Origin of the sequence: Promicromonospora sp. NPDC050262 (assembly GCF_040655935.1) — a bacterium.
GTDB lineage: Bacteria > Actinomycetota > Actinomycetes > Actinomycetales > Cellulomonadaceae > Promicromonospora.
The window spans coordinates 57021-112902 of record NZ_JBFAKX010000001.1; the positions used below are offsets into that span (position 1 = coordinate 57021).

Here is a 55882-nt window from a genome sequence, read left to right on the forward strand (position 1 = left end):
CGTACACGGCCAGCACCTGCTCGGTCACGCCGGACCAGTCGAACCGCTGCACCCACTGCGCCGCGTGGGCGCGGTAGGCATCCCTCCGCGCCGGGTCGGCAATCAGGTCCAGCACGGTCGCGGCGAGGTCGGCGGGGTCGCCGGTGCGGAACAGCGCGCCCGCGGCGCCGTCGTCCAGGACGCGCTGGAAGGCACCCAGGTCGCTGGCCACCACGACGGAGCCGGCGCTCATCGCCTCCACGAGCACGATGCCGAAGCTCTCGCCGCCGGTCTGCGGGGCCACGTACAGGTCGGCGGACGCCAGCAGCGCCGCCTTCTCGGCGTCGGACACCGCGCCCAGGAACTCGACGGACGACGCCCGCTCCCCCAGCGCCTCCCGCGTCTCGGCGACGATGCCGTTGCCCCGCCCGGCCACCAGGAACCGCGTGCCGGGCACCCGGTCGAGGATCGTGGGAACCGCCTGCACCAGCACGCTCAGCCCCTTGCGCGGCTCGTCCAGCCGGCCGAGGAAGGCGACGGTCGGCGCGTCGGCCGTGCCCGTCCACTCCGGCCGCCGGGCGCTGCTCGCGAACACCTGCGTGTACACCCCGTTGGGAATCACGACGGCGTCGCCGCCCAGGTGGTCCACGAGGGTGCGCCGCGCGTCCTCCGACACGGCGATCCGGGCGGCGATCTTCTCCAGCGACTGCCGCACCAGCGGGTAGGCGACCTGCAGCGCGCGCGAGCGCACCTGGGAGGTGTGGAAGGTGGCGACCACGGGCTCGGTGGCCTGCCACAGGGCGAGCATCGACAGGGACGGGACCATCGGCTCGTGCAGGTGGACGATGTCGAACGGGCTGCCGTCGATGCCGCCCTCCAGCCAGCGGCGCACCCGGGTGGCGGTCAGCGGCCCGAAGGTGAGCCGCGCGACCGAGCCGTTGTAGGGCACCGGTACGGCCCGGCCGGCGGCGGTGACGACGTCGGGCAGCTCGGTGTCGTCGCTGGAGGGAGCCAGCACCGACACGTGGTGCCCCGCGGCCTGCAGCGCCTCGGCGAGGTCGCGCACGTGGAACTGCACGCCGCCGGGGGCGTCGAACGAGTACGGGCAGACGATGCCGACGCGCAGCGAGCGGTGGCCGCGCCGCCGCGTGCCTCTCATCCGTTCTCCCGCGCGGGGGCGGGATCGGGCCGGGCCTCGTCCTGCGCGGTGGTGTCCCGTCCCTCCGCGACGGACCGCCCCGCCGCCCGCTGCCGGGCCGGGCCCAGGTCGGCGACGAACACGCGCTGCAGCATGTGCCAGTCGTGGGTGTGCTCCACGATCGTCTCCGTGAGCTGGTCGACCCAGCCCTGGGTGAGGATCCGCGCCTGCTCGGCACGTGGCAGCCCGGCGTCGGGCACGGGCAGGGGCGGGTAGAAGTGGATGACGATGCCCCACGGGGTGCCGGCCGCCCGGCGTCGGTCGCCGCGCAGCCGCTCGTAGGTGATCCCCACGGCGTGCACGGGGACGCCCGCCTCCAGGCCCAGGAGGGCCGGGCCGGCGGCCACGCGGGCGCGGTGCCCGGCGAGGTCGACCTCGATGCCGGTCGAGGTCAGGTCACGGTCGCTGAGCAGCGGGATGAGCTTGCTGCCCTCCTTCGCGCCGCGGACCAGGGAACCCAGCACGTCGCCGTTGCCCAGGGCCAGGACCTCGATGCCGAGCGAGCCGCGGAACCGCACGAACTCCTGGAACAGCTCGTCGGGCTTGAGCCGCTCGGCGACGGTGAGCACGCTCGCGAGGTACTGGGAGCCGTACGCGCCGGCCAGGTCCCAGTTGCCGAGGTGGCCCAGCGCGAGCGAGGCAGCGCCGCCGTCGGCGATCACGGGACGCACGTGCTCGTCGTAGCCCTCCACGCGCACGCGCGCCCGCAGCCGTTCGGAGGTGACGCCCTGGAGCGTGAACGCCTCCCGGAAGTACCGCATGTAGCTGCGCATGCCCACGCGGGACAGCCGGCGGACCGCCGCGGCGTCCAGGTCGGGCCGCACGCGCGCGTAGTTGCTCTCCATGCGCCGCACGCTCTTGCCGCGACGCAGCCAGGTGACGTCGGCCACCGCCGTGAACACGGCCCGGAGCACGGGCTCGGGGATCTTCGTGGCGTTACGCCACGCGAACGTGTACAGCCCGGCGATGTCCATCAGGCGCCCTGCCCGGCCAGCGGACCCTCGTGCGGGTCGTCCCTGGTCTCGACGGCGTGCCGGGCGAGCTGCGCCCGCACCGTGGCGATGCGCTGGAACACGGTCACCAGGCTCGCGAGCGCCAGCAGCGTGAGCATGACCTCGGCCACCACGACCGGCAGGCCGACCTGCAGGAACGTGAACGGGAGCAGCGCCAGCAGGAGCCGGTCGGCGCGTTCGGCGATGCCGACCTGCGCGGTGGCCCCCACGCCCTCCGCGCGGGCCCGCGCATACGGGACCACGCTGCCCAGCACCAGGCAGGCGAGCGCGGCGCTCGTGCCCCACAGGCCGTGGTGCTCGTCGGGGTGCAGCACGAACCAGAGCGTGATGCCGGCGAACACCGCGCCGTCGGACACCCGGTCCAGCGTCGAGTCGAGGAACGCGCCCCACGGGCCCGAGCGCCCGGCCAGGCGCGCCATCACCCCGTCGAGCGAGTCGAAGAGGACGAAGAAGCCGATGAGGAGCCCGCCCACGAGCGTGTGCCCGGTCGGCAGGAGTGTCAGGGCCACCGCGGTGACCACGACGGTGCCGGCGATCGTCACGGCGTCCGGCGAGACCCGCAGGGCCAGCAGCAGCCTCGCCAACGGGGTGAACAGCGTGGTCATGAAGGAGCGCAGGCCCCGTAACATCAGTTCTCCTCTCCGCCCCCCGCGGTCTCCCAGGCCTCCGCGAGCCGACGGCGGGTGTCCGCCAGCAGCTCGGGCAACGCCTTGGTCTGGCCCACCACAGGCAGGAAGTTCGCGTCGCCCAGCCAGCGCGGCACCACGTGCTGGTGCAGGTGCGCCGCGATGCCCGCGCCCGCGACCTCGCCCTGGTTGATACCAAGATTGAAGCCTGCGGGCGCGTGGACGGCGCGCGACACGCGCATGGCCTGCTGAGTCATCCGAGCCAGCTCGACCGTCTCGGCGGCGTCGAGGTCCGTGTAGTCCGAGACGTGCCGGTACGGGAGCACCATCATGTGCCCCGAGTTGTACGGGTACAGGTTCAGCACCACGTAGCACCGCTCCCCCCGGGCGACGACGAGGCCCTGCTCGTCGTCGCCCGCCGGGATGCGGCAGAACGGGCACTGCTGGGTGGTCCCGTCGGCCGGCTTGTCCTGCCCGCCGATGTAGACCATGCGGTGCGGCGTCCAGAGCCGCTGCAGGCCGTCGTCGGAGGGACCGAACGCCGTCGGCGACTCGGGGGTGGGCTCGCTGTTCATCCGAGGACGACCTTCCGGCCGGTCAGACCTGCACCCGGTCGCTGACCGCCTTCACGATCCGCTCGATCGCCTCGGCGACCGGCACCCCGTTCTCCTGCGTGCCGTCGCGGAAGCGGAACGACACGGCGCCCGCCTCGACGTCCTCCCCGCCCGCGATGAGCACGAACGGGACCTTCTCCTTGGACGCGTTGCGGATCTTCTTGCCGAACCGGTCGTCGGAGAGGTCGAGCTCGGCGCGGATCCCCTGGGCGCGGAGCTGGGCGACGACGTCCTTGAGGTAGTCGTCGAAGGCGTCGGCCACGGGCACGGCGAGCACCTGGACCGGCGCGAGCCAGGCCGGGAACTGGCCGGCGTAGTGCTCGATGAGCACGCCCATGAACCGCTCGATGGAGCCGAACTTGGCCGAGTGGATCATCACCGGCTGCTGGCGGGTGCCGTCCGCGGCGGTGTACTCCAGCCCGAAGCCCTTGGGCTGGTTGAAGTCGTACTGGACGGTGCCCATCTGCCAGGTGCGGCCGATGGCGTCCTTCGCCTGCACGGAGATCTTGGGGCCGTAGAACGCGGCGCCGCCCGGGTCGGCCACGAGCTCCAGGCCGGTCTCGCGACCCACCCGCTCCAGGATCTCCGTGGCGGCGGCCCAGTCCTCGTCGGATCCCACGAACTTGTCCGGCTTGGAGTCGTCCCGCGTGGACAGCTCCAGGTAGAAGTCGTCCAGGCCGAAGTCGCGCAGCACGCTGAGCATGAAGTCGAGCAGGTGCTTGACCTCGCCCGGCGCCTGCTCGGGCGTCACATACGAGTGCGAGTCGTCCTGCGTCAGGCCGCGCACGCGGGTCAGGCCCTGCACCACGCCGGACTTCTCGTAGCGGTACACCGACCCGAACTCGAACAGGCGCAGCGGCAGCTCCCGGTAGGAGCGCCCGCGCGAGGCGAAGATCAGGTTGTGCATGGGGCAGTTCATGGCCTTGAGCCGGTACTTGGACCCCTCGAGGTCCATCTCCGGGAACATCGTGTCCGCGTAGTACGGCAGGTGGCCCGAGGTGTGGAACAACCCGTCCTTGGTGATGTGCGGGGTGCCGACGTAGGAGAAGCCCTCCTCGATGTGGCGCTGGCGGACGTAGTCCTCCATGACCCGCTTGATCACACCGCCCTTGGGGTGGAACAGCGGCAGGCCCGAACCCACCTCGTCGGAGAAGCTGAACAGGTCCATCTCGGCGCCGATGCGGCGGTGGTCGCGGCGCTCGGCCTCGGCCAGTCGCTCCAGGTACGCCTTGAGCTCGTCCTTGGACGGCCACGCCGTGCCGTAGACGCGCTGGAGCATCGGGTTCTTCTCGCTGCCGCGCCAGTAGGCGGCGGCGTTGCGCATGAGCTGCACGCCGTTGCCGATCAGGCGCGTGTTCGGCAGGTGCGGGCCGCGGCACAGGTCCTTCCAGACCACGGTCTCGCTCTCGCGGCCGGCGCCACGCACGTTGTCGTAGATGGTCAGCTCGCCGCCGCCGACCTCGACGCTCTCGCCGCTCTCGCCGTCGGCCGCGCCGCCCTTGAGGCCGATCAGCTCCAGCTTGTACGGCTCGCCCGCCAGCTCGGCGCGCGCCTCGTCCTCGGTGACGACGCGGCGGCGGAAGGTCTGGCCCTCCTTGATGATGCGCGCCATCGTCTTGTCGAGGGCCTTGAGGTCCTCGGGCGTGAACGGCGTCTCGACGTCGAAGTCGTAGTAGAAGCCGTCCGTGACGGGCGGGCCGATGCCCAGCTTCGCGTCCGGGTTGACCTGCTGCACGGCCTGCGCCAGCACGTGCGCGGCGCTGTGCCGCAGCACGGCGAGGCCGTCGGGCTCGCCGATGGTCACCGGCTCGACCTTGTGGCCGGCCGGGATCTCGCGGTCGAGGTCCCACAGCTCGCCGTCCACGCGCACGACGACCACGTCGCGGCGGTCGCCGTACAGCTCGACGCCGGTGGTCGTCTGCGTGGTCGTCGTCGCCTCCGTGGAGTTCTGCGCCGGGGTCTCGCCACCGGCGAGGTCGGTGGGGCTGGGCGGCGATGCGACGTCGGACACAGGAGTGCTCCTTGGGGAACGGAAGACGAAATGGATCGAGGGGCGCCGTCCACGCGGACGGTGCCCCTCGATCGTACCGATACAGTGCCGGTCCCGTGCCCGCGGTCGCGCCGCGGGCGGACCGGCGGCTCAGCTCTGGCCGAAGTCCTTGGCCTTCTCACCCAGTGCGTCGATCGCGCCGTCGGCCTTGTCCGGCGCGAACTCCTTGAGCTTGTCGGTAGCGGCGTCGACGTTCTCGTCGGTGAGCTGCTCCTTCGCCTTCGCGACGTTGTCCGGGTCGGTCACGAACTCCTTGGCCTTGTCAAAAAGCCCCATGGTTCGACTCCTCTTCGACACAGGCACACCAGGTGCGCCCCCTGCGCACGACGGGGTCCCGCCGGCACCCCGAACCTATGCGGAGACGGCCTCGCGCGCGCGGTAACACGGCCCGACCTGGTATCTCGCAGGGCTGAAAAAGTCGGCGTGCGACGCCGCGGTCTCGTAACGTCAGCCTGTGGAGTACCTGATCGTCGCAGTCGTCGCCGCCATCCTGATCATCGCCGTCACCTCGCTCGCGCCCAAGGCGGGAGTCGCGGCCCCGCTGGTCCTGGTGGTGCTCGGCGCGGGCGTCAGCCTGCTGCCGTGGGTGCCGGCGGTCGAGATACCCCCCGAGGTGATCCTCGGCGGCGTGCTGCCCCCGCTGCTCTACTCCGCCGCGGTCGGGCTGCCGTCGATGGACTTCCGGCGCGACTTCACGGCCATCGGCGGCCTGTCCGTGACGCTCGTGGTGATCAGCTCGGTGCTGCTCGGGCTGCTCTTCCGGTGGCTGATCCCCGGGATCGACCTCGCCACGGCCATCGCGCTGGGCGCCATCGTGAGCCCGACCGACGCCGTCGCGACCTCCATCGTGAAACGGCTCGGGGCGTCCCCGCGCAGCGTCACGATGCTGGAGGGCGAGTCCCTGCTCAACGACGCCTCCGCCCTGGTGCTGCTGCGGTCCGCCATCGCCGCCACCGCGGCCTCGGTCAGCCTGTGGGAGGTCGTGGGCGACTTCGCCTACGCCGCCCTGGTGGCCGTGGCGATCGGCGTGCCCGTCGGCTGGCTCGGCCTGCGGGTGCGCCGCCGGCTGGGCCACGCCGCCCTGAGCACGGCCATGTCGTTCGTGGTCCCGTTCGTCGCCTACCTCCCGGCCGAGGAGCTCGGCGCGTCCGGCCTGGTGGCCGTCGTGGCGGCGGGCCTCGTGACCGGCAACGGCTCGCCGCGCTACCTGCGCCCGCAGGACCGGATCGCGGAACGCTCCAACTGGCACACCGTCGAGCTGCTGCTCGAGGGCGCCGTGTTCCTCATCATGGGCATCGAGCTGTTCGCGCTCATCGAGGACGCGGAGTCCGGGACCGGGTCGGTCTGGCAGGCCGTCGTGGTCGCCGCGATCGCCAGCGTGGCGATCCTCGTGGTGCGCGCCGCGTTCGTGACGCCGCTGATCGGCATCCAGGCCCGCCGGGCGCGGCGGGGCGAGGCCGTGCGCGAGACCCTCACCGCGTTCCAGGACCGGATCGACCAGCGAGCGGCCGCGACCCCGCCCGCGTCCGGCGAGCCGGACCAGGCCACCGGGCGGCGCACGGGCCGGCGCTCGACCGCCGAGCGCCTGGAGCGGATCCAGGGGACGCTACGGCGCCGGACCGCCGACATCGACTACGACCTCGCGCGGCCGCTCGGCTGGCGCGAGGGCACGCTGCTGGTGTGGGCGGGCATGCGTGGCGTGGTGACGCTCGCCGCCGCACAGACGCTCCCCCACGACACCCCGGGGCGGTCGTTCCTCATCCTGGTCGCCTTCGGCGTCGCGTTCGGCACGCTCCTGGTCCAGGGCAGCACCCTGCCCTGGCTGACGCGGCGGCTCGGGCTGGTCGGGCAGGACACGGCGGGCGACCTGCCCGCCCTGCGGCGCGAGACCGAGCAGGCGGCGCGCGACTACCTGGCAGACCCGCACCGCCCGGACGGCACGCCGTACGACTCCGGCGTGGTCGCCCGCGTGCGCAAGGACACCTACCGGGAGCACGAGTCGCAGGACGAGGACGCGGTGCTCACCAAGGACCGCTTCATCCAGTACCGGGAACTACGGCTGGCCACGATCGCGGCCCAGCGCGAGGAGCTGCTCGCCGCGCGCTCGGCCGGCACCTACGACTCGGCGCAGCTCGGCACCGCCCTGGACCTGCTGGACGCCGAGCAGATCGCCGTCGAGATGCGCAAGGGCAAGTTTTCGCTGCGTGAGGAGGACCCGGAGCGCTAGCCTCCGGGCGTGACGGACTACACACCGCTCCACCTGGACTGGCCGGGCTGCCTGAACGCCCGTGACCTGGGCGGACTACCGCTTACGGGCGGCGGCACGATCCGCGAGCGCGTGCTGGTGCGCTCCGAGTGCCCCAGCCACCTGACCGACGTCGGCGTCGCTGCGGCGAGGGCCTACGGGCTGACGCGGGTCATCGACCTGCGCCGGCCGGAGGAGCTCGAGCAGTGGCCGAGCCGGCTGGCCGACGGTGCGACCTACCTGCACCTGCCGGTGCAGGCCCCCGGCGATCCCGAGGAGGGGCCCTGGGTGCACCTCTACCAGGGAATGCTGGACCGGCGCCCGGAGCTGTTCGCGCGCGCCGTGGGGGCCGTCGCGGACGCGCCGGACGGTCCCGTGCTGGTGCACTGCGCCGCCGGGAAGGACCGCACGGGCCTGGTCGTGGCGCTCGCGCTCACGCTCGCCGGGGCCGACGTCGACGCCCTCGCCGACGACTACGAGGTCACCAACGAGCGGCTCGCGCCCCGGTACGTCGAGCGGGCGGCCGAGCCCGGCTACGACCGGCCCGCCGAGCGCCGGGTGCCGCCCACCCGGCACGTCATCCTCGGGGCGCTGGAGCACCTGCGCACGCGGCACGGCGGCGTCGAGGAGTACCTGGCCCGCGGCGGGCTCACCCCGGGGCACGTCCGCGCGCTGCGCACCCGGCTGGTCGGCTGAGCCGGAGGTGCAGCGCAGGATGCGGGCCGAGGAACGAGGCACGCGCCCGGAGCGGAACCGCAGGCTCAGCCGAAACGGACAGGGCCTGAGCCGGAGGTGCAGCGCAGGGTGCGGGCCTAGCTCCCGGGGAAGGCCAGCTCCTGCCACCGGCCCGCCTCGTCCGCCGTCAGCGCACGGCCGAAGATCGCCAGCCGGTCGGCGCCGCCGGACTGCCGCTCGCCGCCGTCGCGGTTCGCGCCGATGTGCAGGGTGCGCGACGTGCACGCGTTCGCCGCCTCGTAGCCGCCGATCGTGGCGGTGGCTGCCTGCGTGCCGTCGACGTACACCGTGATCGAGCCGGTGGCCGAGAGGGTCACGACCAGCTCGAACCAGCGGTCGGTCGGGACGACGGCGTTCGTCGTCGTCCCCGTGCCCGCCGTGATGACGCGGACGTTGTTCGACGGCGTCGTGTCGATCATGATGCCGTCGGAGTCGCTGCTCGCCGACCGGTGGTCGAACAGGCGCCGGTGGCCCGGCTGACCGCTGTCGATCCTGAACTCGCCGGCGAACGTCGATTCCTCGAGGTACCCGAGCGGGAAGGGTTCGACGCTCGTGACGTAGCCCGTCGTCGCGAGCTGCTGGGCCGCACCGGTCGGCCCGTCGGCGAGCACGCCGAGCGTGCCCTCGACCCGCCAGTCGCGGCCGTTGCCGGACTGGTCGCCGTCGGCGTCGCCGCCGAGGTTCCACGCGACGAGCGTGCCGTCGGGATCGGGGACCGGGCACGGCGTCGGCGGCTCGACGTCCACCACCACCGTGCGGCTGAGCGTGATGTCGCCCGCGGTCAGCGTCGCGGTGATCGGCGACTGCCGCGCGGCGTTGCCCGCGCCGACGGTGACGGTGACGGTCCGCTCGACGCTCTCGCCGGGCCGGATCGTGCCGAACGTGAGCTCCGCCGGCTCGGCCGACCACTGCGGGTAGCCCGGCGCCGTGTCGTCCGGGACCGTGACCTGCACGGCCGCGTCCTCGACCGGCTCGGCACCGATCGCCTGCGCGCGCACGGTGACCGGGAGCTCGTCGCCCGACGTCGCGGTCGCGGGCGCCGTGACCGACAGCGCCGCCGTGGCCTTGGCCACGTACCGCTTCCCGGCCTGCCCCTCGAAGACCACGACGCCGTCCTCGACCGTCGACTCGACGGGCCTGCCCCTGTGGTCGGTCAGCGTGAACAGGCCCGGCTGGAAGATCTGGTTCCCGATCCGCAGCTCGCCGTCGTTCGCGGGGCGGATGTCGATCCGCCGGACCGATCCGGCCGCCCACGTCGCGTCGACCTCGACGTCGCCCCGGGCCTTGAGGCCCGAGTACGAGCCGTCCGGCCAGGCCGTCGGCAGCGCGGGCAGCACGTCGATCCGGCCGGCCTGGCTCTGCAGCAGCATCTCCGCGACGCCGGACGTCGCGCCGAAGTTGCCGTCGATCTGGAACGGCGGATGGTCGTCCCACAGGTTGTCGAGCGTCGAGCCCTTGAGCTGCTCGGAGAGCAGCTTGTGCGCGCGGTCGCCGTCGAGCAGGCGCGCCCAGAAGTTGATCTTCCACGCCTTCGACCACCCGGTCCCGCCGTCGCCGCGTCCCTCCAGCGTGGTGCGGGCGGCCTCGGCGAGCTCCGGTGTCGCGGCGGGTGAGACGGCCGTCCCGGGGAAGAGCGCGTAGAGGTGGGAGACGTGCCGGTGCTGGTTCGACGGGTTGTCGAGCGCCTGCTCGACCTTCCACTCCTTGAGCTGGCCCCACGACCCGACGGCGAGGCCCGGGTAGATGCCCTGCAGCTTCTCGTCGAGGTCGGCGAGGTAGGCGGCGTCGTCCTCGCCGGTGAGCTCGGCGGCGGCCGCGGCCGACGTCAGCAGCTCGGTGACGATCTGCTGCGAGATCGACGCCCCGACCGTGAAGTCGCCCTGCTCGGGCGAGTAGCTCGGCGTGACCACGTAGGTGCCGTCCGTGTCGCGCACGAGGAAGTCGATCCAGAACTCCGAGACCGCCTTGAGCATCGGGTAGGCGCGCTCCCGCAGGAACTGCTCGTCCCCGGTGAAGAGGTAGTGCTGCCAGTAGTGCTGCGCCAGCCACGCCGCGGCGTCCGGCTGCCAGAACGACTGCGGGTACTGGTGGAACCCGGTGAACCCGTAGGGGTTGGTCTCGTTCCCCACGACCCAGCCGCGCGCCCCGTACATCTGGCTCGCCGTCAACGTTCCCGGGGCGACCATCGAGTCCACGTAGTCGAAGAACGGCTGCGTGGTCTCGGCGAGGTTGGTGGTCTCGGCCGGCCAGTAGTTCATCTGCAGGTTGATGTTCACGTGATAGTCGGCGTCCCACGGTGGGTTGTTGACCCGGTTCCAGACGCCCTGCAGGTTCGCGGGGAGCGAGCCGCCGCGCGAGGACGAGACCAGCAGGTAGCGGCCGTACTGGAAGTACAGCGACTCGAGCGCCCGGGCGCTCTCGGCGTCGGTCGTCGACCGGTACTCCGCCAGCAGCTCGTCGGTGGGGATGTCGGGGAGCCGGGCGCCGAGGTCGAGCTCCACACGGTCGAAGAGGCCCCGGTAGTCGCTCTGGTGGCGCTTCAGAAGCGCCTTGAACCCGCGCTCGGACGCCGCATCCACCGCCCGGGTGACCTGCTCGTGGGGGTCGACGCCGGTGCGGTAGCCGGCCGCGTGGTCCATCGCGAAGTCGGTGGCGGCGCTGAGCACGAGCGTGACGGAGCTCGCGCCCCGGACGCCGATGGACCCGTCGCCCTCCGTCACCGACCCGCCGCTGTTGAGCACCTGCAGCTGCGACTCGAAGCGCAGCCCGTTGTTCGCCAGCCGCCCCGCCGTCGTCAGCCGCCCGCCCTCGGCCGTCTGGGTCACCGCCGTGCGCCCGGCCGGGAGGTTGAGCCGTGCGTCGAACCCGATCCGGCCGCGCTTGTCGGCCGTCAGGCGCACGACGACGACGTCGTCGGCCGCGGAGGCGAAGTACTCGCGGGTGTAGCCGACGCCGTCGGCGGTGAACGTGGTCGTCACCACCGAGTCGGAGATGTCGAGCTGCCTGCGGTAGTCTGTCGCCTCCCCGATGCCCGTCATCGTCAGGTCGAGGTCGCCGAAGGTTTGGTACGAGCCGAAGTTGAGCTTCGGCTTGCCGAGCAGGTCGGCGATCGTCTCGGGTGCGATGCCGCCGGTCGGCGACTGGTTGATGAGCTGCCGGGCCTCCTCGATCGTCTCGGGCCCGCGGCCGTCGGTCCAGTTGCCGTAGTCGTAGCCGCCCTGCGCGCCGGGTCCCCCGGTCCAGAGCGACTTCTCGTTGAGCTGGAGCTTCTCGTCGGTGACGCCCCCGTAGACGACGGCGCCCATGGCACCGTTGCCGATCGGCAGCGCGCGCTGCTCCCAGTTGCGCTGGTGGTCGCCGGCGGTCGAGAGCGGCTCGTCGAACCAGATCGTGTCGGGCGCACCCTCGAGGCGTGGTCGGTCGTCCCGCACTGTCGTGTCCTCCGGTGCTGTCGTGTCCTTCGGGGCGGTCGTGTCCCTGGGGGTGGCGGCGTCCGGTGCGGCCGCGGCGGGGACCACCGCCGCGGCGGACACCGGTGCGGCGAGCAGCAGCGCCAGTGCGGCCGCGATCGCGCGCCGAGAGGGTCGGCGCATCAGCAGTGGGATCGAGCAGAAGGTCATCCTCGGCCTCCGGACCATCGACGTCGTCGTCGTCTCCCGCGCCACCGTGGACGCCGGGCAGTGCTCGCGAGCATTCAAGCAACGCGCCCGGAGCAGTGTCAACCAAACACCTGATGTTTCCTTGCTGCGCCTTGCCCGGTTACCGAGCAGATGGGATGAATCCGCCGATCCTTGCACCAAGAGATCCGATGTATGAACCGGACGACCGTCCGCAGCGTCGAGCAACAGTCGGTCGGCACCGCGGCGCGGCTTCACGCGGGTCCACCGGCACCAGGCATGCGAAAGGCCCCCTGGCCTGCGTCTCCGCCGGCCAGAGGGCCTTGCCTTGCTGGTGGGCGATACTGGGATCGAACCAGTGACCTCTTCCGTGTCAGGGAAGCGCGCTACCGCTGCGCCAATCGCCCGAGGTGGGTACGGGATTCGAACCCGTGTGTACGGCTTTGCAGGCCGCTGCCTCGCCTCTCGGCCAACCCACCGTGCTCCCCACCAAGGCGGGTATCGAGCGGATGACGGGACTTGAACCCGCGACCCTCACCTTGGCAAGGTGATGCTCTACCACTGAGCTACATCCGCGCTATGACCATCCTGGACCCTTCGGTCCCGGCGTGGTGACGCTCCGGAAGAGTAGTTCACAAACGGCGTGCCGGTCCAATCGAAATCGCCGCGCCACCTGCACGGGGTCTCGCGACGCCGAGCAGCCCTCGGGCGGCGCCGCCGGAATCGTCCGGCGACGCCGCCCGGGCAGGTCAGGGGCAGGCGCCCGTCAGTAGATGGACACCCCGTACGCGTTGAGCGCCTCGGTGACGGGCTGGAAGAACGTGGTGCCGCCCGTGGAGCAGTTGCCGCTGCCGCCGGACGTGATGCCCAGGGCGGTCGACCCGCTGTACAGCGCGCCGCCGGAGTCGCCGGGCTCGGCGCAGACGGTGGTCTGGATCATGCCCCGCACCACGCCGCTGCCCTGGTAGTTGACGCTGACGTTGAGCGCGGTGACGGTGCCGGAGTGCACGCCGGTCGTGGAGCCGTCCCGGGTGACGCTCTGACCCACGTAGGCGTTGCCCGCCGTGTAGCCGCCGGGGTGGCTCAGCGACGTGTTGTCGTAGCGGACGATCGCGTAGTCGTTGCCGGGAAAGCTGGAGCCGACGGTCGCGCCCACCAGGGTGGTCTGGGAGGAGTTCGTGTACCAGGTGGGCACCTCGTTGCCGCAGTGCCCGGCGGTGAGCAGGTAGTACTGGCTGCCGCTGCGGACGTTGAAGCCCACGGAGCAGCGGTACCCCGAGCCGTAGATGGCGTCGCCCGAGCCCAGCAGCGGCTTGAAGGTGCCAGGTGCGCGCCTGATGGTCAGCGCGTCCGCCTCGGGGCCGGCCGCCCTGCGGAGCGTGCTCAGCTCGGCCGCCGTGACGGTCGAGTCCGCGGTGACCACGACCTTCCCCGTGGCCGGGTCGGTGTACCAGGCGACGCCGTCCACGTCCGCCGTCCCGACGGCGGCGTTCACCGTCGCGAGCTCGGCGGCGGTGGGCCTGTCGGGTGCGGCCGTGGCCGCCGGTCCGGCCAGGCCGGACACCGCGAGGCCGAGCCCGGCGGTGAGTGCGATCAGTCGGGCCCGTCGGGCGGGACCGGGGCGGAGAGCGGTGCGAATGAACGTCATGGCATCCTCCTGGGGTGATGGACCCGCTGGCGGCGGGTCCTGCTCGGCAAGGACGGATCGCCGTCCGCGCCGTCTCACTGGCCACGAGTGTGACGTGTGGCACATTTCACCCACAAGACCTCAAAGCAGATGTAACCGGCAGGAAACGAAAAGCGCCTCCTTCGAGGCGGTTTCACCCGCGGCGACGCTTGCGCGGGCGGGCTATGTTCGGCGGCATGAGTGCTTCCGACATCATCCCCGCCCACCTGATCCATCTGCTCGAGGCGCCGAACTACGCGTTCCTCGGCACGATCCGCCCCGACGACACGGTCCAGGTGAACCCGATGTGGTTCGACTTCGACGGCGAGACGCTGCGCTTCACACACACCACGTACCGCGCCAAGTACCGCAACCTGCAGCACAACCCGACGATGAGCCTCGCGATCCTCAACGACGAGAACGCCTTCAACTACATCGAGGTGCGCGGCAAGCTCGTCGAGGTGGTCCCCGACCCGACCGGCGAGTTCTACGTCCACCTGGGCAAGCGGTACGGCAACGCCGAGCAGCAGCCGCCCGCGGACAGCGCCGACCGCGTGATCCTCGTGATGAGCATCGAGCACTACACGACGCAGTAGTCGGGCACCGGACGGCGGGCCGTTCAGCCGGCGGGCCGCCGTCCACCGATGAGTTTCCTCGGCGTGGCCGGTCACCAGGGGCACACACCGAATCCGAGGAGAGACCGATGCAGAAGCTCATGGTGGACTTCATCATCTCGCTGGACGGCTACGCGTCCGCGGCGGGCTGGCCAGGTTTCTGGGGCCTGGAAGGCCCGGAGTACCTCGCCTTTCTCGGGGAGGACGGCGAGAACCAGCACACCACCCTCATGGGCGCGACGACGTACCGCGTGATGACCGAGCTGATGACCGACGTTCCCGAGGACCCGCTCGCCGACATGCCCAAGGTGGTGTTCTCCTCGACGCTGACGACGCCGCTGACGTGGGCGAACACCGAGCTGGTCACCGGCGACGCCGTCGAGGCGGTGCGCGAGCTCAAGGAGACCTCCGACCGCCCGCTGCGCACCCTCGGCAGCCTCAGCCTGTGCCGCTCGCTGCTGCTCGCCGGCCTGGTGGACCGCTACCGGGTGGTCGTGTTCCCGGTCGTCACGGGCGCCAGCGGCAAGGAGCGGATCTTCGACGGGTACCCGGACGTGGCGATGGAGCTGGTCGAGCACCGCACGTTCGACGGCCGTCTGCAGCTGCTGGGCTACGTGCCGACCGTGATGGACGGGCCGCCCGGGACCGGCAGCTGAGGCCGGGCGCGGACGGACGGAAGGAGACGCGATGCTGACGCAGGTGGCGGACGGCGTTCTGGTCCACCAGAGCGAGCTGCTCCGGAACAACACCGTCGTCGTGCGGGGCCAGGACGGCGCGCTGGTCATCGACGCCGGGATCACGGGTTCCGAGATGGCCTGCCTCGCGAACGACCTGGGCGAGCTGGGTCTGCCCGTCGCGGCCGGCTTCTCGACGCACCCCGACTGGGACCACGTGCTCTGGCACACCGGGCTCGGCGAGCCCCCTCGTTACGGCACCGCGCGCTGCGCCGCCGACCTGCGAGACCTCCGGTCGACCGCGGACTGGCAGGCCCGCGTCACCCAGGGGCTCCCGCCGGAGATCGCCGACGACGTCCCGCTGGGCCTCTTCGGCCTCGTCACCGGGCTGCCCGCCGGGACCGCGCGGATCCCATGGGACGGCCCCGAGGTCCGGATCATCGAGCACCCGGCGCACTCCCCCGGCCACGCGGCGCTGCTGGTCGAGACCCGCGGCGTCCTGGCCGCCGGCGACATGCTGTCCGACGTCTTCGTCCCGATGCTCGGCGACTTCACCGACGCGAGCGACCCGGTCGAGGAATACCTCGCCGGGCTGCGGGCACTGGAGGACGTCGTGGGCGACGTCGAGGTGCTCGTCCCGGGTCACGGCTCCGCCGTTGCCGGAACCGAGAATGTCCGCGCCCGGATCGAGCTCGACCGCGCGTACCTGCACGCCCTGCGGGACGGCCGCACCCCCGACGACCCGCGCATCGGCGGGGTCGAACCCGGCTGGGAGTGGGTGGGCGACATCCACGAGGGGCAGGCCGCCGGGTTCGCCCGGTGGAAGGCGCGCCGCGGTACGCCCGGTTAGGACCCCGCACATGCGAAAGGCCCCCGGGCGGCGTCTCCGCCGGCCGGGGGCCTTCTGCGCGTGGGCGATACTGGGATCGAACCAGTGACCTCTTCCGTGTCAGGGAAGCGCGCTACCGCTGCGCCAATCGCCCGTCGTGCTGCGAGGTGGGTACGGGATTCGAACCCGTGTGTACGGCTTTGCAGGCCGCTGCCTCGCCTCTCGGCCAACCCACCGCTCGGCCAAGCTGCAGCCGACGGCTGCTCTCTTCAGCCGAAGAATCACGAGAGCGACTTTCCGAGCGGATGACGGGACTTGAACCCGCGACCCTCACCTTGGCAAGGTGATGCTCTACCACTGAGCTACATCCGCGAAGCCGGGCATCCTGGGGTTTCCCCCGGTGTTCCGGCGTTCTGAACATTAATCGAACGGAGGGCGAACCGTCCAATCGCACGCGCCGCCCGTACGGTTGTCCCGTGTCACCCCGCCCGGCCCATCCGCCCGCAAACCGCACGATCCCACCGGTTCCGTCCCGCCCCGGCGCCCCAGCGGCCCCCGACGACGTGACGGGCACCACCGGCTGGGCGAGCTTCGCCGGACGCGTCGCCACCGGCGCCGTCGAGTGCGTGGACGTGCTCGAACACCCGGAACGGCTCGAGACCGGCACCTGGTTCGTCGTCGCCGACTTCGAGGGCCGGGCGCGCGCATGGCGCTTCGCCCAGGTGCACGACGCCGGGACCGCACCCCGGGGTGCGGCGACCGCGGCCTGGCACGGACCGGCGTCCGACACGTGGACCACCTCGATGGACCAGGCCGCCTACGAGGCCGCCGTCGCCCGGGTGCGCGAGTACGTGCGCGAGGGCGAGGTGTACCAGGCCAACATCTGCCGGGTGCTGTCCGCTCCCCTGCCCGGCGGCGTCGGCGGGAGCACCGCGAGCGCCGAGCCCGACGCGCGGGCGCTCGCCGCCCGCCTCGCCGCGGGCAACCCTGCCCCGCACGCGGCCGCCGTGCACGTGCCCGCCGCGAGCGGGCTGGACCCCGTGTGGGTGGTGAGCGCGTCGCCCGAGCTGTACCTGTCGCTGGCCGACGGGCCGGACGGGCCCGTCGTGGAGTCCGGCCCGATCAAGGGCACTGCCCGCACCCCCGACGGCCTGACGGACAAGGACCGCGCCGAGAACGTGATGATCACCGACCTGGTGCGCAACGACCTGCAGACCGTCTGCCGCCCGGGCACGGTCGAGGTCACGTCGCTCCTCGCCGTGGAGGCGCACCCCGGCCTCGTGCACCTGGTCTCGCGGGTGCGCGGCGTCCTGGCCGACGACGTCGTCCGCCCCGGCGAGCTGTGGCGCAGGCTGTTGGCCGGCACCTTCCCGCCCGGCTCGGTGTCGGGCGCCCCGAAGTCCAGCGCGCTGCGGATCATCCGTGAGCTGGAGCCCGCCCCACGCGGCCCGTACTGCGGGGCCGTGGGCTGGGTCGACGGCGGCCGGGCCTCGCTCGCCGTCGGGATCCGGACCTTTTGGTGGACCGACGGCGTGCTCCGGTTCGGCACGGGCGCCGGGATCACGTGGGGCTCCGACCCGACGGCGGAGTGGCACGAGACCGAGCTCAAGGCGGAGCGGCTGGTCGCGCTGGCGTCGTCCTGACGGCGCCGTGCCGACCGCGCGGCGGCCCGGCGCCGGCGCCGTCGACCGGCCGGGTGTCGGAGGCCCGGACTACCGTGGAGGCGTGGCGCACGTCCCGGGCTCCGGGGTTCCGGAGGTCCTCGCTCCCTACGTCTCCGCCGTCGTCCCGTACGACCTCGACCTGGGAGCCCCCGGCGTGCACCGGGGCATGCCCGGCACCGGGGTGACGTTCGAGCTGCCGCTCGGCGATCCGCTCGACGTCTCGTGGGCCGGGTCGGACGGCACCCGGCGGCAGGCCTGGTCGTGCGTGTCCGGGCTGCACACCCGGCCCGCCGCCATCCACCACGGCGGCCGGCAGCGCGGTCTCAGCGTGTCCCTCACGCTGCGCGGCGCCCGGGTGCTGCTCGGCGTGCCCCCGGGTGAGCTCGCGGGCGAGCTGACGAGCCTGCCCGAGGTCGCGCCCCACCTCGCGCACCTGCCGGAGCTGCTCGCCGCGGCCTCCGACGGCGGATCCCCGGATGGCGCGACGGTCGTGCGCGCCCTGGTCGAGCACCTCGCGCGGGCCGGCGAGCCGCGTCCGCGGGCCGACGTCGGGCGGGCGCTGGCCGGCATCGCGCGCGGCGGCCAGGTGCGCGAGGTCGCGGCCGAGCAGGGCTGGAGCCGTCGTCGCCTGCAGGACCTCGTCCGCGCCGAGTGCGGGCTCACGCCGCGCGACCTGCGGCGCGTGGCCCGCCTCGCCCGGTCGCGCCGCGCGCTCGTCGTGGCCGCCCGGTCGGGACGTGCGGGCCTGGCTGACGTCGCCGCGTGGGCCGGGTACGCCGACCACGCCCACATGACCCGGGAGTGGGTGGCGCTCGGCGGATGCACCCCGAGCACCTGGCTGCGCGAGGAGTTCCCGTTCGTTCAAGACGTCGCCGACCCGCCCCGGGCATCGTGGGAGACACCCGAACAAGGAGGATCACGATGAGCACCGGACTGTGGGTGACCCTGTCCTACCGCGACGCCGACGCGGGCCTGGCCTGGCTGAAGGCCGTCGGCTTCACGGAGCGCGCCGTCTATCGCGACGATGCCGACCCCGCCGTCGTCCAGCACGCCGAGCTCGCCTGGCCGGAGGGCGGCGGCGTCATGCTCGGCACGCACCAGCCACGACCGCAGTGGCCCGACCAGGCCGGGACCGGCTCGGCCTACGCGGTGACCGACGACGTCGACGGCACCTACACGGCCGCCCTCGCGGCCGGGGGTTCCAGCCTCCGCGAGCCTGCCGACCAGGACTACGGCGGCCGGTCCTGCGTGGTGCGCGACCCGGAGGGCAACCTGTGGAGCTTCGGGAGCTACCAGGGCGAGGGCTGAGTCCCCTTCCGACGGCGAGGGCCACCGATGAGTTCCGGCGGCCGCCGTCGTCTCACGGGCATGGGAATCGTGAAAGCAGACCTGGCAGTCTCGCTCGACGGCTACTCCGCGGGCCACGACCAGAGCCTGGAGCACCCGTTCGGCCCGCTGGCGGGTGAACGCCTGCACACCTGGATGTTCGAGTACGGCGACGCGCACAAGGCCGAGGTGGACGCCATCGTCGGCGCGGGCGCGTACATCATGGGCCGCAACATGTTCTCGCCCGGCCGCGGCGCGTGGGACCAGGACTGGAAGGGCTGGTGGGGCGACAACCCGCCGTACCACGGGCCCGTCTACGTGCTCACCCACCACCCGCGCGAGTCGGTGGAGATGGAGGGCGGCACCACGTTCCATTTCGTCACCGACGGCCCGGAGAGCGCGCTCGCCCAGGCCCGGGAGGCGGCCGGCGACGGCGACATCTCCATCACCGGCGGGGCCACCACGCTCAACGAGTACCTCGCCGCCGGGCACGTCGACGAGCTGCGCCTGCACGTGGTCCCGTTCACGCTGGGCTCGGGCACGCGCGTGTTCGACGGCGTGCCGCCCATCGAGTTCTCGTCCACGAGCGTGCGGCACACACCAGAGGTGACCCACGTGACCCTGCGCCGGTGACACACTGGGCGGCATGACGGTCATCTGGACACAGGGGCGCATGGTCGCGCCCGGCGAGGCCGCGCTCAGCGCGGTGGACCACGGCATCACGGTCGGCGACGGCGTCTTCGAGACCTGCGCCGTCCTGAACGGGCAGGCGTTCGCGCTGACGCGCCACCTGGCGCGCCTGGAGCGGTCGGCGTCCGGCATGGGCATGGCTCCCCTGGACCTGCGCACGGTGCGCGACGGCGTGGACGCGGTCCTCGCCGCCTCGCCGGACGCCGGCCGCCTGCGCATCACGGTGACCGACGGCATCGGGCCGCTCGGCTCCGGCCGCACGGACGGGCCGCAGACGGTGGTCGTGGCGGCGACCGAGGCCGTCGTCGTGCCCACCGGGCGGGCCGCCCGCTCCCCCTGGACCCGCAACGAGAACAGTGCCGTCGCGGGTCTGAAGACGACGTCGTACGCCGAGAACGTCGTGGCCCTGGCCGACGCGATCGGCAAGGGCGCCGACGAGTCGGTCTTCGCGAACACCGCCGGTGACCTGTGCGAGGGCACAGGCTCGAACGTGTTCCTGGAGATCGACGGCGAGCTCGTCACTCCCCCGCTCAGCGTGGGCTGCCTGGCCGGCATCACGCGCGAGCTGCTGCTCGAGTGGGGCGCCGAGGCCGGGCTGCCCGTGCGCGAGGCCAAGGAGGGCGAGCTGCCGTTCTCGGTGCTCGACCGCGTGTCCGCCGGCGAGGCCCGGATGCTCCTGACCGGGTCCGTGCGCAACGTCCAGCCGACGGTCTGGCTCGACGGCGTGGACCTGCAGATCGGCGAGCTCTCGGCGGCCGCACGCGACCTGTTCGAGCGGAACATGCGCGAGCGAACCGACCCCTGACCCGGTTCTCGCTCCGCCCGGCGATTCGGATTTCGCATCCGCGCTCGAACCAGGCTAATATCGTCCACGCACGCCCCAACGGGCAGGCAGCACGGGCGATTGGCGCAGGGGTAGCGCGCTTCGTTCACACCGAAGAGGTCACTGGTTCGATCCCAGTATCGCCCACCGTGCGGAAAGGCCCTCCGGCCAGCGGAAACGCTGAGCGGGAGGGCCTTTCGCGTTGCTCGCACCCGGCTGTGACGCGCGGCTGCGTGACGGCGTGGGCAGCCGCCGGGATGAGCGCCGTGCTGGCGCTGTCGAAACCTCGGCATCTTTCGTTGAGGACGGGCCCTGACGCCGTTACGTTCGGGTGCACGGAGCACTTCCCCTCCAAGCAAGGGATGACATAGATGCAGATCTCGACCCCAAGTCGGCTCGCTCGAAGAATGACGGCTCTCGCCATGGCGGCGACCCTGACCGCCTCGCTGGGAATCGCCGCAGTGACGACCACGCAACCCGCCAGCGCGGCAGAAAGCGCGGTAGACGAGGTCCCCAGCTACGCGATGGGTATCGTGGGCAGGCCCTGGACGATCCAGAACCCCACTCTGTGCGGTCCGACGATCGGCGACGGCGGCAACCTCGTGGAGAACGGACGCACGTACGAGGGCAGGTGTCAGGGAGCGGGCCAGGAACCCACCATCACGGGAACCGCGGAAGCACCGGCGCTGACGTTCCGCACGGAGCATGACTTCAGGTATCCGGGCGCCATCCTCGACGACCCCGAGGCGAACACCTGGGTGGACGCCAACGGCAACAGGCTCCGGGACCGCACGGAGCTGGCGACGCCGGGGAGAACTCTGCCGTTCCACACCAACGTGTGGGTCGGGTTCGACATCCGCATCCCCGCGGGCGTCGACAGCGTGACCGGCAGCGGGGCGTACGTGATGCAGCTCTGGCAGTGCGCCGCGAACCCGATTGGCGGCATACGCATCCAGTCCGGCGCCGGCAACGGGCACAACCTCCAGTTCACGCGCCGGGGCGACGAGCCCGGCGTGGACTACAACACGGCAATGGCGACCAAGAGCATCGGCACCGACGAGTGGCACTCCTTCGTGATCAAGTACCACGTCGAGCCCTACACCGCCGGCGGCCCCAAGGGGCTGATCGAGGTCTGGCACAGGAAGGTCGGAGCGACCACCGTCGAGACGAAGATCCTCGAGCAGGAGGACTACTTCGGCTACGGCCCGAATTCCGCGTGCGAGAACGACACCTACGACGACATGTTCCGGATCAAGTACGGCATGTACAAGGACTACCAGCCGGGCGCGACGTTCCGGGCCGACTACCGGAACGTGAGGATCGGCGCCAGCAAGGCGGAGGTGCAGCCGTACTACCGCGACTGATCCCCTGATCCGTCTGCGATGACAACGGGGCCCTCCGGCCGGCGGAAACGCTGAGCCGGGGGGCCTTTCGCGTTGCCTGGTCCACTGCTGACTCACGTTCATCAGGCCAGGAACGACCGTCCCGCACCGGCTTGCGGCCCTCCACGGCCTGCTGAACGTCCATCAGCGAGGGACTTTCACCCCCGGGTTTCCTGGTCACGGTTTCAGTCGGGCCAGGACCATGTGCCGCATGACTGATGCAACCGAGAACGTGCGGAACTCCCCCACCGCGGCCAACCGGTCCGCCGGCCCGATCACCCTGGGGCTGGCCGGGCTGATCCTCGGGACGATGCTCGTGTCCGTCGGCCCCGGCGTTGCCGGCGGCACCGCCGTGATCGTCGGCGTCGCGGCCCTCCTGATCGGCCTCGCCGCACTGCTGGACGGGGTGCACAAGCTCGTCGAGAACCTCGACAACGCCACCCAGGCGATCCTGGACCGGCGCCCGTGACCGCCTCCCGCGGGAGAAAGTTCTGCCCGACTCGTGACATTGGCAGGGTTCCTCACTAATATCCGATTCCCTGACAGTCCAGCAGGTACAACGGCGTGCTACCCGGATACACGAGGAGATCTCCCCATGTCACGAACCCCGTCACGTGCACGAAGGCTCAGACTCCACCCGCTCCGCAGTGTGCTCGCCGCGTTCGGCGCGCTCGCGGTCACGGCGGCCACGCTCGTCGTCGCGCAGCCGACCCCGGCGGCCGCCGTGCCCGCCACGATCCCCCTGACCATCACCAACGACTCCGGGCGGGGCGACCAGGTCTTCGTCTACGTCCTGGGCGACCCGGGCACCGGGCGGCTCGGCTGGGCCGACGCGTCCGGCGCGTTCCACGCCTGGCCCACCGTCGGCGGCACACCGGTCGACGCCCCCGACGCCTCCATCGCCGGGCCGGCCGACGGGCAGTCGAAGACCATCCAGCTGCCCAAGATGTCGGGCCGGGTCTACTTCTCGTACGGGAGCAAGCTCAGCTTCAAGGTCGTCAACGACGGGCGCCTCGTCCAGCCCGCGGTGCAGAACCCGAGCGACCCGAACCGCAACAAGCTGTTCAGCTGGACGGAGTTCACGCTCAACGACTCGGGCCTGTGGATCAACAGCACCCAGGTCGACTTCCTCTCGGCGCCGTACCAGACCGGCCTGCGCAAGGCGGACGGCAGCGTGATCAGCACGGGCATGCTCAAGCCCGACGGCTACCAGAACGTCGTCAACGCCCTGGCCGCGACCCCCGGCTGGACCAACCTGGCCCAGCGCGCCCCGGACGGGTCGCTGCTGCGCATCCTCGCGCCCGGGCACGCGATCGGGACCGGGCAGATCGACGCGAACATCCTGTCGTCCTACGTGGACCAGGTGTGGGCCAAGTACACGAACGAGAACCTCACCGTCGCGCCCTACTCCTACGACCCCGCCGCGGTGTTCACCGGCCGGGTGCAGAACGGCGTCATGCGCTTCACCAACGCCTCGGGCGCGTACGTGACCGAGTTCCGCAAGCCGTCGAGCGACTCGGTCTTCGGCTGCTACAACGACCTGGCCGCGCCCAACAACGACATCGGCGCCATCGCGCGCACCCTGTGCGCGGGCTTCCACCGCTCCACCCTGCTGACCCGCACCACCCAGCCGGGCACCAGCACCTCGGGGTTCTACGAGGCCTCCGTGACCAACTACTACTCCAAGTTCATCCACCAGCAGATGGCCAACGGCAAGGCGTACGGCTTCGCGTTCGACGACGTCCTGGCGCAGGAGTCCCTGGTGCACGACGGCAACCCGTCGGCCGCCTACATCCAGCTCGACCCGTTCCAGGGCGCCGCGACGCCGATCGCCGGGTCGGACGGCGGCGGGGGCGACGGCGGCAGCGGGCCGCTCCCGTCGGGCACGGGCGCGGTGCACGCGTCCAACGGCATGTGCGTGGACGTCCCGTGGGCCGACTCGTTCAACGGCAACCCGCTGCAGATCGTCAACTGCACCGGTAACACCGCCCAGACCTGGACCCGGTCCGGCTCGACCATCGGCGCGCTGGGCCGGTGCATGGACGTGGCGTCCGGGAGCTCGGCGGACGGCGCCGTCGTGCAGCTCTGGGAGTGCAACGGGACCGGCGCGCAGAGCTGGTCCTACCGGTCCGGCGACCAGGCCCTGGTCAACCCGCAGTCGGGCAAGTGCCTGACGGCGGTCGGGGGCACGCCCCTGCACGACGGCCAGCGCCTGGAGATCCGCACCTGCTCCGGCACGGCCGCGCAGCGCTGGACCTTCTGAGCCCGCGCCGTCGGGCACCGCGGTGAACGGCCCCCGGCCGGCGTCATGCCGGCCGGGGGCCGTCCTGTCAGCGGAGGAGGCCGGGGCTCAGAGCCCGTCCGCGAAGTCGGCCACGATCGCCCGCCAGCGGTCCCTGACCTCGTCGTTGCGCTCCGGGGTGGGCGAGCCCAGGTGCTGCACCACCAGGGACGCGGTGCCGTTCTTCTTGGGCTCGCTGATGACCACCACGGACTCGTCGTCGTGCCCCTTGGCCCGCCAGGTGATGCGGTTCTGGGTGCCGCTGACCCGCGGGTCGGCGGCGACGAGAGCCCGCACGGCCTCGTTCGCCGCGGCGTAGCCGGTCCAGGCGCTCATGAGGGGCTCCATGCCGAGCGCCGTCGACCGGCTGACGCTCGTCTGGAAGGTGCCGTCCGGCCGCTGGCCGGGGATGCGCCGTCCGATGTGCTGCTCGTAGGCGACGGTGACCGACTGCGCCCACCAGGCAGGGTTCTCGATCGTGCCGTCCAGCTCCAGGAGCACCGCCGTGGCGATCTCGTGATGGGTCAGGTCCGGCGCGCCGAGGCGCGTCAGGAGGTCGAGCCAGTCGGCCCAGCTTCTGCCGGTCGCGCGCTCGACGGCCTGGATGCGGGAGCTCGTCGCCACGCCACCCATCCTGGCACGACGCCGCTCAGCGGCGCACCGCGTACCGCAGGTGCAGGGCGCGACGGCCCTGGACCACCTCCGGGTCCTCCAGGAGCAGGTGCCGGCCCAGGTCGGCGAAGTACGGGATGCCCGCGCCGAGCAGCACCGGGGCGAGGCTGACGCACACGTCGTCCACCAGGCCGAGCGCGAGCGCCTGCTGGGCCACGTTCGCGCTCGCGATCGTGACGTCCTGGTCGCCGGCGATCTCGCGGGCGCGGGCGACGGCCTCGGCGACGTCGCCGGCGAACGTGGTCCGTGGCCACCGGTCCGCGTCCTCGGGGACGTGGTGCGTGACCACGACGACGGGGGCGCCCACGGGGTGGCTGTCGCCCCAGCCGTCGGTGATGTCGAACAGGCGCCGGCCGGCCACGAGGGCGCCCGTGCCCTCGAACAGGTCGCGCAGCATCACGGCGCTGGCCTCGTCGACCCGGAGCGAGACGCCCTCGTTGGCGCTCGGCACCTCGACCGGGCCGACGGCGTACCAGTCGAAGATGTCGTCGATGCGGTCGTCCGGGTCGGCGATGAAGCCGTCCAGGGACATCGTCATGTGCGTGATCACCTTGCTCATCGCGAGCTCCTTCCGGTTCCCATCACCATCCGACTGCGGAAAGCCCCATTACTCATCGGCGGCCGGCTCCCTAGGCTGGAGCGATGGATCACTGGGACATGGCCGACGGCGTCGTGGATCTGCCCGACGGGCGGCGGGTGCGGGGCACGGGGCTGCGCCGCCCGCGCGGCGAGGTTCCCGTCCCGGACCTCGCGGTCTACCTGCGGGGCCGGGACCCGCAGGTGCCGGACCGGGAGTACCGCTGGGTGCGCTGGCGCGACTTCCGCCTGCCCGACTCGACCGAGGAGGCGCTGGCCGCGCTGCGGGAGGCTCATGCGCGGGCGGAGGTCGAGCGGGTCGAGATCGCCTGCGGCGGCGGGATCGGCAGGACCGGCACGGCCATGGCGGTCCTGGCGATCATGAGCGGTGTGGCCCCCGACGACGCCGTGGCGTGGGTGCGCGAGCACTACCACCCGCGCGCGGTCGAGACCCGGCGGCAGCGGCGCTGGGTCGCGGAGGTCGCCGACTCGGTCCGGGCATGACAAAGGCGGCCCCTGCCCGACGTCTCCGCCGGCCAGGACCGCCTCGTGGTCACGCTCGGTCGCTGTCGCTCGACCGTGGTCACTCAGTCGCGCGCGAGCAGCTCCAGCGTGTCGATCACGCGGTTGGAGAAGCCCCACTCGTTGTCGTACCAGGCCACGACCTTGACGTGTTTGCCGTCCACCCGGACCAGCGCGGCGTCGAAGATCGCCGAGGCTGCCTCGCCAGTGATGTCGCTGGAGACCAGCGGCTCGTCGGAGTAGTCGAGGATGCCGTTGAGGGCGCCGTCTGCCGCGGTGCGGTACGCCGCCAGCACCTCCTCGCGGGTGACCTCGCGCGCCACCGTGGTGTTCAGCTCCACGATGGAGCCGACCGGCACCGGCACGCGGATCGAGTCGCCCGACAGCTTGCCGTTCAGGTTGGGCAGCACCAGGCCGATCGCCTTGGCGGCGCCCGTCGTGGTCGGCACGATGTTGACGCCGGCGGCGCGGGCCCGGCGCGGATCGCGGTGCGGACCGTCCTGGAGGTTCTGCTCCTGGGTGTAGGCGTGCACGGTGGTCATGAAGCCGTGCTCGATGCCGGCCAGATCGTCCAGCACGGAGGCCAGCGGGGCCAGCGCGTTGGTGGTGCAGGACGCGTTCGAGACGATCACGTGCTGCGCCGGGTCGTAGGCATCGGTGTTCACGCCGTAGGCGAGCGTCACGTCGGCACCCGCCGAGGGGGCGCTGACCAGCACCTTCCTGGCGCCGGCGTCGATATGCGCGCGAGCGGCGTCGGCGGACGTGAAGCGGCCGGTCGACTCCAGCACGATGTCGACGTCGAGCTCGGCCCAGGGCAGCTTGGCGGGCTCGCGCTCCGCGAGCACCTTGATGCGGTGGCCGTCGACGACGAGCTCGTCGCCGTCCACCTCCACCGAACGGCCGAGCCGACCGAGCGCGCTGTCGTACTTGAGCAGGTGCGCCAGGGAGTCCGGGGCGGTGAGGTCGTTGATCGCGACCACCTCGAGCGCGCTGTCGCGCTCGAGCAGGGCACGGAGGGAGTTGCGGCCGATGCGACCGAAGCCGTTGATGGCGATGCGGGTCATGGGTTTCCTTTCGTCGGGTCCCATGCTCCGCGCGCGCCGCGTCGTCCGAAAGAGGCTGGAAAGCCACCGCACGCAAGGATTCCGCCAGACACTTCGCCAGCTATCGCAAGGATCTCGCCAGCCCTCCGGGCAGGCACCGGATCGGGCCCGGCTAGTCCCCGACGGCGCCCTCGAAGCCGCCCTCGGCCCCCGCCGAGAACGTGCTGCGGTACTCCGTCGGCGACGTGCCCAGGATGCGGTGGAAGTGCAGGCGCAGGTTCGCCGCGGTGCCGAGCCCGACCCGGTGCGCAACCTGCTCGACGCTCAGGTCGCTGCGTTCCAGCAGCTCGCGCGCCAGGTCCACCCGCGCCCGCAGCACCCACTGCATCGGCGTGTACCCGGTGTCCTGCACGAACCGCCGCGAGAAGGTCCGCGCCGAGACCCGCGCGTTGCGGGCCAGCGCCTCCAGGGTGAGCTGCTCGGCGAGGTGCTCCAGGGCCCACTCGCGCGTGTCGGCGAACAGGTCGCCGAGCGGCTCGGGCACGCTGCGGGGCACGTACTGCGCCTGTCCCCCGCTGCGGTACGGCGCGGCGACCAGGCGCCGGGCCACGTGGTTGGACAGGCCGACGCCGTGGTCGCGCCGCACCAGGTGCAGGCACAGGTCGATGCCGGACGCCGCGCCCGCCGAGGTGAGCACGCCGCCCTCGTCCACGAACAGCACGTTCTCGTCCACCCGCACGAGCGGGTACCGCTCGCGCAGCGCCCTCGTGTAGTGCCAGTGCGTCGTGGCGCGCTTGCCGTCGAGCAGCCCGGTCGCCGCCAGGGCGAACGCCCCGGTCGAGATGGCCGCGAGCCGCGTCCCGCGCGTGTGGGCGGCCTTCAGCGCGTCGACGACGACGGCCGGCGGGTCGGCGGCGGCCGGCGTCCGGTACCCGGGGACGAAGACCGTGTCGGCGCGCTCCAGCGCGTCCAGCCCCTCGGCCACGTGGTACGAGAGGCCGTCGCCGCCGGTCACCAGGCCGGGCGCGGCGCCGCACACCCGCACCTCGTACGGCATGCTCGGCCGGTTGGAGAACACCTGCGCCGGGATGCCGACGTCGAGCGGCTTGGCACCCTCCAGCACGAGGACGGCGATCTGGTGGTTCCTGCGGCGCGCGGCACTCACCCCACGGATCCTAGGCGGCGCCCGCACGGAAGTCCCCGTGCCAGCATGGGGCGGTGCCGTCACACCTCGTGATCAGAACCGCGACCCTCGCCGACGCCCCTGCCCTGTCCGCGCTGCGCTGGCGCTGGGCCCAGCCGAGCCGCACGCCGGGCGAGGGCGAGGCCCGGGAGTTCGCTGCCGCGCTGGAGGGGTGGATGCGGGCGCAGGGCGATCGGTCGGTGTGCCAGGTCGCGGACCTGGACGGCGACCTGGTCGGCATGGCGTGGCTGGCGGTGTTCGAGCGCGTGCCCAACCCGGGCGACACCGTCCGCAGGAACGGGGACGTGCAGAGCGTCTTCGTGGTCCCCGAGCACCAGGGGCGCGGCATCGGCCGGCGGCTGGTCGAGGCCCTCTGCGCCGCCGCCGACGACCTGGGCGTCCGCAAGCTCACGCTGGACTCGCGCGAGGCCGTGATGCCCTTCTACGAGCGGCTGGGGTTCTCGACGCGGACCACGCTGATGCAACGTTGACTCACGAGCGATCGGTCACTACGGTGACGGCGGTCGCCGGTCGACGCCGGTCACCCGCTGTCCGAGATCAGAGTCGATCGAAGAGGAGCCCACCATGGTCCTGCGACGTTCGTTCACGGTGCTCGCGCTCGCCGCGCTCACGCTGACCACCGCCGTCGCCCCGGCGACAGCGGTCGGCGCGGGCGGGGCGGAGCCGCCACCGGGCGGGGCGGTGAACGGGACCCGGCTGATGGAGGGCACCTCCCTCTACCCGCGCGCCATCCGGCTGGAGCACTCGGGCCGGGCGAACGGCACGATCGTGGTCAGCACGGTCACGTTCGACGGCGACACGGGTCACGGCGCGATCTTCACCAGCACGGACGACGGCCGCGGCTTCGAGCGCGTCGGCACGGTGTCCGACCCGGGAGCGGCGCAGGGGCTGTGCTGCTCCACGCTGTTCGAGCTGCCGCGCAAGGTCGGCGACCTGCCGAAGGGCACCCTGCTGTGGTCGGCATCGGAGGGCCAGCAGCAGGACGAGGCCACGCGCCGGATGACGCTGCCGGTGTGGGCCAGCCGGGACCAGGGCCGCACGTGGGAGCACGTGTCCACGGCGGCCACGGCGTCGGGCGTCAAGGGGCTGTGGGAGCCGGAGTTCGCCGTCTCCCCCGACGGCGAGCTGGTGCTGTACGTCTCCGACGAGAACCAGCAGCCTACGCACAGCCAGACGATCGTGCAGGCCACGTCGCCCGACGGCGTGACGTGGTCGCCCCTGGAGAACGTCATCGCACTGGCCGACCCCGGCCTGCGCCCGGGGATGCCGGTGGTGCGCCGGCTGCCGGACGGCGCCTACCTCATGAGCTACGAGGTCTGCGGCCCGGTGCAGGACTGCCGCCACTACACCCGCCGCTCGGCCGACGGGATCGCCTGGCAGCCCGTCACCGAGATCGGCAGCCCCGTCGCGACGGCGGACGGCACCCACTTCCGGCACACCCCGAACATCAGCTGGTACGACGACGGCACGCACGACGGGCGGCTCCTCGGCGTCGGGCAGATGCTCTACGGGTCCGACGGCGGCGTGCTGCCCGGCAGCGGGTCCACGATCATGACCAACGAGGGCGTGCCGGAGGACCCCTGGACCACGGCCGGGGCGCCCGTGAGCATCCTCGACCCGTGGAACAACTACTGCCCCAACTACAGCCCCACGCTGCTGGCCCTGCCGGAGCGGGGCGAACTGCTGGAGCTGTCCACGGGCTACGAGTCGGAGGGCGGGAGCTGCACCACGTACTTCGCGGTCGCCGCCCTGCCGGACTGAGCCGGCGGGACTGAGCCTGCCGGACCGATCCGGCCGGACCGGCCCGAGGCAGATGCAGGACGGCGCCGGCGGGCAGCAGCAGGATCGCGTTCATCGCCGCGCATCATCACCGCGGCCCCGCCGTCGCGCCCGGTGGCGGGGCGACGGCGGGACCACGGCGGGGCAGGCGTGCGTCAGCGCACCGGCGCCCCCGGCCCCAGCGGGATGCCCAGCGCCCACCAGGCGAAGAACAGCGCGGTCCAGGCAAGCGTCATGCAGACCGCGAGCGGCAGCGTGTACGAGGCCAGCGTGCCGATGCCGGCGTCCTTGCGGTACCGCTGCAGGAACCCGAGCGCCATGATGAAGTACGGGCTCATCGGCGTGATCGCCGTGGACCCGGAGTCGGCAATGCGGAACAGCGCCTGCGTGGTCTCGGCGGGCACGTCCAGCAGCATCAGCATGGGCACGACGACGGGCGCCGCGATGGCCCACATCGCCGAGCCGCTGGTCACCAGCACGTTCACCACGGACAGCAGCGCGAGGATCGCCAGGAACACCACCCAGATCGGCACACCGCTGGTCTCCAGCGCCTCGGCCGAGTTCACCGCGATGACGTCGCCGATGTGCGTCCAGTCGAAGTAGGCCAGGAACTGGGCGATCGCGAAGAACAGCACCAGGACCGGCGCCATCTGGCGCACGCCCTCGGCCATCAGCCGCGGCACGTCCCCCGCCTTCGTGATCGCCCCGGACCGCCACCCGTACACGACGCCGACGAGCGCGAACAGCACGGCGACGATCGCCGCGATCCCGTCCAGGAACGGCGACTCCGTCAGGCTCCCGTCCTCCCCGCGCAACGGGGACGACGACGGCAGCACCACCGCGACGATGACCAGGATCGCGCCCAGGCCCGACAGCAGCGCGGCACGCAGCGCGGACCGGTCCCGCGGCGAGAGCTCCAGGCCCTCGACGTCGTCGATCTCCGCGTCCGGGTCGGCGCCGAGATCCGGCCGCTTGGCCAGGACCAGGTTCGTGACCAGGGTGATCACGATCGCCAGCAGCAGCGACGAGGCGATGTTGAAGAACCAGTTGCTCACCGGCGACACGTACGCGTTCGGGTCGATGATCCGCGCCGCCTCCGTGGTGATGCCGGCGAAGATCGCGTCGTTCGGCGTCGGCACCGGGCTCGCGTCGTACCCCGAGGCGATGGACGTGTAGGCCACGACGACGCCGAGGATCGGCGACTTGCCCACCGCCCGGAACGCGAGCCCGCCCAGCGGCACCAGGATGATGTACGCGGCGGCGCTCGCGACGTGCGAGACGGTGCCCGCGAAGGCCACCGCGAACACGACCCAGGAGACGGGCACCCGCGAGACGGAGACCTTCATCGCCGCCGACAGGAAGCCGGTCCGCTCCGCGATCGCGACGCCCATGATGACCGCCACGATCGTGCCCATCGGGCCGAACGTCGCGAAGTTGTCGACGGCCGTGGAGACGGCCATGGCCAGACCGGCGCCGCTGAGCAGGTTCTGGACCACCACGGTCTCGCCGTCGGCGGGCGACACCACGGACACGCCCGCCGCGGCCAGCCCGGCGCTCGTCACGCCCAGGATCGCCGCGAGGATCCAGAACAGCCAGAACGGGTGCGGCAGGGCGTTGCCCAGTCGCTCGACGACGGCGAGCGCCCGCAGCACGCGGGGCAGGCGGTCCGGCTCGGTCCCGGGAGCGGCCTGCTTCGAGGTCGCGGTCATGACGCCGCCCCCTGCTCCGCGTGGGTGCCGCGCCCAGTAAGGAACCGCACCGGCAGCCGCTCGTCGCGCAGGAACTCCCACATGACCTCGTGGGCCTCGATGCTGTGCGTCGCGTAGCCGCCGCCGGAGTAGCTGTCCTCCCCCGGCCAGGTGTGGCCGCCGCCGAGCACCGCCACGTGCGTCACCTCGGCGCCCCGGTCACAGCCCGTCCACCGGGTGGTGGTCACGTCGAACGCCGTCTGCTCGACGTCCTGCCCCGTGTCGCAGCCGTTGCGCTCCACCCAGCCGCCCACCCAGTCCTGGATCGCGGGGAGGCCGCGGTCGGCGTCGCCCGCGTACGGGATGGTCACGTCGTCCGTGCCGTGGAAGTCGATCACCGGCACCGGCCGCACCGGGTCGCAGTCCGGGTGGCCCGTGCCGTAGAAGGCCGCGGCCACCGGCGCGACCGCCGCGATCCGGTCCGACAGCTCGCACGCGAGGATGCCCGTGAAGCCCGCCCCGTTGGACTTGCCGGTCGCGTACACGCGCCGCGGGTCCACGCACAGGTCCCGCTCCAGGGTGTCCAGCAGGTCGTTCGTGTAGGCCACGTCGTCGACGCCGGGGGCCGCGTAGGGCGCGCCCTCCCAGGCCTGCCGGTCGCCGTCGCCCGTACCGACCACGCCGTTGCCGTACGCGACGATCGCGGGCAGCGCGTCCAGCCCGGAGAACGCCTCCGTGCCCGCCCCCGTGTTGCCGCGGCCGTGGAACACCAGCACCACGGGCCACGCCCGGTCGCTGCGGTAGCCGTCCGGCAGGTGGAGCTGCACGGTGCGCTCGCGGCCGTCGCTGGTCAGGGTGCGCAGCACGCTCGTGCCCGGCGTCTGGCCGGGATCGGTGCCGCAGCCGGCGGACCGGAGCGCGGGCGTGGCGGACGCCGTCGTGGCGCCGACCGGCCCGGCCAGGCCGGCCACAGCGAGCGCCAGGGCGGTCAGGAGCGCCGCGCGCCGGCCGGGCCGCCGTCGGCCCTGCGGTGCGGGGCGGGGTGATGCTGTCGTCGTTGACATGCGAGTCCTTTCTGGGCGCCGGCCCGTGTGCGGGCACGGCGGAGCGGACACCTGGCGGGCCAGGTGCGTACCGAGGGGGTGCTGGGGAGGCGGGCCGGCGCTACGCGGGCGGCCACTCCTCCACGAAGGTCGTGATGCGGGCGACGATCGCCTTGACGATCGCGGCGCCGTCCTCGGCGGTGGCCCGGCGCGGGTCGCCGAGCACGCCGTTGGGGCTGAGCCGGTCGTACGGCAGGGTCAGGGCGGGCTGCGCGTGGCGGCGCGCCGTGCGGGAGACGTCGTCGAGCTGGTCCGGGGTGGTGGGGCCCGGCTCGAGCCGGTCGGTGTGCACCAGGTGTGGTGCGAGGTGCAGCATCTGCGCGGTCTCGGCCTCGCCGGAGTGGCCGTGCACGGCGCTCGGCTCCATCGCGGCCACCGCGTCGCCCGCGAGCGACGTCAGGGGTGACCAGGCGAGCTGGACCCCCGGGTGGGAGACCAGGAGGTCCTGCGCCACCGTCGTCAGCGTCGCGTTGTTGCCGCCGTGCCCGGTGACCACCAGGAACCGCGTCCAGCCGTGCCGGTGCAGGCTGCCGACGTACTCCCGCACCACGGCGGCGAACGTCGTGGTGGTCAGCGTCACCGTGCCCGCGAACGCCATGTGGTGCGGCGAGACCCCTACGGGGATCGACGGCCCCACCACCACGCGGCCGGCCAGGTTCGCGGCGACCTGCGCCACCACGGCCTCGGCGCGCACCAGGTCGGTCCCGAGCGCCATGCCCGGACCGTGCTGCTCCAGCGCCCCGGCCGGGATCAGCACCACGGTGCCGCGCGCGACGGCGTCCGCCGCCTCCGCCGTCGTCATCTCCGCGAGGCGGAAGGGGGCGCTCACGGTGCCGCCTCCCCGAAGTCCGCCGCCTCCAGCGACTCCCGGATCGTGGTCAGGTGCGCCCGGGTCAGCCGCTCGGCGGCCGCGCCGTCACCGTCGCGGACCGCGGCCAGGATCTCCAGGTGCTCCGCGTGGTCCCGCTGCCGGTCGTCGTACCGGAACCGGATCTCCGTCTGCTCCGAGGCCCGCACGTGCAGCAGCGCCTCCACCGTCTCGCGCAGCAGCCCGTTGCCCGACGCCGCCGCCAGCTCCACGTGGAAGTTCAGCGCCGGCCGGAACCCGTGCACCGGCGGCTGCAGCGCCGTCGCCGTCGCGGCCTCCAGCCGCTGCAGGCCGGCGGCGTCGCGGGCGCTCGCGGCGAGCGCCGCGATCCCGGGCTCGATGACGAGGCGGGCCTGGACCAGCTCGATCACCGAGGAGCGCGTGATGTGCGGCCGGTGCGGGTTGGCCAGGACCGACCGCTCGATGCCCGGGCCGATGTACGTGCCGGAGCCGTGCCGCAGCTCGACCACGCCGGTGGCCTCCAGCCGCCGCAGGGCCTCCCGGACGGTCGGGGTGGTGACGGCGAACCGCTTGGCCAGGTCGCGGGAGGACTCCAGCACGTCGCCGGGTCCGAGGCTCTCGGAGCGGATCAGCTCGACGATGTCGTCCGCCAGCTGCTCCGAGAACGAGGCTCTACCTTGAGTCATAAAGTGACTAAATCACTTGACCACCGATGAGGTCAAGCCCGTTCCGTGCTGACCGGGGTTCAGCAGGCCATCGGCGACCACCACGGGCGTGGACGCGGTCGCGGACAGCCTGCTGAACCCTGGTCAGCGACCGACCGTCAGGGCCGCGTAGTCCGGCAGGTCGATCTGGTCGACCGCCTTGTCGATGCCGCCCATCATCATTCCCGCGAGCGGGGTCTTCAGCAGGGCGCCCATCACCGCGGTGCGGGCGCGGATCTCGAACCGTGAGGGCGGCAGGAAGCCGCGTACGCCGCCCGGGAGCTGCTTCATGTTGACGGCGGCGTAGGGCCGCACCGTCGTCTCGTAGGCAGCGAAGGCGGTCGCGGGGTCGCCTCCGGCCCGCGCGAGCTCGCCCGCCAGCACGTACGCGCCCACGAGCGCCAGCGAGGTGCCCATCCCGACGGACCCGGCGGTGCAGGCGTCGCCCAGGAGGGCGACCCGGCCCCGGTGCCACGACGGCATCTCGATCCTCACGTGCCGGTCGAAGTAGAAGTCGTCGGCGCGCTCCATCGCCTCCAGGAGGCGCGGCACCTCCCAGCCCTCGCCGGCCAGCACGCCGGCGACCAGCCGCTTCTGCCCGGCGATGTCGCGCCGGTCGTACTCCACGGGGTCCCCGGCGAAGTGGACCATGCCGCGCGCGCCGCCGTGCGCCGGGTACAGCAGCACGTTGCGCCCGCCCACACCGTTGCCGGCCGGCATCGAGTACAGCAGCTCCCAGCCGTCGAGGCCCCAGGTGTCGGCGCTGCCCGCCGGCTCGGCCGTGAAGACGGCGCGGTGGTAGCCGGAGTCGACCGCGCGCCAGGCGCCGTCGAAGGCCAGGCGCCGCGTGGTGGAGAAGACGCCGTCCGCGCCCACCACGAGGTCGAACCGGCGCGGGGCGGAGCGCTCGAAGGTGACGTCGATGCCGTCGGCGCGCTGGTCGAGCGCCGTGATGCTGTCGTCGAACAGGTACTCGACACCGTCGGCGGCGTCCATGATGATCCGCATGAGGTCGCCGCGCAGGATCTCGATGTCGGCGATGACGCCGCCCGAGTGGCCGAACATCTCGGCCGGCAGCTCCATGGTGCGCCGCCCCGCGGCGTCGAGGTAGGCGATCCCGCGCACGCCCGTGTGGGCGGCCCGGACCTGCTCGGTGAGGCCCATCCGGTCCAGCACGGTCCGCGCGGCGCCGCGCACGTCGATGCCCTGGCCGCCCGGCCGGGGCCCGGCCGACCGCTCGACCACCGTGACGTCGAAGCCGTACCGGCGGAGCCAGAACGCGAGGGCCGGGCCGGCGACGCTGGCACCGGAGATGAGTACGTGGGTCATGGCTGCTCCCTGGTTCGAAGGTTCCTCGCCGAGGCATCTCGGTGAGGCGCTTCGTACACCGTACGAACCGCCCTATGCTGGGTAAAGGGCGGGGTGGTACACCAGGTAGTGCACCCCACGAATGCCCAGGCCACGGCGCCGCAGCGCGCCAGCACGACCCGCGACCGCACTAGTACAGGGAGCCGAGGATGACCACACCCTCCGAGCGCATCGCCGACGAGATCCGGGCCCGCATCCGGTCGGGCGAGCTCGCCCCCGGCGCGGCGGTCCCGTCCACCCGCCGCATCGTCGCCGAGCACGGCGTGGCCATGGCCACCGCGAGCCGGGTGCTCGACACCCTGCGGCGCGACGGGCTCGTCGAGGTGCGGCGCGGCGTGGGCACGGTGGTGGCGGCCGGCGCCGGCTCGGCCCGCCCCGGTGCGGCGGCGCGAGCCGCGAGCGCCCCCACGGTGGACGACGTCGTGCGCCTCGCCATGGCGACGGCCGACGCCGAGGGGCTGGGCGCGCTGTCCATGCGGCGGATCGCGACCGACCTGGGCATCCCCACGATGTCGCTCTACCGCTACGTCCGGGGCCGCGAGGAGCTGCTGGCCCGGATGCTCGACACCGTGTACGCCACCTCGCCGCTCCCGGACCCGCTGCCGAAGGGCTGGCGGGACCGCGCCGAGGTGTGCGCCCGCACCATGTGGGCCGCGTTCCAGCGGCACCCGTGGGCCGCGCACGTCATGTCGATGACGCGGCCGCAGGTGCTGCCGCACGGCATCGCCCACACCGAGGCGCTGCTCGGCGCGTTCAGCGAGCTGCCCGGCCGTCGACTCGACCTCGACACGCGGATGCACCTGACGGTGTCGGTCTTCCAGCTCGTGCGCGGGCTGGGGGTGGGCATCGAGCCGGCGGCACAGGCCCGCAAGGACGACGGGCTGACCGACGAGGAGTGGATGGACCGGACCCTGCCCGACCTCCAGGCCGCCGTCGACCCACGCCGCCACCCGCACCTGGTGGAGGCGACGTCGAACGACGTGGACCTCACCCTCGACACCCTCTTCGAGTTCGGCCTGGCCCGCCTCCTGGACGGGTACGCGGCGTTCCTCGGGAACCCGGCCCGGTCGTAGGGTGGGCGCGTGACCCCCGGCCCGGTGGACCTCCAGACGGCGCGGCGCACGATGTCGCCGCGCGAGCAGGACAACCGCCGGCTGCTGCGCGCCCGGGACGCCATCGACCGCGACTACGCCCAGCCGCTCGACGTGCCGACGCTCGCGCGCATCGCGCACGTCTCGCCGTCCCACTTCAGCCGCACGTTCCGGGCCACGTTCGGGGAGACGCCGCACCGGTACCTGCAGCGGCGCCGGATCGAGCGCGCGATGGCGCTGCTGAGCGACACGGCGACGCCGGTGACGGACGTGGCGCTGCTCGTGGGGTTCGCGAGCCTCGGGACGTTCAGCCGCACCTTCCGGGACGTGGTGGGCGACTCCCCGACCGGGTACCGGGCCCGGACCCGGCCGGTCACCGCACCGGTCTGCTTCGTGAAGAGCTGGATGCGGCCGGCGGGCTGAGCAGCCTCTTTGGACGGCCTGCTCGGCCGAGCAGTTTCGGAGAAGCGCGGCGCACCGGTCCGGTCGTAGCGTGACCGGCATGTTCAAGAACATCTCCATCACCGCCGTGACCGTGCTCGACCAGGACGAGGCCCTCGACTTCTACGTCGGCAAGCTCGGGTTCGAGGTCAGCAACGACGTCGACATGGGCTTCATGCGCTGGCTGACCATCTCCCTGCCGGCCGACCCGGACCGCCACCTGCTGCTGGAGGTGCCGGGCCCGCCGTCCCTCAGCGAGGAGGTCGCGGCCCAGGTCCGGGACCTGCTGACCAAGGGTGCGCTCGGGGTCGCGTGCATCCTGACCACCGACGACTGCCGCCGTACCTATGCCGAGCTGAGCGCGAAGGGCGTCGAGTTCACCGAGGAGCCGGTCGAGCAGCCCTACGGGATCGACTGCGCCCTGCGCGACCCGTTCGGCAACCACATCCGGGTCACGCAGCCGGCCACCGGGCCGGTCGAGGTGACCGACGAGGACATCGCGCGCTGGAGCGCGGGCCAGGCGGGCTGAGCGTCCTCAGAGCTGGGGCGGCCCCGCCTCGACCCGGCGCAGCACGGCCGGCAGGGAGTACAGGTCGGGCGACTCGTACAGCCCGCGCTCGTCCCACCACGTCGCCCCGGCGGCGGCCAGCGGGCCCACGACGTCGGCCGCCGCCTCCGGCGTCGTCAGCCCGCCCACGACGACGTCGAACGGCCGGGCGACGTCGGCCGGGCCCTCTGCCGTCCGGTGCTCCGCGACGTACGCCGTCACCTCCCGGACCTCGTCGGGCGTGGGCGGCCGGCCGTGCCCGGACGCGAACAGGGGCACGACGCCGTCCCACCGCGCGGCGCGCCGGAACGGTCGGCGCGCGGGCCAGAAGCCGCCGACCCAGACCGGCGGGCGGGGCTGCTGCACCGTGGCCGGGAGGATCTCGACGTCGCGCACCCGGTAGTGCGGCCCGTCGTGGTCGACGCGCTCCCCCGCCCAGTAGCGGGCGAGCAGACCGAGCCCCTCGTCGAGCTTCTGGGCGAGCACCACGGGGTCGGTCTCGTCGCCGAAGCTGCCGAACTCGTCCTCGACGGGCCCGCCCAGGCCGGCGCCGAAGACGACGCGGCCGCCGCTGACGGCGTCCAGCGTCGCGACCTGCCGCGCGAGCTGCTCGGGCCGGCGCCGCGCCACGGGCGTGACGAGGGTGCCGAGCCGGATCGTCGAGGTCGCGAGCGCCGCGGCGGTGAGCAGCATCCACGGGTCGCCGAACGGCTGGCCGCGGCGCATCTCCTTGCGGTGCACCACGTGGTCCCAGACGAACAGGCCGTCCCAGCCGGCCTCCTCCGCGGCGCGGGCCACGGTCGCGACGGCGCGGGCGTCGGCGAAGTCGCCGAAGTTGGGGACGTTCACGGAGCAGCGCATCTCAGGCCTCGTCCTCGGGACCGGTCCCGGAGGCGGGCACGTCGCTCAGGTCGCGCCACATGATCCGCAGGCCCACGTCGCCCCGCTCGGGGTGCCGGAACGCACCGGGCGCGATGCCGAGGGTGACGAAGCCGAGGCTCTCGTACAGGTGGACGGCGGCGGTGTTCGTGTCGACCACCGCGTTGAACTGGATCGCGGCGAACCGCTCGCGGGCCGCCCAGGCGATCATGTCCTCGACGAGGGCCCGGCCCGCGCCGGTGCCGCGCACCGCGCGGTCGACCATGATGCTGCCCGACGCGACGTGGCTGCCCGGCCCCGGCCGGTTGGGGTACATGTTCGCGGTGCCGACCACGACGCCGTCGCGCACGGCGACGACGACGCGCCGCGGGGCCTCCAGCCATCCGGCGCGCGCGTCGGCCTCGCCCATCGTGGGCTCGTAGGCGAACGTGTCGGCCGCGCGGACGACCTCGCGCACGATCGGCCAGATGGCGGGCCAGTCGTCGGCGCCCGCCTCGCGCACGGTGGTCGGGGGCCGGGTGCCGGCGTCGGGCGGCGTCTCGACAGAAGGCTGCATGTGCTCACCCTGCCCCACGACCGACCCGTCCCGCCACGACGATTCTCGTGGTCGAGCACAGCAGGTGCTGCCAGCAAGCCGGGTCCGGTGGCCGCAACTGCTGTGGTCAACGCTGGGCCGTCGTGGCAGGCGGCCGGGCCGTCGTCACGGGCGCGGCCAGTGGCGGCCCGAGCGGTCCTCGATGACGCGGTTGTAGCGGCCCAGCAGCTCGCCGAACCGGGCCCGGTCCTGCTCGGACCAGTCGTGCAGCAGGTCGGCGAGGAGCGCCCTGCTGGCGGTGCGCTCCTCGCCCAGGAGCCGGCTGCCCTCGGCGGAGAGGCGGAGCTTGCGCGCCTGCCCGCCGTCGGGGTCCTCGAAGCGCTCGGCGAGGCCGGAGCGCCGCAGGGCGGCCGTCTGCCGGTTCAGCGTCGAGACGTCCAGGCCGGTGGCTTCCGCGAGCTCGGCGAGGCTGGCTGGGCCGCCGGCGTCGAGCAGGCTGAGCAGGGTGTACGCGCTCTGGTCGAGCTGCCCGCCCTTGCGCCGCGTGCGCCCCGCGGGGAGCGCGGCCAGGTGCCGCCCGAACAGCATGCCCTCGTACTCGATCTCGTCGATCGGGGACGTCATCGTCGTCATACCTCCGGTCTCGCACAGACGGTCGCACAGACGGTCCCGTACGGACGGTCGCGCACGCGGTCTCGCGCACCGGCTCGCGTCTATGCATCATGCACAAGATATGGCATCCTGAGACCGAACCCCAATGTGCATGATGCACAGCAATCTTTCGAGGAGACTCGTGACGACCACCGCGTCCCGCCCCGCGCCGCCGGCTGACGGATCGGCCACCGCACCCGTAGTCCACCCCAACCGCATCGTCGCCATCCTCGCGATCGGCGGCATCGTGGTCGCGATGACCCAGACCCTCGTGGTCCCGATCGTCGCGTCGCTGCCGACCATCTTCGACGCCCCGGCGTCGGACACGTCCTGGATCATCACGGTCACGCTGCTGGTCGGCGCCATCTGCACCCCGGTCTCGGGGCGGCTGGGCGACCTGTACGGCAAGAAGAAGATGATCCTGATCTCGCTGGTGCCGCTGGCCCTCGGGTCCGCGGTCTGCGCCGTGGCCACGACGGTCCCCGTCATGGTCACCGGCCGCGGCCTGCAGGGCCTGGCCACCGGGTTCATCCCGCTCGGCATCAGCATGCTGCACGACCTGCTGCCCAAGGAGCGCACCGCCGGCGCCATCTCCCTGATGAGCTCGTCGCTCGGCATCGGCGGCGCCCTCGGCCTGCCGTTCGCCGCCGCCGTCGCCGAGTTCGCGAGCTGGCGCATCCTGTTCTGGCTCATCGCGGTCTGCGCCGTCGTGGTCGGCGTCGTCGTCTGGCAGGCGATCCCCGCCCCGGCCGCGCCCGCCCGGGTGCGCACGCCGTTCGACTACGTGGGCGTGCTCGGCCTGGCCGCGGGTCTCGTGGCCCTGCTGCTGGCGGTCTCCAAGGGCGCCGAGTGGGGCTGGGCGAGCCCGCTCGTGCTCGGCCTGTTCGGCGGCTCCGTCGTCGTGCTCCTGGCCTGGGGCTGGTGGGAGCTGCGCACGCCCGCCGCGCTGGTCGACCTGCGCACCACCGCGCGCCCCGCCGTGCTGCTCACCAACCTGGCCTCGATCATGATCGGGTTCGCCATGTACGCCCAGTCCCTGATCCTGCCCCAGCTCATGCAGGCGCCGGCCGCGACCGGGTTCGGGCTCGGCCAGTCCATGCTGCAGATGGGCCTGTGGATGGCGCCGTCGGGCATCGCGATGACCCTCATGTCGCCCGTGGGCGCGCAGATCACCCGCGCCCGCGGACCCAAGACGACGCTCGTCCTGGGCGCCCTGGTCATGGCGCTCGGCTACGGCCTGTCCACGCTGTTCATGGACACGCTCGTGGGCCTGTCGCTCACGGCGTTCGTCGCGGCGGCCGGCGTCGGCTTCGCCTACGGCGCGCTGCCCGCGATCATCCTGGGCTCCGTGCCGGCCTCCGAGAAGGCCGCCGCGAACGGGTTCAACGCGCTCATGCGCTCCATCGGCACCTCGGTGTCGGCCGCCGTCATCGGCGTGGTGCTGGCCCGGATGAGCACCACGTTCGGCGAGCACACCCTGCCCACCGAGGGCGGCTTCCGGGTCGCCCTGCTGCTCGGCTGCGGCATGGCCGTGGTGGCCGCGGCCATCGCGGCGACCGTCCCCGTCAAGGGGCTGCGCGAGGTGGCCGGCGGGCACTGACCCGCCGGTCAGGCCCCAGCCGTACGCCGGACGGCGCCCTCCCCCGCGGGCGCCGCCCGGCGTACCGTCGGAGCATGTGCCGAAACATCACCACGCTGCGCGGCCTCGAACCGGCCGCGACCGACGAGGAGATCACCGCCGCCGCGCTGCAGTTCGTGCGCAAGGTCACGGGCGTGACGAAGGTGAGCGACGCCACCCGGGACCCGGTGGAGCGGGCCACGGCGGAGATCGCGGACATCGTGACGCGTCTGCTCGACGAGCTGCCCGAACGCCGTCAGCCGCCCAAGACCGTGCCGCCGCTGCGCCGGGCGGAGGTCCAGGCGCGCATCGCGCAGCGCATCAAGGAACGTGAGGAGCATGAGCGGATGCACGAGCTGGGCATCGCGCACTCGCACTGAGCGGCTCGCACCGCTACAGTTGCGGCGTGCTCGCACACCTCTCCTGTTGCTGTCACTGACCACCCACCCCGGTCCGTCAGTCCCCCGCGCGCGCCGTCGCACGCGCAGAACAGGAAGAGAAACAGGTGCAGTACGTCAATTCTGTCGTTGACCTCGTCGGCAACACCCCCCTGGTCCGGCTCAGCCACGTGACCGAGGGCGTCACCAGCGCGACCGTGCTCGTCAAGCTCGAGTACCTCAACCCCGGCGGTTCCTCCAAGGACCGCATCGCGGGCCGAATCATCGACGCTGCCGAGCGCGAGGGCAAGCTGCTGCCGGGCGGCACCATCGTGGAGCCCACGTCGGGCAACACCGGCGTCGGCCTCGCCCTGGTGGCGCAGCAGCGTGGTTACCGCTGCGTCTTCGTGCTGCCCGACAAGGTGGGCGAGGACAAGCGCAACGTCCTGACCGCCTACGGCGCCGAGGTCGTCGTCACGCCGACGGCGGTGGCGCCCGACAGCCCCGAGTCGTACTACTCGGTGAGCGACCGGCTGGTGCGCGAGATCCCGGGTGCCTTCAAGCCCGACCAGTACTCCAACCCGAACGGCCCGCGCTCGCACTACGAGACCACGGGTCCGGAGATCTGGCGGGACACCGACGGCCGCGTCACGCACTTCGTCGCCGGCGTCGGCACGGGCGGCACCATCACCGGGACCGGCCGCTACCTGCGGGAGGTCTCGGGCGACACCGTGCGCATCGTCGGCGCCGACCCCGAGGGCTCGGTCTACTCGGGCGGCACCGGCCGCCCCTACCTGGTCGAGGGCGTGGGCGAGGACTTCTGGCCGTCCGCGTACGACCCGAGCGTGCCGCACGAGATCATCGCGGTCAGCGACGCCGAGTCGTTCGCGATGACGCGGAGGCTGGCGCGCGAGGAGGGCATCCTCGTGGGCGGCTCCAGCGGCATGGCCGTGGTCGCGGCCCTGCGGGCCGCCCGCGACCTGAGCGCCGACGACGTCGTGGTGGTCCTGCTGCCCGACGGCGGCCGCGGCTACCTCGGCAAGATCTTCAACGACACCTGGATGCGGTCCTACGGCTTCGCGCCCGCCATCGAGGACCACACCGTCGCGGACGTGCTCGCCGCCAAGGCCGACCGCACCCCGCCCCTGCTCTACGTGCACCAGACCGACACGGTGCGGGAGGCGATCGACCGGATGACCCGGTCCGGCGTCTCCCAGCTGCTCGTGCTCACCGCGGAACCGCCGGTGGTGCTCGGCGAGATCGCCGGCGCCGTGCACGAGGACGAGCTGCTCGACGGGGTGTTCGCCGGCAAGGCGAACCTGTCGGACGAGGTGGGCGGCCTGATCGGCCGGCCCCTGCAGCTCATCGGCGTCAACGAGCCGGTCGGGACGCTGCGCGCGGCCCTGGCCGACGAGACCGCACTGCTCGTGACCGACGGCGGCAAGGCCCTCGGCGTGGTCTCCCGCTCCGACCTGCTCGACTACCTCGCGGTCTGACCCCGCACGCAACCTTCGAAGAGAGACAGCCATGACCGACGCCCGACCGAGCCGTTTCGACACGCTCGCCATCCACGCGGGGCAGCACCCCGACCCGACCACCGGCGACGCGATCCCCGCGATCCACGTCACCTCCACCTACGCCCAGGACGGCATCGGGGGGCTGCGCGGCGGGTACGAGTACTCGCGCGGCGGCAACCCCACCCGCACGGCCCTGGAGGAGCAGCTCGCGGCGATCGAGGGCGGCGCGCACGGCATCTCGTTCGCCTCCGGCCTGGCCGCCGAGGACGCGCTCCTGCGCGCCGTGGTCGCCCCCGGGGACCACGTGCTCGTGCCGAACGACGTCTACGGCGGCACGCACCGCCTGATCCGCACCGTCCACGGCCGCGCCGGCGTGGCGCACACGACCGTGGACACGGCCGACCTCGACGCCGTGCGCGCCGCGATCCGGCCGGAGTCCAAGGTGCTGTGGGTCGAGACGCCGTCGAACCCGCTGATGAAGATCAGCGACATCCCGGCGCTGGCCGAGCTCGCGCACGAGAACGGCCTGCTCCTGGTGGTCGACAACACGTTCGCCTCCCCCGCCCTGCAGCGCCCCCTCGACCTCGGCGCCGACGTCGTGGTGCACTCCACGACCAAGTACCTCGGCGGGCACTCGGACGTCGTCGGCGGCGCCGTCGTCGTGAAGGACGGGGCCGACGAGCTCGCCGAGCAGGTGCACTACGTGCAGTTCGCCGCGGGCGCGGTCTCCAGCCCGTTCGACGCGTTCCTCACCACGCGCGGCATCAAGACGCTGTCGGTGCGCATGCAGCGGCACTCCGAGACGGCCCAGACCCTCGCCGAGCGCCTGGTGCACCACCCCGCCGTCGCGCGCGTGCTGTACCCGGGCCTGCCCGACCACCCCGGCCACAAGATCGCCGCCCACCAGATGACGCGGTTCGGCGGCATGATCTCGCTGGACCTCGCCGGCGGCGAGGCGGCGGCGCGCACGTTCGCCGAGTCGACCAGGGTGTTCCTCCTGGCCGAGTCGCTCGGCGGCGTGGAGTCGCTGGTCAACTACCCGAGCGAGATGACCCACGCGTCGGTGCGGGGCACGGAGGCCGAGGTGCCGCCGTCGATCGTCCGCCTGTCGGTGGGCCTGGAGGACGTGACGGACCTCCTCGACGACGTCCTGCAGGCCCTGGACCGCATCTGACCCCTTCGTCGAGTGCCGGGTATGTGCGGCCCCGAGGCCTTCCGGACCGCACGTACCCAGCACTCGACAACGCTCGGGACGGGGGCGCTTAGGGTGGGGGCGTGACCGAACATGCTCCCGTGAGCGCCGTGATGCACCGCGCCAAGGCGGACGCCCGCGCCTCCCACACCACCGTGGGGCAGGTGCGGCACCTGCCGGGCGACCGCGAGGAGATCGACTGCGCCTGCGGCATGACGCTGACCAACGGGCCGCAGTGGTCGCTCGACGAGCACATCCGGCTGCACCGCGCGGAGGCGCGCTACCTGGCGCTGAGCGAGGTGGCGCCCGCGGGGATGCCGCGCCTCATCCCGGTGGACCCGGCGCGGCTGCCCCGCTGACGCGGCACCCCTCAGGGGCGGTCAGAGCTCGTCGGGGTCGTCCCAGGACACGCCGCTCGAGGCACCCGAGATCGGGTCGAGCTCGCAGCCGGCGAGATTGCGCGGGGCCTTGGAGACGTCACCGCCGCCGAGCAGGCCGCGGCGGGTGGCGACGCGCCGGGCGACCGGCGGCGCGATGTGGGCGTAGGAGGCGTTCGACTCGTCGATGAGATCGGTCGGGACCGAATCGGTCGAGTCACTGGTGGGCTGGGGTTCCCCCGTGATCATGGTCCCATTCTCGCAGGAACCAGGGGTTCGGCGCATCCGCTTGGCACAGTATTTCGAATCCCCGCCAAGCCTCCACGACCACGGCACGCCCACCACGAGATCTCCCCCCACGTACCCCTGCGGGGTGTGATGATCGTCCGATGCAGACGTGGCCGGGCCGCCCCTACCCCCTCGGGGCGACGTTCGACGGTACGGGGACGAACTTTGCGCTCTACTCCTCCGTGGCGCGACGGGTGGAGCTGTGCCTGCTGGCCGACGACGACACCGAGACCCGCGTCGAGGTCACCGAGACGGACGCGCACGTGTGGCACGTGTACCTGCCCGGCGTCGGCCCCGGGACGCGGTACGGGTACCGGGTGCACGGACCGTACGACCCGGCGTCGGGCCATCGCTGCAACCCGGCCAAGCTCCTGCTGGACCCGTACGCGAAGGCCGTGGACGGCGACCTCGACGGCGACCCGTCCCTGTTCTCGTACGCGTTCACCGACGTGGAGCAGGCCACCACGGGAACCACGCCGGACGACGCCGACTCCCTGGGCCACACGATGGTCTCCGTGGTGGTCAACCCGTTCTTCGACTGGGGGCACGACCGTCCGCCGGCCACCCCGTACCACGAGACGGTGATCTACGAGGCGCACGTCAAGGGTCTGACGATGCGCCACCCGGACGTCCCCGACGAGCTGCGCGGCACCTACGCCGGGCTGGCCCACCCCGCGGTGATCGAGCACCTGCGCGACCTGGGCGTCACGGCCATCGAGCTCATGCCCGTGCACCAGTTCGTCACCGACCCGTCGCTGGCGGCCAAGGGGCTGACGAACTACTGGGGCTACAACACGATCGGGTTCTTCGCCCCGCACAACGGGTACGCCGGCTACGGCAGCCGCGGCCAGCAGGTCATGGAGTTCAAGGCCATGGTCAAGGCGATGCACGAGGCAGGCATCGAGGTGCTGCTCGACGTCGTCTACAACCACACCGCCGAGGGCAACCACCTGGGCCCCACCCTGGGCTTCCGCGGCATCGACAACGCCGCCTACTACCGCCTGGTCGACGGCGACGACGCGCACTACTTCGACACCACCGGCACCGGCAACTCGCTGCTCATGCGCTCCCCCGCCGTGCTGCAGCTCATCATGGACTCGCTGCGGTACTGGGTGGAGGAGATGCACGTCGACGGGTTCCGCTTCGACCTGGCCGCCACGCTCGCCCGCCAGTTCCACGAGGTCGACCGGCTCAGCGCCTTCTTCGACATCGTGCACCAGGACCCCGTGATCTCCCAGGTCAAGCTGATCGCCGAGCCGTGGGACCTGGGCGACGGCGGCTACCAGGTGGGCGGGTTCCCGCCGCTGTGGACCGAGTGGAACGGTCGCTACCGCGACACGGTGCGCGACTTCTGGCGCGGCGAGCCGGCCACGCTGCCGGAGTTCGCCTCCCGACTGACCGGGTCCAGCGACCTGTACGAGCACAGCGGCCGGCTGCCGAGCGCGTCCATCAACTTCGTCACCGCGCACGACGGCTTCACGCTCGCCGACCTGACGGCGTACAACGAGAAGCACAACGAGGCGAACGGCGAGGACAACCAGGACGGCGAGAACCACAACCGGTCCTGGAACTGCGGCGTCGAGGGGCCGACGGACGACCCCGAGATCAAGGAGCTCCGCGCCCGGCAGCGCCGCAACCTGCTCGTGACGCTCATGCTGAGCCAGGGCGTGCCGATGATCGCCCACGGCGACGAGCTGGGCCGCACCCAGCAGGGCAACAACAACGCCTACTGCCAGGACAACGAGCTCACCTGGGTGGACTGGGGCGGCGCCGACGGGCTCGACGCCGAGCACGCCGCGCTCCTCGACTTCGCCCGGCAGGCCGTCCGGCTGCGCCGCGACCACCCGATCCTGCACCGCCGCCGGTTCTTCGACGGGAAGGTGTCGCCGAACGCCGCGGGCGGGCCCGCGGACGTCGAGTGGCTCGACCTGACAGGTGCGCGGATGGACGACACCGACTGGCAGCAGGCCTACGCCCGGACCGTGGCCGTCTTCCTCAACGGCGACGCGATCACGGAGACCGGACGCCGGGGGGAGGCGGTGGTCGACGACTCCTTCCTGCTGCTGCTCAACGCCCATTTCGAGGCGCTGGACTTCACGCTGCCGCCCGCCGCCTACGGGGAGTCCTGGACCGTGGTCCTGGACACCGACGGCAGCGCCGAGCCCGGGACGGTGCTCGGAGCGGGGACCGGCCTGTCCGTGACGGGTCGAAGCGTGGTCGTACTGACTCGCCCATCCGGAACACCGGGCTAGGCTGTCGGCCGTGACCGGACCGAGGAGTGGAACCGGAGGCAGCACACCACCGCCCCGCCCGGGCCCTGACATGCCCGTTCCCGGGCCCAGACCGGTGGTGTGGGCCCCGCGCGCCCGCATCATCGAGGTGCTCGTGCCGTACGACCCGTACGAGGAGCCGGAGCACATGCCGCTGCGCCTCGTGGGCGCCGGCGAGCCCGGGTACTGGGGCGCCGACAGCGTGCTCGGGCACGGCACCGACTACGGCTACTCCGTGGACGGCGGCCCCCTGCTGCCCGACCCGCGCAGCGTGTGGCTGCCGCAGGGCATCCACGGGCCGACCCGCGTCTTCGACCCGGCCTTCGAGTGGACCGACGGCACGTGGTCCCCGCCGGACCTGTCCACGAGCGTGCTCATGCACGTGGACATCGAGACCTTCACCCCCGCGGGCACCCTGGACGCCGCCGCGGAGCTGCTGCCCACGATCGCCGGCCTCGGGGTCCACGGCGTCGAGCTCGCGCCGGTCGCGGCGTTCGACCCTGCGCTCGGCCCCGCCCGCGGCGTGCGCCTGTACTCCGTGCACGAGCCGTACGGCGGCCCGCGGGCGCTCCAGCGCTTCGTCGACGCCGCGCACGCCGCGGGGCTCGCCGTCGTGCTGGACATCCCCTACCGCTGGGCCGTGGCCGACGAGCTCGGCCTGGAGGCCTACGGCCCCTACCTGACGGGCGGCGGCGGCCGCCCGCGCGTGGCGCGGACCGAGGTCGGCGACGCGGGCGAGTACGCGCTGCAGGCCATGCGCCCCCGGACCGGCCAGGTGCCCCTGGACCGGCCGCGGACCGGCCCCATCCAGCTCCGCACCGGCCAGGTCCCCACGATCGGCACGCGCGCCGGCAAGGTGCCGTCCTCGCCGACCGTGCGGACCGACTACGTGGGCGACCGCATCAACCTCGACGGCAGCGGCAGCCGCGGCCCCCGGGACTTCCTCGTGGACGACGCGCGGCACTGGCTGCGCGAGTACCACGTGGACGGCCTGGTGCTCGACGTCGACGCGCTCGTGGACCGCTCCCCCACACCGTTCCTCGGCGAGCTGGCCGACTACGTCGTCGGCCTGGGCGAACAGCTCGAACGCCGGTTCAGCCTGCTGGTGGACGGGCCGGGCCGGAGCGACCGGCTCACCACGATCCTGCTGCGCATCCTGTCCGGGCCGGGCAAGACCGAGGACATCCAGGCGCTGCAGATGCTCGCCGACCTGGTGCACCCGTCGGTGCGCCGCGCCACGCGGCAGAACGGCGGACGGCGCAGCCGGGTCCGGTCCGGCGCCAGCGTGGTGGAGGACATCACCCGGCTGCCCGCCGCGCAGCTCACGGTGCCGTGGGCGGGCGAGGAGAGCCCCGCCACGGCGCTGCTGGGCGTGGACGACGTCGACATCCGGGCCAGCGTGCTCGCCACCGTCATCCTCGCGGGCAACCCGCTGGTGCTCGACACGGTGCACGTGCCCGTGGTGCCGCGCAACGCCAACGAGCAGCGGCTCGCGAGCTGGGCGCACGACCTGATCGCGATCCGCCTCGCCATCACCGACGAGCTGGACCTCCCCCTGGAGATCCGGTCCACCGCCGACCGCTCGGTCATCGCGGTGCTGCGGGGCAGCCTGGCGTTCGTGCTCAACACGGGGCACGGCCTGGCCGCGCTGCGGCTCGGGAGCCTGCTGCGGCCCGCCGAGGGCGCCAGCCGCGCCCCGCTGCCGGGGGCGTTCCGGCTGGCCGCCGCGTGGGAGCCGGGCGCGACCCGGCTGGTGGGCGACACGCTGACGGTGCCGCCCCGGATGACGGCCGTGCTGCGCGCGGAGACCTGACCTGCGAACCTGGGTTCGGGGACCGGCGACGACCGGTCGCGCGAAGGAGGCGTCCGATGGCGAAGAAGCCGGGCAGGTCGACCGGGAAGTCCACGGGAAAGAGCGCGGGGAAGCGCGCCGGCAAGGGCGGCACCGGGAGCGGCGCGAAGAGCGTCGACAAGGGTGGCGCGGGCAAGGCTGACACGGGCAAGGCTGACACGGGCAAGGCTGACACGGGCAAGGCCGCCGCGGGCAAGGCCGCCGTGCCGAAGGACTCCGGGAAGTCCACATCTCCGCGGGAGCCGGGTGACCGGTGGGAGACCCCGGCGTCCGACGTGCTGCGGTGGGTGCGCGGCACCGACCTGAGCACCCTGGACCAGGCCGCCACCCCCGGCTGGGCCGGGAGCCGCGCCGACGGCGAGCGGCTCATGGCCGCTCGCGGCGAGGAGCTCGCCGACCTGCAGGAGCGCCTCTTCGCGCACGGCCGCACCGGCGGTGACCGGTCCGTGCTGCTCGTGCTGCAGGGCCTGGACACCTCGGGCAAGGGCGGCATCGTGCGGCACGTGGTGGGCATGGTGGACCCGCAGGGCGTGATGCACCGCGGGTTCGGCGTGCCGACCGAGGAGGAGCGCCAGCACGACTACCTGTGGCGCATCCGCAACGCCCTGCCCCGCCCCGGCCACCTCGGGGTGTTCGACCGGTCGCACCACGAGCAGGTCCTGGTGGTCCGGGTGGACCGGCTGGAGCCGGTCCGGGTCTGGCGCAAGCACTTCGCCGAGCTGAACGCGTTCGAGACCGAGGTGGCGGCGTCGGGCACCGCGATCGTGAAGGTGACGCTCGTCGTGTCGCCCGACGAGCAGAAGAAGCGCCTGGCCAAGCGGCTGGACCGGCCCGACAAGCACTGGAAGTACAACCCGAGCGACATCGACGTGCGGCTCAAGCGGCCGCAGTACCTGGCGGCCTACCAGGAGATGCTGGACCGCACCTCCACGCAGGACGCGCCCTGGCACGTGGTGCCGGCGGACCGGAAGTGGTACGCCCGCCTGGCCGTCACCGAGCTGCTGACCGACGCCCTGCGGTCGCTGGACCTGGGCTGGCCGCCCGCCGACTTCGACGTGGCGGCGGAGAAGGCGCGGCTCGCGGAGACGTGAGCCGCACGCGGCTCAGTTCCGGCTCGCCTCGTCCTGTGTGACGAGTCGACGCCCTTCCTCGGCCAGCGCGCCCAGCCGGGACAGCGCCCGGTAGTACTTCTTGCGGTACCCGCCGGCGAGCATCTCGTCGGTGAACAGGCCGCGGGTGTCCCCCGCGCCGGCCAGCAGCACGGGCACGTCGCGGTCGTAGAGCCGGTCCACGAGCACCACGAGGCGCAGCGCTACGGCCTGCGCCGTCACCGGGTGCACGCCGGTCAGGGCGACCACGGAGACGCCGTCGAGCAGCGCGCCGTAGCGGCTGGGGTGCACGGTGGCGAGGTGCTCCAGCAGGTCGTCGAACGCGTCGAGCGTGGCGCCCGGACGGGCGGCGGCCACCGTGACCTCGTCGACGGTCAGCGGCTCGGGGTCGGTGACGACGTCCCGGTGGCGGTAGTCCTCGCCGTCGACCCGCAGGGTCTCGAAGCGGTCGGACAGGGCCTTGATCTCCCGCTGGAAGTCCTGGGCGGCGAACCGGCCCTCGCCGAGCGCGCCGGGCAGCGTGTTCGACGTCGCGGCGAGCGCGACGCCGCGGTCGGCCAGCTCCCGCATGAGGCGCGACATGAGGGTCGTGTCGCCCGCGTCGTCGAGCTCGAACTCGTCGATGCAGACCAGCTTCTTGGCGGCCAGCGCCTCGACGGTCGGGAGGAACCCGAGGGCCCCGACGAGGTTGGTGTACTCGACGAACGTGCCGTACGCGGCCTTGTCCGGGCCGAGGGCCTCACCGACGGCGTGGGCGAGCGAGGTGAGCAGGTGCGTCTTGCCGACGCCGAAGCCGCCGTCGAGGTACACGGCGGGGGCCGGGCGGCGGCGGGCGAACAGGCCGCGCCGCGGAGCCGTGATCTCCTGCGCGATCTCCGTCAGGCGGGCCAGGGCGCGGCCCTGGCTGGGGTGCGCCGGGTTGGCGCGGTAGGTCGCGAACCGCGCGGCGGCGAAGTGCCGGGGCGGTACGAGGTCGGTGACGAGCCGGTCGACGGGGACCTGCGGCCGGACGGCGCTCAGCGCCTGCGTGGTCCGGGCGGTCTGGGTGTCGGTGGTGGCGGGGGCTGTCACGAGGTAGAAGATTACCGGCGGCTCAGGTCACCGGGCGTGCCAGGAGAGCAACATCACACGTGCACGGTCACACGTGCACGACGGCGGGTGCGCCGGGCTGGTCGAGGATCTCGCCGAGGGCGTGGACCACCTGGGCCGGGGTTCTCGTCTCGGCCGGGTCCTCGTTGCGGTCGTCGCCCGCGACGGCATGGTCGATGACGAGCTCATGAAAACGGATGGCGCCCGAGCCGGCGTGCGGGGCCTCCAGGCGCAGCACCTGGACCAGCATCGCGAGCCCGGCCCCGGTCACGCTGATCACGCCGGACCCGGCCATGGCCTCGCGGGAGGCGGACCCGTTGAGCACGACGTACGGGTCGCCGGGTCGCAGCAGCGGGACGAGCGCGCGGGCGGCGTCGAGGTGGGCGGTGAGGTGGGAGGCGAGGGTCGCGGCCCACCGGTCCGGGTCGTCGTCCAGCAGGGCGGCGCCCTTGTGCCAGCCGCCGATGGACGCCACGACGGCGCCGGGCAGCGGGGTGCCGGCCAGGTCGCAGGCGGCGCGGACGGCGCCGGGCAGGTCGGCGACGGTGTCGTAGCGGACGGGGAGCACGCCGTCGGCGTCGGGCAGCGGACGGCGGGTCGCGGCGAGCACCGCGCGCCCGTCGGCAGCCAGGCCGCGTGCGACCCGGCTGCCGACGTATCCGCCGGCCCCGACCACGAGGACGGGGCGGGAGCTGGTCATGCGGCCCAGACTAGGTCAGGCCGCGGCCGGCTGCGGCACGCCCCTCGGGTCCGGCCCGAACCGGTTGGACCCGGGCTCGCCCGGCAGGGCGAGCAGCACGACGATGATGATGCCGCCGACGAACGGGACGAGGTACAGCAGGTAGAACCAGCCGGACTTCCCGGTGTCGTGCAGACGGCGGACACCCGCCGCGAGGAGCGGCACGAAGGCCGCGAGCGCGACGATCCCCAGGAGGGCCGAGCCGATCGACCCGAGCACCCCCGGCTCCTGCGTGACCGGGTCCATCGTGACCAGGGCCGGGATGAGAAGCACCGCGAAGATCACGGCGTTCACGATCACGAGCGCGAGGTAGAAGAACCAGTACTCGGAGGCCCGGGCACGGCCGGTGAAGTCGCCGTACCTGCGCAGGCAGGTCTGGACGGCGTCGAGGATCGACACGTGGGTCAGACCGCGGCGGCCTGGTCGACGGCCTTGGGGTCGGGGCCGAACTGGTTCGGGCCCGGGGTGCCGGCGGACGCGCCCCACACGATGATCAGGATGACGTTGACGACCGGGATCAGCAGCAGGAACGCCAGGGCGCCCGACTTGCCGGTGTCGTGCAGGCGGCGGACGATCACCGCGAGCGTCGGCAGGAGCAGCGCGAGCGCGACGAGCGAGACGACGAGGTAGCCGGTCGCCAGGGAGCCGGGCATGGTGGGCACGGCGGCGGACGGGTCGCCGGCCATGGCGTACTCCATGGTGGCCGTCGTGTACGCGGTCAGGCCCGGCACGATGAGCGCGAAGTAGAGCACGCTCTCGACGATGACCAGGGCCAGGTAGTACCACCAGAACTCGGAGCGCCGGGCACGGCCGCTGAACGTGGCGTACTTCGACAGCACGGTCCGGATGGACTCGATGAACGACATCAGGAAGAAGCCTCTCTCACGATTTATGCCGGAAATCTCCAGCAAGTGCGCACATAGTGTCCCGATCAGTCAATAAGTGCGCAAGGCTTAAATCTGGGCAGAACTACCCATGGGTGAGAAAAGGCCCCCTAACGTGTCAGACGCTCAGGTCACCGGAGTGATCTGAGCGTCTGACACGTCGGGAGGGAGCGCCGGGGGTCAGTACCCCGTGGCGGTCGGCTCCGGGTAGTACTGGGCGTACTTGCGCCGGTAGTTCTGCGTGATCGCCTCGACGATGAGCCGGCGCTTGAGGCCGGAGTCGCCGTCGTACTTCAGCGGGTTGACCACGTCGCCGCTCGCCCGCAGGGCCTTGAGCCGGTTCTTCAGCTCCGGGTCCAGCACGTACTTGGACAGCAGGCCGAAGGGCACCACCGTGTACAGCACCTCGCGGACCGCCCGCACGGGGCGGATCGGGCGGTGCAGCACCCAGTCCTCGACCAGCACGCGGGCCACGTTGGCCCCGCCCGCCGTCACGTAGTAGTTGTTCCGCCCGATGCGGGGGTTCACCTCGAAGTACACGTGCTTGCCCGTGCGCGGGTCCAGCTTGTAGTCGAAGTTGGCGAAGCCCACGTATCCGGTGAGGTCGAGGAACCTCGTGGCTGCGTCCATGGCGTCGTCGTACGCCTCCACCAGGATCGCGGCCGGGATGCCGAGCGTGCCCGGCGTGTGCTCCTCCAGCAGCACCCGGCCCGTGGCCAGGAGCGTCACCTCGCCCGACGTGTCGCGGTACGCGGTCAGGGACCGCATCTGCGTCTCGTCGCCCGGGATGAACTCCTGCACCAGGAACGTGCCCGGGTAGTTCGCGTCGGCGAGGTGGCCGAGGATCACGTCGAGCTCCTCGCGGGAGTCGATGTGGTGGATCTTCGCCTTGCCGGGGAAGTCCACGTAGTACCACTCGGCGCTGTTGGACGGCTTGCCGACCACGGGGTACTGCAGGTCCACCGCGAGCCCCGGCAGCGCGGCCCGGCCGCCCTCGGCGACCAGCTTGGCCACGTCGACCGGCACCGTGCGCGGCGTCGGGATGCCGAGCTGGTCGCAGACCTGCGCGAAGCCCTCCTTGCTGCTGACCTGCTCCAGGACCGGCAGCGACGGGTACGGCAGCACGTAGCCCGCCGCCTGGAGCCGCTCCCGGTTCAGGATGACGGTACGCACGTGCCAGTCGGCGTTCGTCAGCAGCACGAGCGTCTTGTCGCGGTGCTGCTGGGCGATGCCCTCCAGGGTGGAGAGGAACACGTCGACGTCGTCCAGGCCGGGCACCACCACGTTCTCGGCGATCGCCGAGTCCTGCATCGCGCGCGTGGCCACCTTGGACAGCACGACGGCGTGCGTGCGGTACTGCTCGTGGAACGCGCGCACCAGGGCGTACATCCCGACGTCGCCGCCGATCCCCACCACCAGCATCTCGGGAGCCGTCTGCTCCCCGCCGCCTACCGGTCCCTGCTCAGCGGGGAAACCCCTCACGCCTCGGCCTCCGTGCGGTCGCCGGACCACTCCGTGTGGAAGGTGCCCTCGCGGTCGACCCGCTTGTAGGTGTGGGCGCCGAAGAAGTCGCGCTGCGCCTGCACCAGGGCGGCCGGGAGCCGCTCGGCGCGGACGCCGTCGTAGTACGCGAGCGAGGAGGAGAACGCCGGCGTGGGCACGCCGTTGCTGGCAGCACCGGCCACCACGCGCCGCCAGGCGGGCAGGCCGCTCGCGACGGCGTCGGTGAAGTACGGGTCGGCGAGCAGCAGCGGCAGGTCCGCGTCGCGCTCGTAGGCCTCGGTGATCCGGTTGAGGAACCGGGCGCGGATGATGCAGCCGCCGCGCCAGATCCGGGCCATCGCGCCCCGGTCGATGTCCCAGCCGAACTCGGCCGCGGCGGCGGCGATCTGGTCGAAGCCCTGCGAGTAGGCGACGACCTTCGAGGCGTACAGGGCCTGGCGGACGTCCTCGATGAACGCCTCGCGGTCCTTGACCTCCCACTCCTGCGCGTGCGCCGGCAGGGCCGCGCGGCCCGCCGCGCGCTGCGGCACGGAGCCGGACAGGGCGCGGGCGAACGTGGCCTCGGCGATGCCCGTGATCGGCACGCCCAGGTCCAGGCCGTTCTGTACCGTCCAGCGGCCGGTGCCCTTCTGCTCGGCCTGGTCCAGCACGATGTCGACGAACGCCTTGCCCGTGTCCGCGTCCACGTGCTGCAGCACGTCGGCCGTGATCTCGATGAGGAACGACTCCAGGTCGCCCGTGTTCCACTGCGCGAAGATCTCGCCGATCTCCGCGGCCGAGGCACCCAGCCCCTGGCGCAGCAGGTCGTACGCCTCAGCGATGAGCTGCATGTCGGCGTACTCGATGCCGTTGTGCACCATCTTGACGAAGTGGCCGGCGCCCTCGGAGCCCACGTAGGTGCAGCACGGGGTGCCGTCCACCTTCGCGGAGATGTCCTCCAGGATGGGCCCGAGCGACGCGTACGACTCGGGCGTGCCGCCCGGCATGATGGACGGGCCGTTCAGCGCGCCCTCCTCGCCGCCGGACACGCCGGTGCCGACGAAGTGCAGGCCGTGCTCCTTGAGGGCGGCCTCGCGCCGGATCGTGTCCGGGAAGTGGGCGTTGCCGGCGTCGACCACGATGTCGCCCTCCTCCAGGAGGGGCACCAGCTCGTCGATGACCGCGTCCGTGGGACCGCCGGCCTTGACCATGATGACCACCTTGCGCGGCCGCTCGAGCGACGCGACGAAGTCCGCCATCGACTCGCTGGGGACGAAGTCGCCGTCGTCACCGTGCTCCGCGACCAGCGACTCGGTCTTCGCGTACGAACGGTTGTGGATCGCCACCGTGTACCCGTGACGTGCGAAGTTCCGCGCGAGGTTGCGACCCATCACCGCCAGCCCGGTGACGCCGATCTGTGCTGTGCCTGA

General features: G+C 72.6%; 54 protein-coding genes and 7 tRNA genes (2 of these 61 only partly in view). 28 read left to right on the forward strand and 33 right to left on the reverse strand.

The features are described from left to right. The 6 genes from AB0I29_RS00265 to AB0I29_RS00290 all read right to left on the reverse strand — a co-directional run. Nucleotides 1-1105, reverse strand: partial view of a glycosyltransferase family 4 protein gene (locus tag AB0I29_RS00265; RefSeq protein ID WP_357478080.1) — the 5' portion only. Its footprint begins 92 nt before the window's first position; only the first 1105 of its 1197 coding nucleotides appear in the window; the start codon lies at nt 1103-1105; its stop codon lies beyond the left edge, outside the window. Nucleotides 1106-1134: 29 nt separating this feature from the next. After that, on the reverse strand, nt 1135-2151 hold the full coding sequence (locus AB0I29_RS00270; protein WP_357476632.1) for a phosphatidylinositol mannoside acyltransferase: 1017 nt from the start codon (nt 2149-2151) through the stop codon (nt 1135-1137). Next, nucleotides 2151-2819 (reverse strand): phosphatidylinositol phosphate synthase, encoded by a 669-nt coding sequence (gene pgsA / locus AB0I29_RS00275; protein WP_285102453.1) that lies wholly within the window; start codon nt 2817-2819, stop codon nt 2151-2153. The genes AB0I29_RS00270 and pgsA overlap by 1 nt, the downstream gene beginning before the upstream one ends. Then, nucleotides 2819-3391 (reverse strand): HIT domain-containing protein, encoded by a 573-nt coding sequence (locus AB0I29_RS00280; protein WP_285102455.1) that lies wholly within the window; start codon nt 3389-3391, stop codon nt 2819-2821. The genes pgsA and AB0I29_RS00280 overlap by 1 nt, the downstream gene beginning before the upstream one ends. 22 nt (nt 3392-3413) lie before the next feature. Continuing rightward, on the reverse strand, nt 3414-5441 hold the full coding sequence (gene thrS / locus AB0I29_RS00285; protein ID WP_285102456.1) for a threonine--tRNA ligase: 2028 nt from the start codon (nt 5439-5441) through the stop codon (nt 3414-3416). A gap of 129 nt (nt 5442-5570) precedes the next feature. Further along, nucleotides 5571-5756 carry a hypothetical protein gene (locus AB0I29_RS00290; protein ID WP_285102458.1) on the reverse strand — a complete coding sequence of 62 codons (186 nt, stop codon included), beginning with the start codon at nt 5754-5756 and terminating at the stop codon, nt 5571-5573. 178 nt (nt 5757-5934) lie between these two features. Here AB0I29_RS00290 and AB0I29_RS00295 point away from each other — a divergent pair, with 178 nt between their 5' ends. Together AB0I29_RS00295 and AB0I29_RS00300 are read left to right on the forward strand one after the other, a co-directional pair. Continuing rightward, nucleotides 5935-7707 carry a sodium:proton antiporter gene (locus AB0I29_RS00295; RefSeq protein WP_357476639.1) on the forward strand — a complete coding sequence of 591 codons (1773 nt, stop codon included), beginning with the start codon at nt 5935-5937 and terminating at the stop codon, nt 7705-7707. A gap of 9 nt (nt 7708-7716) precedes the next feature. Continuing rightward, nucleotides 7717-8421, forward strand: coding sequence for a tyrosine-protein phosphatase (locus tag AB0I29_RS00300; protein WP_285102460.1), 705 nt, complete (start codon nt 7717-7719; stop codon nt 8419-8421). Between the two features lie 116 nt (nt 8422-8537). Here the strand turns inward: AB0I29_RS00300 and AB0I29_RS00305 are convergent, their stop codons facing one another. From AB0I29_RS00305 to AB0I29_RS00325, 5 genes are all read right to left on the reverse strand, one after another. Then, a complete protein-coding gene (locus tag AB0I29_RS00305) occupies nt 8538-12053 on the reverse strand; it encodes a glycoside hydrolase N-terminal domain-containing protein (protein ID WP_357476643.1) in 3516 nt (1171 codons plus the stop codon). Between the two features lie 356 nt (nt 12054-12409). After that, nucleotides 12410-12484, reverse strand: a tRNA-Val gene (locus tag AB0I29_RS00310). 1 nt (nt 12485) lies between these two features. Then, nucleotides 12486-12556, reverse strand: a tRNA-Cys gene (locus tag AB0I29_RS00315). Nucleotides 12557-12581: 25 nt separating this feature from the next. Then, a tRNA-Gly gene (locus AB0I29_RS00320) sits at nt 12582-12653 on the reverse strand. Between the two features lie 190 nt (nt 12654-12843). Next, nucleotides 12844-13725 carry a S1 family peptidase gene (locus AB0I29_RS00325; RefSeq protein ID WP_357476646.1) on the reverse strand — a complete coding sequence of 294 codons (882 nt, stop codon included), beginning with the start codon at nt 13723-13725 and terminating at the stop codon, nt 12844-12846. Between the two features lie 215 nt (nt 13726-13940). Between AB0I29_RS00325 and AB0I29_RS00330 the strand changes: the two genes are divergently transcribed. The 3 genes from AB0I29_RS00330 to AB0I29_RS00340 all read left to right on the forward strand — a co-directional run bounded on the left by AB0I29_RS00330 (nt 13941) and on the right by AB0I29_RS00340 (nt 15881). Beyond that, nucleotides 13941-14339 carry a PPOX class F420-dependent oxidoreductase gene (locus AB0I29_RS00330; RefSeq protein WP_285108702.1) on the forward strand — a complete coding sequence of 133 codons (399 nt, stop codon included), beginning with the start codon at nt 13941-13943 and terminating at the stop codon, nt 14337-14339. Nucleotides 14340-14446: 107 nt separating this feature from the next. Next, complete coding sequence (locus AB0I29_RS00335) at nt 14447-15013, forward strand: dihydrofolate reductase family protein (RefSeq protein ID WP_357476650.1); 567 nt, start codon at nt 14447-14449, stop codon at nt 15011-15013. 31 nt (nt 15014-15044) lie between these two features. After that, nucleotides 15045-15881 (forward strand): MBL fold metallo-hydrolase, encoded by an 837-nt coding sequence (locus AB0I29_RS00340; RefSeq protein WP_357476653.1) that lies wholly within the window; start codon nt 15045-15047, stop codon nt 15879-15881. Nucleotides 15882-15942: 61 nt separating this feature from the next. Here the strand turns inward: AB0I29_RS00340 and AB0I29_RS00345 are convergent. From AB0I29_RS00345 to AB0I29_RS00355, 3 genes are all read right to left on the reverse strand, one after another. Continuing rightward, nucleotides 15943-16014: transfer RNA gene (locus AB0I29_RS00345), tRNA-Val, on the reverse strand. 11 nt (nt 16015-16025) lie between these two features. Next, nucleotides 16026-16096 (reverse strand) — tRNA-Cys (locus AB0I29_RS00350). Nucleotides 16097-16160: 64 nt separating this feature from the next. After that, nucleotides 16161-16232 (reverse strand) — tRNA-Gly (locus tag AB0I29_RS00355). 191 nt (nt 16233-16423) lie between these two features. Here AB0I29_RS00355 and AB0I29_RS00360 point away from each other — a divergent pair. The 9 genes from AB0I29_RS00360 to AB0I29_RS00400 all read left to right on the forward strand — a co-directional run bounded on the left by AB0I29_RS00360 (nt 16424) and on the right by AB0I29_RS00400 (nt 24008). Continuing rightward, a complete protein-coding gene (locus tag AB0I29_RS00360; RefSeq protein ID WP_357476656.1) occupies nt 16424-17503 on the forward strand; it encodes a chorismate-binding protein in 1080 nt (359 codons plus the stop codon). 82 nt (nt 17504-17585) lie between these two features. Further along, nucleotides 17586-18449 carry a helix-turn-helix domain-containing protein gene (locus AB0I29_RS00365; RefSeq protein WP_285103732.1) on the forward strand — a complete coding sequence of 288 codons (864 nt, stop codon included), beginning with the start codon at nt 17586-17588 and terminating at the stop codon, nt 18447-18449. Next, nucleotides 18446-18832 carry a VOC family protein gene (locus AB0I29_RS00370; RefSeq protein ID WP_357476659.1) on the forward strand — a complete coding sequence of 129 codons (387 nt, stop codon included), beginning with the start codon at nt 18446-18448 and terminating at the stop codon, nt 18830-18832. Before AB0I29_RS00365 ends, AB0I29_RS00370 begins: the two co-directional genes overlap by 4 nt. A gap of 60 nt (nt 18833-18892) precedes the next feature. Then, nucleotides 18893-19483: a dihydrofolate reductase family protein gene (locus AB0I29_RS00375; RefSeq protein WP_357476662.1), complete on the forward strand. Its 591-nt coding sequence runs from the start codon at nt 18893-18895 to the stop codon at nt 19481-19483. 13 nt (nt 19484-19496) lie between these two features. Beyond that, a complete protein-coding gene (locus AB0I29_RS00380; protein WP_285103727.1) occupies nt 19497-20345 on the forward strand; it encodes an aminotransferase class IV in 849 nt (282 codons plus the stop codon). 93 nt (nt 20346-20438) lie between these two features. Beyond that, nucleotides 20439-20510 (forward strand) — tRNA-Val (locus AB0I29_RS00385). Between the two features lie 260 nt (nt 20511-20770). Further along, complete coding sequence (locus AB0I29_RS00390) at nt 20771-21727, forward strand: heparin lyase I family protein (protein WP_285103723.1); 957 nt, start codon at nt 20771-20773, stop codon at nt 21725-21727. Between the two features lie 229 nt (nt 21728-21956). Continuing rightward, nucleotides 21957-22214 carry a hypothetical protein gene (locus AB0I29_RS00395; protein WP_357476665.1) on the forward strand — a complete coding sequence of 86 codons (258 nt, stop codon included), beginning with the start codon at nt 21957-21959 and terminating at the stop codon, nt 22212-22214. A gap of 180 nt (nt 22215-22394) precedes the next feature. After that, nucleotides 22395-24008 (forward strand): beta-1,3-glucanase family protein, encoded by a 1614-nt coding sequence (locus AB0I29_RS00400; RefSeq protein ID WP_357476668.1) that lies wholly within the window; start codon nt 22395-22397, stop codon nt 24006-24008. 87 nt (nt 24009-24095) lie between these two features. On the opposite strand, the gene AB0I29_RS00405 is transcribed toward AB0I29_RS00400, so the two are convergent. Together AB0I29_RS00405 and AB0I29_RS00410 are read right to left on the reverse strand one after the other, a co-directional pair. Then, nucleotides 24096-24650: a hypothetical protein gene (locus AB0I29_RS00405; RefSeq protein WP_357476671.1), complete on the reverse strand. Its 555-nt coding sequence runs from the start codon at nt 24648-24650 to the stop codon at nt 24096-24098. A gap of 25 nt (nt 24651-24675) precedes the next feature. Next, nucleotides 24676-25257, reverse strand: a complete 582-nt coding sequence (locus AB0I29_RS00410) for a dihydrofolate reductase family protein (protein ID WP_357476674.1) — start codon at nt 25255-25257, stop codon at nt 24676-24678. An 83-nt stretch (nt 25258-25340) separates the two neighbouring features. Between AB0I29_RS00410 and AB0I29_RS00415 the strand changes: the two genes are divergently transcribed. Beyond that, the gene (locus AB0I29_RS00415) at nt 25341-25778 is read left to right on the forward strand and encodes a protein-tyrosine phosphatase family protein (protein ID WP_357476677.1); all 438 of its coding nucleotides are present in this window, start codon (nt 25341-25343) and stop codon (nt 25776-25778) included. An 83-nt stretch (nt 25779-25861) separates the two neighbouring features. On the opposite strand, the gene gap is transcribed toward AB0I29_RS00415, so the two are convergent. Continuing rightward, nucleotides 25862-26860 (reverse strand): type I glyceraldehyde-3-phosphate dehydrogenase, encoded by a 999-nt coding sequence (gene gap / locus AB0I29_RS00420; protein ID WP_357476680.1) that lies wholly within the window; start codon nt 26858-26860, stop codon nt 25862-25864. 151 nt (nt 26861-27011) lie between these two features. Beyond that, nucleotides 27012-28004: a helix-turn-helix domain-containing protein gene (locus AB0I29_RS00425; RefSeq protein WP_357476683.1), complete on the reverse strand. Its 993-nt coding sequence runs from the start codon at nt 28002-28004 to the stop codon at nt 27012-27014. Between the two features lie 53 nt (nt 28005-28057). Between AB0I29_RS00425 and AB0I29_RS00430 the strand changes: the two genes are divergently transcribed. Beyond that, nucleotides 28058-28513 carry a GNAT family N-acetyltransferase gene (locus tag AB0I29_RS00430; RefSeq protein WP_357476687.1) on the forward strand — a complete coding sequence of 152 codons (456 nt, stop codon included), beginning with the start codon at nt 28058-28060 and terminating at the stop codon, nt 28511-28513. Nucleotides 28514-28607: 94 nt separating this feature from the next. Further along, complete coding sequence (locus AB0I29_RS00435) at nt 28608-29804, forward strand: sialidase family protein (RefSeq protein WP_357476690.1); 1197 nt, start codon at nt 28608-28610, stop codon at nt 29802-29804. A 173-nt stretch (nt 29805-29977) separates the two neighbouring features. On the opposite strand, the gene AB0I29_RS00440 is transcribed toward AB0I29_RS00435, so the two are convergent. The 5 genes from AB0I29_RS00440 to AB0I29_RS00460 form a co-directional block, all read right to left on the reverse strand. Further along, a complete protein-coding gene (locus AB0I29_RS00440) occupies nt 29978-31531 on the reverse strand; it encodes an AbgT family transporter (RefSeq protein WP_285103705.1) in 1554 nt (517 codons plus the stop codon). Then, complete coding sequence (locus AB0I29_RS00445) at nt 31528-32574, reverse strand: poly(3-hydroxybutyrate) depolymerase (RefSeq protein WP_357476693.1); 1047 nt, start codon at nt 32572-32574, stop codon at nt 31528-31530. Before AB0I29_RS00445 ends, AB0I29_RS00440 begins: the two co-directional genes overlap by 4 nt. Before the next feature lie 100 nt (nt 32575-32674). Then, nucleotides 32675-33442 carry a creatininase family protein gene (locus AB0I29_RS00450; RefSeq protein ID WP_357476696.1) on the reverse strand — a complete coding sequence of 256 codons (768 nt, stop codon included), beginning with the start codon at nt 33440-33442 and terminating at the stop codon, nt 32675-32677. Then, a complete protein-coding gene (locus AB0I29_RS00455) occupies nt 33439-34128 on the reverse strand; it encodes an FCD domain-containing protein (RefSeq protein WP_285103699.1) in 690 nt (229 codons plus the stop codon). Before AB0I29_RS00455 ends, AB0I29_RS00450 begins: the two co-directional genes overlap by 4 nt. Nucleotides 34129-34251: 123 nt before the next feature. Beyond that, nucleotides 34252-35475 (reverse strand): FAD-dependent monooxygenase, encoded by a 1224-nt coding sequence (locus tag AB0I29_RS00460; RefSeq protein WP_357476700.1) that lies wholly within the window; start codon nt 35473-35475, stop codon nt 34252-34254. 188 nt (nt 35476-35663) lie between these two features. Here AB0I29_RS00460 and AB0I29_RS00465 point away from each other — a divergent pair, with 188 nt between their 5' ends. The 3 genes from AB0I29_RS00465 to AB0I29_RS00475 all read left to right on the forward strand — a co-directional run bounded on the left by AB0I29_RS00465 (nt 35664) and on the right by AB0I29_RS00475 (nt 37575). Beyond that, on the forward strand, nt 35664-36587 hold the full coding sequence (locus AB0I29_RS00465) for a GntR family transcriptional regulator (protein WP_357476703.1): 924 nt from the start codon (nt 35664-35666) through the stop codon (nt 36585-36587). Nucleotides 36588-36596: 9 nt separating this feature from the next. Continuing rightward, entirely contained in the window at nt 36597-37028 is a 432-nt protein-coding gene (locus AB0I29_RS00470; RefSeq protein ID WP_285103693.1) for an AraC family transcriptional regulator, read from the forward strand. Nucleotides 37029-37107: 79 nt separating this feature from the next. Then, nucleotides 37108-37575 carry a VOC family protein gene (locus AB0I29_RS00475; RefSeq protein WP_285103691.1) on the forward strand — a complete coding sequence of 156 codons (468 nt, stop codon included), beginning with the start codon at nt 37108-37110 and terminating at the stop codon, nt 37573-37575. Nucleotides 37576-37581: 6 nt separating this feature from the next. Here the strand turns inward: AB0I29_RS00475 and AB0I29_RS00480 are convergent, their stop codons facing one another. The 3 genes from AB0I29_RS00480 to AB0I29_RS00490 all read right to left on the reverse strand — a co-directional run bounded on the left by AB0I29_RS00480 (nt 37582) and on the right by AB0I29_RS00490 (nt 39631). Next, nucleotides 37582-38442 carry an LLM class flavin-dependent oxidoreductase gene (locus tag AB0I29_RS00480; protein WP_357476708.1) on the reverse strand — a complete coding sequence of 287 codons (861 nt, stop codon included), beginning with the start codon at nt 38440-38442 and terminating at the stop codon, nt 37582-37584. Between the two features lie 13 nt (nt 38443-38455). Continuing rightward, the gene (locus tag AB0I29_RS00485) at nt 38456-39028 is read right to left on the reverse strand and encodes a GNAT family N-acetyltransferase (RefSeq protein WP_357476711.1); all 573 of its coding nucleotides are present in this window, start codon (nt 39026-39028) and stop codon (nt 38456-38458) included. Nucleotides 39029-39172: 144 nt separating this feature from the next. Further along, nucleotides 39173-39631 (reverse strand): MarR family winged helix-turn-helix transcriptional regulator, encoded by a 459-nt coding sequence (locus AB0I29_RS00490; protein WP_285103685.1) that lies wholly within the window; start codon nt 39629-39631, stop codon nt 39173-39175. Between the two features lie 169 nt (nt 39632-39800). Here AB0I29_RS00490 and AB0I29_RS00495 point away from each other — a divergent pair, with 169 nt between their 5' ends. From AB0I29_RS00495 to AB0I29_RS00515, 5 genes are all read left to right on the forward strand, one after another. Beyond that, nucleotides 39801-41258, forward strand: a complete 1458-nt coding sequence (locus AB0I29_RS00495) for an MFS transporter (protein WP_357476714.1) — start codon at nt 39801-39803, stop codon at nt 41256-41258. Nucleotides 41259-41332: 74 nt separating this feature from the next. Further along, nucleotides 41333-41656: a DUF2277 domain-containing protein gene (locus AB0I29_RS00500; RefSeq protein ID WP_182617119.1), complete on the forward strand. Its 324-nt coding sequence runs from the start codon at nt 41333-41335 to the stop codon at nt 41654-41656. A gap of 125 nt (nt 41657-41781) precedes the next feature. Beyond that, nucleotides 41782-43149, forward strand: a complete 1368-nt coding sequence (locus tag AB0I29_RS00505) for a cystathionine beta-synthase (protein WP_285103681.1) — start codon at nt 41782-41784, stop codon at nt 43147-43149. 31 nt (nt 43150-43180) lie between these two features. Then, the gene (locus AB0I29_RS00510; protein ID WP_285103679.1) at nt 43181-44344 is read left to right on the forward strand and encodes a cystathionine gamma-synthase; all 1164 of its coding nucleotides are present in this window, start codon (nt 43181-43183) and stop codon (nt 44342-44344) included. A gap of 119 nt (nt 44345-44463) precedes the next feature. Continuing rightward, nucleotides 44464-44721, forward strand: a complete 258-nt coding sequence (locus AB0I29_RS00515) for a hypothetical protein (RefSeq protein ID WP_285103749.1) — start codon at nt 44464-44466, stop codon at nt 44719-44721. A gap of 21 nt (nt 44722-44742) precedes the next feature. Here the strand turns inward: AB0I29_RS00515 and AB0I29_RS00520 are convergent, their stop codons facing one another. Further along, on the reverse strand, nt 44743-44988 hold the full coding sequence (locus tag AB0I29_RS00520; protein ID WP_357476719.1) for a hypothetical protein: 246 nt from the start codon (nt 44986-44988) through the stop codon (nt 44743-44745). Between the two features lie 140 nt (nt 44989-45128). On the opposite strand from AB0I29_RS00520, the gene glgX reads away from it, so the two are divergent. The 3 genes from glgX to AB0I29_RS00535 all read left to right on the forward strand — a co-directional run bounded on the left by glgX (nt 45129) and on the right by AB0I29_RS00535 (nt 50240). Further along, nucleotides 45129-47279 carry a glycogen debranching protein GlgX gene (gene glgX, locus AB0I29_RS00525; RefSeq protein ID WP_357476722.1) on the forward strand — a complete coding sequence of 717 codons (2151 nt, stop codon included), beginning with the start codon at nt 45129-45131 and terminating at the stop codon, nt 47277-47279. 70 nt (nt 47280-47349) lie between these two features. After that, nucleotides 47350-49110 carry a hypothetical protein gene (locus AB0I29_RS00530; protein ID WP_285103674.1) on the forward strand — a complete coding sequence of 587 codons (1761 nt, stop codon included), beginning with the start codon at nt 47350-47352 and terminating at the stop codon, nt 49108-49110. 56 nt (nt 49111-49166) lie between these two features. Continuing rightward, nucleotides 49167-50240: a PPK2 family polyphosphate kinase gene (locus tag AB0I29_RS00535; protein WP_357476725.1), complete on the forward strand. Its 1074-nt coding sequence runs from the start codon at nt 49167-49169 to the stop codon at nt 50238-50240. A gap of 12 nt (nt 50241-50252) precedes the next feature. On the opposite strand, the gene zapE is transcribed toward AB0I29_RS00535, so the two are convergent. The 6 genes from zapE to gndA all read right to left on the reverse strand — a co-directional run. Continuing rightward, entirely contained in the window at nt 50253-51329 is a 1077-nt protein-coding gene (gene zapE, locus AB0I29_RS00540) for a cell division protein ZapE (protein ID WP_357476728.1), read from the reverse strand. Between the two features lie 67 nt (nt 51330-51396). Further along, nucleotides 51397-52047 carry an SDR family oxidoreductase gene (locus tag AB0I29_RS00545; RefSeq protein WP_285103669.1) on the reverse strand — a complete coding sequence of 217 codons (651 nt, stop codon included), beginning with the start codon at nt 52045-52047 and terminating at the stop codon, nt 51397-51399. A 15-nt stretch (nt 52048-52062) separates the two neighbouring features. After that, entirely contained in the window at nt 52063-52485 is a 423-nt protein-coding gene (locus tag AB0I29_RS00550; RefSeq protein ID WP_357476731.1) for a DUF805 domain-containing protein, read from the reverse strand. 5 nt (nt 52486-52490) lie between these two features. Continuing rightward, nucleotides 52491-52952: a DUF805 domain-containing protein gene (locus tag AB0I29_RS00555; protein WP_285103666.1), complete on the reverse strand. Its 462-nt coding sequence runs from the start codon at nt 52950-52952 to the stop codon at nt 52491-52493. Nucleotides 52953-53150: 198 nt separating this feature from the next. Then, nucleotides 53151-54452, reverse strand: a complete 1302-nt coding sequence (locus tag AB0I29_RS00560) for a carboxylate--amine ligase (protein ID WP_285103664.1) — start codon at nt 54450-54452, stop codon at nt 53151-53153. Beyond that, nucleotides 54449-55882, reverse strand: partial view of an NADP-dependent phosphogluconate dehydrogenase gene (gene gndA, locus AB0I29_RS00565; protein ID WP_357476736.1) — the 3' portion only. The gene runs 3 nt beyond the window's last position; 1434 of the gene's 1437 nt are visible here — the last part of the coding sequence; its start codon lies off the right edge, out of view; the stop codon is at nt 54449-54451. Before gndA ends, AB0I29_RS00560 begins: the two co-directional genes overlap by 4 nt.

Bases quoted from the DNA above. Each gene is read 5' to 3' on its own strand.
- AB0I29_RS00270 (WP_357476632.1), bottom strand. From the start codon at position 2,151: ATGGACATCGCCGGGCTGTACACGTTCGCGTGGCGTAACGCCACGAAG.
- pgsA (WP_285102453.1), bottom strand. From the start codon at position 2,819: ATGTTACGGGGCCTGCGCTCCTTCATGACCACGCTGTTCACCCCGTTG.
- AB0I29_RS00280 (WP_285102455.1), bottom strand. From the start codon at position 3,391: ATGAACAGCGAGCCCACCCCCGAGTCGCCGACGGCGTTCGGTCCCTCC.
- AB0I29_RS00290 (WP_285102458.1), bottom strand. From the start codon at position 5,756: ATGGGGCTTTTTGACAAGGCCAAGGAGTTCGTGACCGACCCGGACAAC.
- AB0I29_RS00305 (WP_357476643.1), bottom strand. From the start codon at position 12,053: ATGCGCCGACCCTCTCGGCGCGCGATCGCGGCCGCACTGGCGCTGCTG.
- AB0I29_RS00325 (WP_357476646.1), bottom strand. From the start codon at position 13,725: ATGACGTTCATTCGCACCGCTCTCCGCCCCGGTCCCGCCCGACGGGCC.
- AB0I29_RS00330 (WP_285108702.1), top strand. From the start codon at position 13,941: ATGAGTGCTTCCGACATCATCCCCGCCCACCTGATCCATCTGCTCGAG.
- AB0I29_RS00335 (WP_357476650.1), top strand. From the start codon at position 14,447: ATGCAGAAGCTCATGGTGGACTTCATCATCTCGCTGGACGGCTACGCG.
- AB0I29_RS00340 (WP_357476653.1), top strand. From the start codon at position 15,045: ATGCTGACGCAGGTGGCGGACGGCGTTCTGGTCCACCAGAGCGAGCTG.
- AB0I29_RS00370 (WP_357476659.1), top strand. From the start codon at position 18,446: ATGAGCACCGGACTGTGGGTGACCCTGTCCTACCGCGACGCCGACGCG.
- AB0I29_RS00375 (WP_357476662.1), top strand. From the start codon at position 18,893: ATGGGAATCGTGAAAGCAGACCTGGCAGTCTCGCTCGACGGCTACTCC.
- AB0I29_RS00380 (WP_285103727.1), top strand. From the start codon at position 19,497: ATGACGGTCATCTGGACACAGGGGCGCATGGTCGCGCCCGGCGAGGCC.
- AB0I29_RS00390 (WP_285103723.1), top strand. From the start codon at position 20,771: ATGACGGCTCTCGCCATGGCGGCGACCCTGACCGCCTCGCTGGGAATC.
- AB0I29_RS00395 (WP_357476665.1), top strand. From the start codon at position 21,957: ATGACTGATGCAACCGAGAACGTGCGGAACTCCCCCACCGCGGCCAAC.
- AB0I29_RS00410 (WP_357476674.1), bottom strand. From the start codon at position 25,257: ATGAGCAAGGTGATCACGCACATGACGATGTCCCTGGACGGCTTCATC.
- AB0I29_RS00415 (WP_357476677.1), top strand. From the start codon at position 25,341: ATGGATCACTGGGACATGGCCGACGGCGTCGTGGATCTGCCCGACGGG.
- gap (WP_357476680.1), bottom strand. From the start codon at position 26,860: ATGACCCGCATCGCCATCAACGGCTTCGGTCGCATCGGCCGCAACTCC.
- AB0I29_RS00435 (WP_357476690.1), top strand. From the start codon at position 28,608: ATGGTCCTGCGACGTTCGTTCACGGTGCTCGCGCTCGCCGCGCTCACG.
- AB0I29_RS00440 (WP_285103705.1), bottom strand. From the start codon at position 31,531: ATGACCGCGACCTCGAAGCAGGCCGCTCCCGGGACCGAGCCGGACCGC.
- AB0I29_RS00445 (WP_357476693.1), bottom strand. From the start codon at position 32,574: ATGTCAACGACGACAGCATCACCCCGCCCCGCACCGCAGGGCCGACGG.
- AB0I29_RS00455 (WP_285103699.1), bottom strand. From the start codon at position 34,128: ATGACTCAAGGTAGAGCCTCGTTCTCGGAGCAGCTGGCGGACGACATC.
- AB0I29_RS00460 (WP_357476700.1), bottom strand. From the start codon at position 35,475: ATGACCCACGTACTCATCTCCGGTGCCAGCGTCGCCGGCCCGGCCCTC.
- AB0I29_RS00465 (WP_357476703.1), top strand. From the start codon at position 35,664: ATGACCACACCCTCCGAGCGCATCGCCGACGAGATCCGGGCCCGCATC.
- AB0I29_RS00475 (WP_285103691.1), top strand. From the start codon at position 37,108: ATGTTCAAGAACATCTCCATCACCGCCGTGACCGTGCTCGACCAGGAC.
- AB0I29_RS00485 (WP_357476711.1), bottom strand. From the start codon at position 39,028: ATGCAGCCTTCTGTCGAGACGCCGCCCGACGCCGGCACCCGGCCCCCG.
- AB0I29_RS00490 (WP_285103685.1), bottom strand. From the start codon at position 39,631: ATGACGTCCCCGATCGACGAGATCGAGTACGAGGGCATGCTGTTCGGG.
- AB0I29_RS00500 (WP_182617119.1), top strand. From the start codon at position 41,333: ATGTGCCGAAACATCACCACGCTGCGCGGCCTCGAACCGGCCGCGACC.
- AB0I29_RS00510 (WP_285103679.1), top strand. From the start codon at position 43,181: ATGACCGACGCCCGACCGAGCCGTTTCGACACGCTCGCCATCCACGCG.
- AB0I29_RS00520 (WP_357476719.1), bottom strand. From the start codon at position 44,988: ATGATCACGGGGGAACCCCAGCCCACCAGTGACTCGACCGATTCGGTC.
- glgX (WP_357476722.1), top strand. From the start codon at position 45,129: ATGCAGACGTGGCCGGGCCGCCCCTACCCCCTCGGGGCGACGTTCGAC.
- AB0I29_RS00530 (WP_285103674.1), top strand. From the start codon at position 47,350: ATGCCCGTTCCCGGGCCCAGACCGGTGGTGTGGGCCCCGCGCGCCCGC.
- AB0I29_RS00535 (WP_357476725.1), top strand. From the start codon at position 49,167: ATGGCGAAGAAGCCGGGCAGGTCGACCGGGAAGTCCACGGGAAAGAGC.
- AB0I29_RS00545 (WP_285103669.1), bottom strand. From the start codon at position 52,047: ATGACCAGCTCCCGCCCCGTCCTCGTGGTCGGGGCCGGCGGATACGTC.
- AB0I29_RS00555 (WP_285103666.1), bottom strand. From the start codon at position 52,952: ATGTCGTTCATCGAGTCCATCCGGACCGTGCTGTCGAAGTACGCCACG.